At 64.3% G+C, this 56706-nt stretch carries 49 protein-coding genes and 1 pseudogene; 25 read left to right on the plus strand and 25 right to left on the minus strand.

Annotated elements, in window-relative coordinates:
* A pseudogene (locus BM222_RS31340) lies at positions 1-230 on the minus strand (IS110 family transposase); the annotation flags it as partial.
* Positions 231-384: 154 nt separating this feature from the next.
* Here BM222_RS31340 and panE point away from each other — a divergent pair.
* Positions 385-1314, plus strand: a complete 930-nt coding sequence (gene panE / locus BM222_RS31345) for a 2-dehydropantoate 2-reductase (protein WP_092237080.1) — start codon at positions 385-387, stop codon at positions 1312-1314.
* Here the strand turns inward: panE and BM222_RS31350 are convergent.
* Together BM222_RS31350 and recG are read right to left on the minus strand one after the other, a co-directional pair.
* Complete coding sequence (locus BM222_RS31350; RefSeq protein ID WP_092237082.1) at positions 1311-2981, minus strand: sensor histidine kinase; 1671 nt, start codon at positions 2979-2981, stop codon at positions 1311-1313. The two genes, panE and BM222_RS31350, sit on opposite strands and share 4 nt — an antisense overlap.
* Positions 2982-3140: 159 nt before the next feature.
* Entirely contained in the window at positions 3141-5249 is a 2109-nt protein-coding gene (gene recG / locus BM222_RS31355; RefSeq protein ID WP_092237083.1) for an ATP-dependent DNA helicase RecG, read from the minus strand.
* A gap of 185 nt (positions 5250-5434) precedes the next feature.
* Here recG and BM222_RS31360 point away from each other — a divergent pair, with 185 nt between their 5' ends.
* From BM222_RS31360 to BM222_RS31370, 3 genes are all read left to right on the plus strand, one after another.
* On the plus strand, positions 5435-5725 hold the full coding sequence (locus tag BM222_RS31360) for an FAD assembly factor SdhE (protein WP_092237086.1): 291 nt from the start codon (positions 5435-5437) through the stop codon (positions 5723-5725).
* Positions 5722-9240: a transcription-repair coupling factor gene (gene mfd, locus BM222_RS31365; protein ID WP_092237087.1), complete on the plus strand. Its 3519-nt coding sequence runs from the start codon at positions 5722-5724 to the stop codon at positions 9238-9240. Before BM222_RS31360 ends, mfd begins: the two co-directional genes overlap by 4 nt.
* A 287-nt stretch (positions 9241-9527) precedes the next feature.
* The gene (locus BM222_RS31370) at positions 9528-9956 is read left to right on the plus strand and encodes a helix-turn-helix domain-containing protein (RefSeq protein ID WP_244547334.1); all 429 of its coding nucleotides are present in this window, start codon (positions 9528-9530) and stop codon (positions 9954-9956) included.
* 33 nt (positions 9957-9989) lie between these two features.
* Here BM222_RS31370 and BM222_RS31375 read toward each other — a convergent pair whose 3' ends face one another.
* The 3 genes from BM222_RS31375 to BM222_RS31385 all read right to left on the minus strand — a co-directional run bounded on the left by BM222_RS31375 (position 9990) and on the right by BM222_RS31385 (position 14665).
* Positions 9990-11213, minus strand: a complete 1224-nt coding sequence (locus BM222_RS31375) for a hypothetical protein (protein ID WP_092237093.1) — start codon at positions 11211-11213, stop codon at positions 9990-9992.
* Positions 11214-11298: 85 nt separating this feature from the next.
* Positions 11299-12801, minus strand: coding sequence for a class I adenylate-forming enzyme family protein (locus tag BM222_RS31380; RefSeq protein WP_092237257.1), 1503 nt, complete (start codon positions 12799-12801; stop codon positions 11299-11301).
* 4 nt (positions 12802-12805) lie between these two features.
* Positions 12806-14665: an extracellular solute-binding protein gene (locus BM222_RS31385; RefSeq protein WP_092237096.1), complete on the minus strand. Its 1860-nt coding sequence runs from the start codon at positions 14663-14665 to the stop codon at positions 12806-12808.
* A 259-nt stretch (positions 14666-14924) separates the two neighbouring features.
* Between BM222_RS31385 and BM222_RS31390 the strand changes: the two genes are divergently transcribed.
* Positions 14925-15740, plus strand: a complete 816-nt coding sequence (locus tag BM222_RS31390) for an invasion associated locus B family protein (protein WP_092237098.1) — start codon at positions 14925-14927, stop codon at positions 15738-15740.
* An 86-nt stretch (positions 15741-15826) separates the two neighbouring features.
* On the opposite strand, the gene hspQ is transcribed toward BM222_RS31390, so the two are convergent.
* Positions 15827-16159, minus strand: coding sequence for a heat shock protein HspQ (hspQ, locus tag BM222_RS31395; protein ID WP_018317973.1), 333 nt, complete (start codon positions 16157-16159; stop codon positions 15827-15829).
* Between the two features lie 106 nt (positions 16160-16265).
* On the opposite strand from hspQ, the gene BM222_RS31400 reads away from it, so the two are divergent.
* Entirely contained in the window at positions 16266-17219 is a 954-nt protein-coding gene (locus tag BM222_RS31400) for an AEC family transporter (protein WP_092237101.1), read from the plus strand.
* Between the two features lie 3 nt (positions 17220-17222).
* On the opposite strand, the gene BM222_RS31405 is transcribed toward BM222_RS31400, so the two are convergent.
* The gene (locus BM222_RS31405) at positions 17223-18407 is read right to left on the minus strand and encodes a UbiH/UbiF family hydroxylase (protein WP_092237104.1); all 1185 of its coding nucleotides are present in this window, start codon (positions 18405-18407) and stop codon (positions 17223-17225) included.
* A gap of 139 nt (positions 18408-18546) precedes the next feature.
* Between BM222_RS31405 and pcsA the strand changes: the two genes are divergently transcribed.
* From pcsA to BM222_RS31420, 3 genes are all read left to right on the plus strand, one after another.
* A complete protein-coding gene (gene pcsA / locus BM222_RS31410; RefSeq protein WP_502690962.1) occupies positions 18547-19272 on the plus strand; it encodes a phosphatidylcholine synthase in 726 nt (241 codons plus the stop codon).
* Positions 19269-19994, plus strand: coding sequence for a TerC family protein (locus BM222_RS31415; protein ID WP_092237110.1), 726 nt, complete (start codon positions 19269-19271; stop codon positions 19992-19994). The genes pcsA and BM222_RS31415 overlap by 4 nt, the downstream gene beginning before the upstream one ends.
* Before the next feature lie 76 nt (positions 19995-20070).
* Positions 20071-21045, plus strand: coding sequence for a quinone oxidoreductase family protein (locus tag BM222_RS31420; protein WP_092237113.1), 975 nt, complete (start codon positions 20071-20073; stop codon positions 21043-21045).
* Between the two features lie 85 nt (positions 21046-21130).
* On the opposite strand, the gene BM222_RS31425 is transcribed toward BM222_RS31420, so the two are convergent.
* Positions 21131-22327, minus strand: a complete 1197-nt coding sequence (locus BM222_RS31425) for an acetylornithine transaminase (RefSeq protein WP_092237116.1) — start codon at positions 22325-22327, stop codon at positions 21131-21133.
* Positions 22328-22700: 373 nt separating this feature from the next.
* On the opposite strand from BM222_RS31425, the gene BM222_RS31430 reads away from it, so the two are divergent.
* Positions 22701-23636: a hypothetical protein gene (locus BM222_RS31430; protein WP_177243579.1), complete on the plus strand. Its 936-nt coding sequence runs from the start codon at positions 22701-22703 to the stop codon at positions 23634-23636.
* Positions 23637-23763: 127 nt separating this feature from the next.
* On the opposite strand, the gene rimO is transcribed toward BM222_RS31430, so the two are convergent.
* Positions 23764-25089 (minus strand): 30S ribosomal protein S12 methylthiotransferase RimO, encoded by a 1326-nt coding sequence (gene rimO / locus BM222_RS31435; RefSeq protein WP_092237122.1) that lies wholly within the window; start codon positions 25087-25089, stop codon positions 23764-23766.
* Between the two features lie 111 nt (positions 25090-25200).
* Here rimO and BM222_RS31440 point away from each other — a divergent pair, with 111 nt between their 5' ends.
* The 5 genes from BM222_RS31440 (at position 25201) to BM222_RS31460 (ending at position 31551) form a co-directional block, all read left to right on the plus strand.
* Positions 25201-25791 (plus strand): ANTAR domain-containing response regulator, encoded by a 591-nt coding sequence (locus BM222_RS31440; RefSeq protein ID WP_092237125.1) that lies wholly within the window; start codon positions 25201-25203, stop codon positions 25789-25791.
* A complete protein-coding gene (locus tag BM222_RS31445; protein WP_092237128.1) occupies positions 25788-26951 on the plus strand; it encodes a CmpA/NrtA family ABC transporter substrate-binding protein in 1164 nt (387 codons plus the stop codon). Before BM222_RS31440 ends, BM222_RS31445 begins: the two co-directional genes overlap by 4 nt.
* Before the next feature lie 349 nt (positions 26952-27300).
* On the plus strand, positions 27301-28131 hold the full coding sequence (locus BM222_RS31450) for a formate/nitrite transporter family protein (protein ID WP_092237131.1): 831 nt from the start codon (positions 27301-27303) through the stop codon (positions 28129-28131).
* A gap of 13 nt (positions 28132-28144) precedes the next feature.
* Entirely contained in the window at positions 28145-29941 is a 1797-nt protein-coding gene (locus tag BM222_RS31455) for a NirA family protein (RefSeq protein ID WP_177243580.1), read from the plus strand.
* On the plus strand, positions 29938-31551 hold the full coding sequence (locus BM222_RS31460; protein WP_092237137.1) for a sulfite reductase subunit alpha: 1614 nt from the start codon (positions 29938-29940) through the stop codon (positions 31549-31551). Before BM222_RS31455 ends, BM222_RS31460 begins: the two co-directional genes overlap by 4 nt.
* A gap of 358 nt (positions 31552-31909) precedes the next feature.
* On the opposite strand, the gene BM222_RS31470 is transcribed toward BM222_RS31460, so the two are convergent.
* Genes BM222_RS31470 through pxpB form a run of 3 tightly spaced genes read right to left on the minus strand, consistent with a single transcriptional unit; the run spans position 31910 to position 34474 of the window.
* Positions 31910-32680 carry a LamB/YcsF family protein gene (locus BM222_RS31470; RefSeq protein ID WP_092237142.1) on the minus strand — a complete coding sequence of 257 codons (771 nt, stop codon included), beginning with the start codon at positions 32678-32680 and terminating at the stop codon, positions 31910-31912.
* A gap of 28 nt (positions 32681-32708) precedes the next feature.
* Positions 32709-33746, minus strand: coding sequence for a 5-oxoprolinase subunit C family protein (locus tag BM222_RS31475; protein WP_092237147.1), 1038 nt, complete (start codon positions 33744-33746; stop codon positions 32709-32711).
* Positions 33743-34474, minus strand: a complete 732-nt coding sequence (pxpB, locus tag BM222_RS31480; RefSeq protein WP_092237150.1) for a 5-oxoprolinase subunit PxpB — start codon at positions 34472-34474, stop codon at positions 33743-33745. Before pxpB ends, BM222_RS31475 begins: the two co-directional genes overlap by 4 nt.
* Before the next feature lie 232 nt (positions 34475-34706).
* Here pxpB and BM222_RS31485 point away from each other — a divergent pair, with 232 nt between their 5' ends.
* Positions 34707-35405 carry a ribonuclease activity regulator RraA gene (locus BM222_RS31485; RefSeq protein WP_036012452.1) on the plus strand — a complete coding sequence of 233 codons (699 nt, stop codon included), beginning with the start codon at positions 34707-34709 and terminating at the stop codon, positions 35403-35405.
* A gap of 18 nt (positions 35406-35423) precedes the next feature.
* Positions 35424-35828, plus strand: coding sequence for a (R)-mandelonitrile lyase (locus tag BM222_RS31490; protein WP_092237153.1), 405 nt, complete (start codon positions 35424-35426; stop codon positions 35826-35828).
* A 13-nt stretch (positions 35829-35841) separates the two neighbouring features.
* Here the strand turns inward: BM222_RS31490 and BM222_RS31495 are convergent, their stop codons facing one another.
* The 3 genes from BM222_RS31495 to BM222_RS31505 form a co-directional block, all read right to left on the minus strand.
* Positions 35842-36198 (minus strand): hypothetical protein, encoded by a 357-nt coding sequence (locus tag BM222_RS31495; RefSeq protein WP_092237155.1) that lies wholly within the window; start codon positions 36196-36198, stop codon positions 35842-35844.
* 178 nt (positions 36199-36376) lie between these two features.
* On the minus strand, positions 36377-37258 hold the full coding sequence (locus tag BM222_RS31500) for a DUF2147 domain-containing protein (protein ID WP_177243581.1): 882 nt from the start codon (positions 37256-37258) through the stop codon (positions 36377-36379).
* Between the two features lie 156 nt (positions 37259-37414).
* The gene (locus tag BM222_RS31505; protein WP_177243582.1) at positions 37415-38209 is read right to left on the minus strand and encodes a transporter substrate-binding domain-containing protein; all 795 of its coding nucleotides are present in this window, start codon (positions 38207-38209) and stop codon (positions 37415-37417) included.
* 171 nt (positions 38210-38380) lie between these two features.
* On the opposite strand from BM222_RS31505, the gene BM222_RS31510 reads away from it, so the two are divergent.
* Entirely contained in the window at positions 38381-38878 is a 498-nt protein-coding gene (locus BM222_RS31510; RefSeq protein WP_092237161.1) for a DUF1993 domain-containing protein, read from the plus strand.
* On the opposite strand, the gene BM222_RS41485 is transcribed toward BM222_RS31510, so the two are convergent.
* The 6 genes from BM222_RS41485 to BM222_RS31540 all read right to left on the minus strand — a co-directional run bounded on the left by BM222_RS41485 (position 38879) and on the right by BM222_RS31540 (position 44996).
* On the minus strand, positions 38879-39358 hold the full coding sequence (locus tag BM222_RS41485; RefSeq protein WP_177243583.1) for a hypothetical protein: 480 nt from the start codon (positions 39356-39358) through the stop codon (positions 38879-38881).
* A gap of 169 nt (positions 39359-39527) precedes the next feature.
* A complete protein-coding gene (locus BM222_RS31520; RefSeq protein ID WP_092237163.1) occupies positions 39528-40517 on the minus strand; it encodes a hydroxyacid dehydrogenase in 990 nt (329 codons plus the stop codon).
* A 34-nt stretch (positions 40518-40551) separates the two neighbouring features.
* Positions 40552-41652: an ABC transporter ATP-binding protein gene (locus tag BM222_RS31525; RefSeq protein WP_092237166.1), complete on the minus strand. Its 1101-nt coding sequence runs from the start codon at positions 41650-41652 to the stop codon at positions 40552-40554.
* Between the two features lie 20 nt (positions 41653-41672).
* Complete coding sequence (locus tag BM222_RS31530; protein ID WP_092237169.1) at positions 41673-42578, minus strand: carbohydrate ABC transporter permease; 906 nt, start codon at positions 42576-42578, stop codon at positions 41673-41675.
* Positions 42578-43516 (minus strand): carbohydrate ABC transporter permease, encoded by a 939-nt coding sequence (locus BM222_RS31535; protein ID WP_092237172.1) that lies wholly within the window; start codon positions 43514-43516, stop codon positions 42578-42580. Before BM222_RS31535 ends, BM222_RS31530 begins: the two co-directional genes overlap by 1 nt.
* 139 nt (positions 43517-43655) lie before the next feature.
* Positions 43656-44996, minus strand: a complete 1341-nt coding sequence (locus BM222_RS31540; protein WP_092237175.1) for an ABC transporter substrate-binding protein — start codon at positions 44994-44996, stop codon at positions 43656-43658.
* A gap of 475 nt (positions 44997-45471) precedes the next feature.
* Between BM222_RS31540 and BM222_RS31545 the strand changes: the two genes are divergently transcribed.
* Both BM222_RS31545 and BM222_RS31550 read left to right on the plus strand, forming a co-directional pair.
* Entirely contained in the window at positions 45472-46287 is an 816-nt protein-coding gene (locus BM222_RS31545) for a Spy/CpxP family protein refolding chaperone (protein WP_092237267.1), read from the plus strand.
* A gap of 111 nt (positions 46288-46398) precedes the next feature.
* Positions 46399-46776: a response regulator gene (locus tag BM222_RS31550; RefSeq protein WP_092237180.1), complete on the plus strand. Its 378-nt coding sequence runs from the start codon at positions 46399-46401 to the stop codon at positions 46774-46776.
* A 99-nt stretch (positions 46777-46875) separates the two neighbouring features.
* Here BM222_RS31550 and BM222_RS41490 read toward each other — a convergent pair whose 3' ends face one another.
* From BM222_RS41490 to glk, 3 genes are all read right to left on the minus strand, one after another.
* A complete protein-coding gene (locus tag BM222_RS41490) occupies positions 46876-47028 on the minus strand; it encodes a hypothetical protein (protein WP_177243577.1) in 153 nt (50 codons plus the stop codon).
* 150 nt (positions 47029-47178) lie between these two features.
* Entirely contained in the window at positions 47179-47382 is a 204-nt protein-coding gene (locus BM222_RS31560; protein WP_092237186.1) for a hypothetical protein, read from the minus strand.
* 146 nt (positions 47383-47528) lie between these two features.
* A complete protein-coding gene (gene glk / locus BM222_RS31565) occupies positions 47529-48497 on the minus strand; it encodes a glucokinase (protein ID WP_092237270.1) in 969 nt (322 codons plus the stop codon).
* A gap of 256 nt (positions 48498-48753) precedes the next feature.
* On the opposite strand from glk, the gene pncA reads away from it, so the two are divergent.
* From pncA to BM222_RS31595, 5 genes are all read left to right on the plus strand, one after another.
* Positions 48754-49392: a bifunctional nicotinamidase/pyrazinamidase gene (pncA, locus tag BM222_RS31570; protein ID WP_092237189.1), complete on the plus strand. Its 639-nt coding sequence runs from the start codon at positions 48754-48756 to the stop codon at positions 49390-49392.
* Positions 49393-49408: 16 nt separating this feature from the next.
* The gene (locus BM222_RS31575; RefSeq protein ID WP_092237273.1) at positions 49409-50524 is read left to right on the plus strand and encodes an alpha/beta fold hydrolase; all 1116 of its coding nucleotides are present in this window, start codon (positions 49409-49411) and stop codon (positions 50522-50524) included.
* A 127-nt stretch (positions 50525-50651) separates the two neighbouring features.
* Entirely contained in the window at positions 50652-52685 is a 2034-nt protein-coding gene (locus tag BM222_RS31580) for an NAD(+) synthase (protein WP_092237192.1), read from the plus strand.
* A 585-nt stretch (positions 52686-53270) separates the two neighbouring features.
* On the plus strand, positions 53271-55121 hold the full coding sequence (gene ilvD, locus BM222_RS31590; RefSeq protein WP_092237198.1) for a dihydroxy-acid dehydratase: 1851 nt from the start codon (positions 53271-53273) through the stop codon (positions 55119-55121).
* A gap of 242 nt (positions 55122-55363) precedes the next feature.
* Positions 55364-55690 carry a hypothetical protein gene (locus BM222_RS31595; protein WP_092237276.1) on the plus strand — a complete coding sequence of 109 codons (327 nt, stop codon included), beginning with the start codon at positions 55364-55366 and terminating at the stop codon, positions 55688-55690.
* Positions 55691-56706: the final 1016 nt, after the last annotated feature.

The raw sequence follows: 56706 nt of genomic DNA on the forward strand, positions 1-56706 counted from the left end.
GCATAACTCTCGCCCGTTCGCGCCTGTGCCTTGCGCTTCAGCTCTGCCAACAGCTTCAAAAGGTCCGCAATGTCGCCGGCTTTCACGCTGTGTCTCGACATCTTCTCGCCCTTGCCCGGCGACAGCGATGTAACCAGCCATGTCGAACGGCTCAGTTCCAATGACACAAAAATTGCGCCAAACTGTGTGCGGATAGCGGCCAGTCCGGCGGAAGGATGATCGAGCAACATCGTCGTCTCCAGGTTGGTGTGTTAGCAACCTCAGTCTGGCCTCAGACCAGGTCGCTATCCACTCCCCATGGAATCTTCGCTTGCAATGACGGGAGGAAGACGTCGCGCTTTCCATCTGTTACTATTCTGCGAAAGCAGGCGAATGGGAGTTCGCATGAGGGTGCTCGTGATCGGCGCAGACGCGCTTGGCGGCTACTATGGAGCCTGCCTCGTCCGCGCGGGCGGCGACGTGACCTTTCTGGTGCGACCCGGGCGGGCTGAGCAATTGCGGCGGAACGGGCTGCGGATCGTGAGCCCGCATGGCGAGTTTGCCGTGCAGCCGAAAATCGTGATGGCGAATGAGCTCAAGGAGCCTTTCGACGTCGTGCTCGTCGGCGTGAAGGCCTATTCGCTCGACGATGCGATGGCCCAGTTTGCCCCGGCCGTCGGCGCGAGCACCATGGTTCTGCCTGTTCTCAACGGGTTGAAACATATCGAGGCTCTGACCGCACGATTTGGCGCAGGCTGCGTGCTCGGCGGGCTTGCCAATGTCAGCGCTGGGCTGGATGCGGACGGCCGCGTCGTTCAGTTCATGACGAACCAGACCATCGTCTTCGGCGAGACCACGGGCTCGCTCAGTGAGCGCACGCTTGCTTTGGAAAAACTGCTCAACGTCCCCGGGATCGACGTGCGCGCCAGCGAAGCGATCATGCAGGACATGTGGGAGAAGTTCGTCCAGCTCTCGACGCTCGCCGGCATCACGTGCCTCATGCGCGCCAGCATTGGCGACATCCTGGCTGTGCCGAACGGCGAGCAATCGATCTTCCGCCTGTTCGCGGAGTGCTGCACCGTTGCGACCGCCTCGGGTTTTGAGCCGCGCGCGCCTTTCATCGAGTTCGACCGAAAACTGTTCACGACCCTGGACTCGCCGCTCAAGGCCTCGATGCTGCGCGACATCGAGCGTGGCTCGATGACCGAGTCTGAGCATATTCTGGGCGATATGGCCAATCGGGCCCGCGCGCTCGGCATCGAAACCTCCTTGCTGGATCTCGCCCGTGCGCATGTCGCGGCCTACGAGGTGGGACGCCGCAGAGCTTCAGCCTAGCTCGCTTCCATCAACGTCAGATCCGGATCGGCCCGCTCGGTCGACCAGAATTGCATCACACAGCGAAGTCCACCGGGATTGAAATCCAGGTTCACCGACCAGCCGGCTTCGCCGGCGAACATCCCGGTGATCATCTTCGTTCCGAAGCCGCGACGCGTGGGCTTGCGGACCAGCGGACCTTCTCGCTCAGCCCAGCACAAGCGAACGAGGCTTGTCTCGTCGACCGTCCAGGATATTTGCAGCTTCCCCGACGGGACCGAGAACGCGCCATATTTCGCGGCGTTCGTGCTGAGCTCCTGGAGCGCGGCTGAGATTGCCAGAGCGAGCTTGGGCGGCAACAGGATATCTGGACCATCGATCTCGAGACGCTCGGGACCTGCGTAGGGGGCCAGCGTCTGCTTGATGATGGACACCAGGCTCACGCCAACCCAGTTGTTTTCAGTGAGGAGATTGTAGGCGTGCGAAAGCGCCAGAAGACGGCCTTCGAATGCGGCGGCGTATTCGTCGAGGTCGTTTGAACTTGCACGGGACAGGCGCGCGATCGACTGGACGGTCCCGAGCGTGTTCTTGACCCGGTGATTGATCTCGTCCAGCAGCGCCTTCTGCTGCTTCAGGGCGCCGGCGAGTTCGCTTCCGACGTGATGCAGGACCTTCTTCATCCGGTTGACTTCGCTGATCGTGCCCAGCTTTGGCGCCAGGACACCCGAGCGCAAACCGGCAACATATCGTTCGAGATCGGCGAACTCGGCCAGGAAGCGGCGCGACAGCAATCGCGCCAGCGCCAATCCCAGGGCGAACGTTAAAAGAGTCAGCGCAACGATCCACTCGGCTGTCCGATGCAGCGGGCCATCGATGACCTCGCGAGGAACGGCAAGATTGATCGACCAACCGCTTTGACTGGATCGCAACATGGATGTGTAGGTCGGAACGCCCGTCCGCGACACGGCTTTGACCCACCAGGCGGAAGGTTGGCCGAGATGTGCCCTCACCTCCGGGATGGTTTGCCGGCCTACCAGGTCGTCACCATCGACCAAGGGACGCCGTGCCAGCAGGATTCCGTTCGCATCGGCTATGCTGCCGACCATTCCGGCGGAGACGTATTCGTCCATCAACGAGGACAGATATTTCGTCGATAGGCCGATGTTGAGCGCGTAACGGATGTCGCCGCCGATGCGGACCGGAACGGCGATGGTGACGATCGGCTGACCATCGACCACGGCGCGCTGAAGTCCGGACACCTGTGGTTGACCCGTTTCGATTGCCCGGCGCTCGACGTCGAATGCGACGCGCTTCGGCAGGTGTGAATCGAGTTCGAGGCGGGTGTTGACGACCTGCTGGCCATCTGGCGCGTAGAGGACAATGGCCACCCCGCCGATCAGCTTCACCGCCTCGATGGCGTGCTCTCTGAATTCCGCGAAATTCTGCCGCGAGAGCGAGGGGGAGAGAGCAAGGACCTGCAGATCCTCGATGATGTTCGCCACCCGAAGCTCCGCCGCATTGCGCATGAGGCGGAGCCTGTCTTCATAATCGGCCTTGGTGAGTTGGGAGGATTCCGCCACGAAATGATAGGCGAGAAAGGCCGCGCAGGCCGCGACGGGAATTGCGGTGATGAGCGCGAGCAGCAACAGATACGTTGAAACTGGCCAGGTCCGAAGGGATCGCCTCATCCATCTTCCGGTTCGACGCCGCAAGGCACGCACGCTCATCCCCCAAGCCACGCCTGCCGCGACAAGCTGATTCCCCTCAAGGTACCGGCTCGCTGGCAGCCAGCAACACACGGTTTGCTGGAACCAGCGGACGGAACTTTTGTTCCAAACTTTTGTTCCTCAACCCGCCCCAATCAGCGGAATCGCCTCGTCCCGCTCATAAAGATACAGCAGGCAACGCAGGGCTTCGCCGCGCTCGCCTTTCAGCTTCGGATCATCCTTCAGGATGCGCAGCGCCTCGTCACGCGCCTGGGTGATGAGCTGCCCGTGGACTTCCGAGCGCGCGATGCGGTAGCCGGGCAGGCCGCTCTGGCGGATGCCGAGCACGTCGCCTACGCCGCGCAGCTTCAGATCTTCCTCCGCGATGCGAAAACCGTCTGTGGTCTCCCGGATCACCTTCAGCCGCGCCTTCGACATTTCGCCGAGCGGCTCGCTGTAGAGCAAAATGCAGGTCGAAGCCTCCGAGCCGCGTCCGATGCGGCCGCGGAGCTGGTGCAGCTGGGCAAGCCCAAAACGCTCGGCGTTCTCGATCACCATGATGGTGGCGGCCGGCACGTCAACGCCGACCTCGACCACTGTCGTCGCGACCAGAAGGCCGATCTCATGGGCCGCGAACCGGCCCATGACGCGATCTTTCTCCGAGCCCTTCATCTGGCCGTGGACGAGGCCGACGCGGTCGCCGAAGCGCTTTTGCAGGCTCTCGAAACGTTTGGTCGCGTTGGTGAGATGCTCCGTGCCTTCGGCCTCCGATTCCTCGACCAGAGGACAGATCCAGTACACCAGCTTGCCTGATGCGAGTGCACGGCCGACCCCGTCCATGACCTCACCGAGCCGGCTCATCGCGACGGCACGGGTGTCGATCGGCTGGCGGCCTGCCGGCTTTTCGCGGAGCTCGGAGATGTCCATGTCGCCGAAATAGGTCAGCACCAGCGTGCGCGGGATTGGTGTGGCGCTCAGCACCAGCACGTCGACCGCTTCGCCCTTCGAGGTCAGCGCCAACCGCTCGCGGACACCAAAGCGGTGTTGCTCGTCGACGATGGCAAGCGCGAGATCGTGGAAGATCACATCGTCCTGGATCAGCGCATGGGTGCCGACGAGCAGATCGATCTCGCCGGCTTCGAGTTGCGCTAACAGCTCGCGCCGCTCCTTGCCCTTCTCCCGGCCTGTGAGGATCGCGACCCGAAGGCTGGCGCGCTCGGCGAGCGGAGCAATGGTCTTGATGTGCTGGCGCGCCAGGATTTCGGTGGGGGCCATCAGCGCGGCTTGCTTGCCGACCTCGGCCACCGCCGCAGCCGCGAGCAGCGCCACCACGGTCTTGCCGGAGCCGACGTCGCCCTGAAGCAGACGGAGCATGCGCACGGGCTGCTTCAGGTCGTCGGCGATGGCCGCCGCGGCGTTACGCTGGGAGGGCGTCAACGCATAAGGCAGCGCATCGATGATCTTGTTGCGCAGATGACCGTCACCGGCGTTGCGCACGCCGGCGGGACGGCGCAGCTGGGCGCGGATCAAAGCGAGCGCGAGCTGCCCGGCGAGCAGTTCGTCGAAGGCGAGGCGGGACCAGTAACGTCGGTCAGGCAGGATATCCGTGAGCTCGACCGGCTGATGCACGCGCTGGAACGCTTCCGTGACAGGCGGGAAATCGCAGCGTCGCAGCACCTCCGGGCTGATCCATTCCGGCAACGCCGGCAGCTTCTGCAATGCCTGCGCGACCGCGCGGCGGAGCGAGCCGAGTGCAAGGCCCTCGGTGAGGGGATAGACGGGATCAATCCCTGAGAGCTTTGAGATCGCCTCCTCGTCGAGGACGCGGTCGGGATGCACGATCTGCGGGATGCCGTCATACATTTGCAGCGTGCCGGAGACGAAGCGCTTCTCGCCCAATGGCAGCAGCTTCTCGACATAGCCGGGCTTGGCGCGGAAGAACGTCAGCACGACGTCGCCGGTGTCGTCGCTGGCATAGACCAGATAGGGTGCGCGTGAATTGCGCGGTGGAGGCGGGCGGTGGCGGTCGACGGTGACCTCCAGCGTCACCATGGTTCCCTGGACCGCGTCGCGGATTTTCGGGCGCGCGCGGCGGTCGATGACCTGGCTCGGCAGATGCAGCAAGAGATCCACCAGCCGCGGCGTCTCGCTCCGGCTGAGCAGGTATCGCAGCAGCTTGTCCTGCTTCGGACCGACGCCGGGCAGGCTGGTCACGGGAGCAAACAGCGGATTGAGCAGGCTGGGGCGCATGGGAGCGAATCTAGGATCGTTTCGGCCCGTCATGCCCGGCTTTATCCCGGGCATCCACGTCTTTTTTCGAAGCGCCCCGCACGGGTGCGGCCATGCCAAATCGAGGGCTGACACGCAGGGCCCGAGTGGCTATATCACCCCGGCCCGGCACGTCCGGGCTTTCGGCGTTTGACTGGATTTGAGACATGACGGGAACGACACGATCGAGCAACGGGCTGGACGACCGCCGCAAGCGGCTTCTGTTCCGCTGCTGGCACCGCGGCACGCGCGAGATGGATTTGATCCTCGGCCGCTTTGCCGATGCCGAGATCGGTAACCTGTCTGATGCGGAACTGACCGAGCTCGAGACCCTGCTCGAGGTCAATGATCCCGATCTCTATGCCGCCATCACCGGTGACAAGCTGCTGCCAGCCGACGTCACCGGTGCGCTGTTTACCCGGATCAAGGCCTATCCGATCGCGGACGGCAGCGTATGAAGCAGGGCATGAAATCTCCGGCCGAGCTGCTGACGCCCGGCCGGGCGCTGACGCTTGCCAATGTCGCCGAGGGCGCCGAAGGCCTCATCGTCTCGGATCTGGCGCGCGCCATCGCGGCGCGGCCGAAGAAGCCAGCCGTCAGCCTCGCGGTGGTCTGTCGCGACGGCGGACGGATGCAACAGCTCGAACGCGCGCTGCAATTCTTTGCGCCTGATCTGCCGGTGCTGACCTTTCCGGCTTGGGACTGCCAGCCCTACGACCGCGTCTCGCCGCATGGCGGCATCCTGGCGCAGCGCCTGACGACGCTGGCGCGCCTTGCCGCGCTCACCGGCAGCGACAAGCCGCTGATCGTGCTGACCACCGTGAACGCCGTCGTGCAGCGCGTGCCCGCGCGCGAGCTGGTCGCAGCGCAGGCGCTGTCGGTCGCGCCCGGCAATGTCGTGCCGATGGACACCATCGTCGCCTGGCTGGAGCACAACGGCTACAACCGCTCCTCCACCGTACGCGAGCCCGGCGAATACGCCGTGCGCGGCGGCATCCTCGATCTGTTTCCGGCCGGCCTCGAACAGCCCGTTCGTTTCGACTTCTTCGGCGACAGCCTGGAATCGATCCGCTCCTTCGATGCCGAGACCCAGCGCACGCTGCTCGACATGCGCTCGCTCGATCTGGTGCCGATCTCCGAGTTCCAGCTCGTCACCGACACGATCAGACGCTTCCGTATGGGCTATGTCGCCGAGTTCGGCGCGCCCGAGCGCGATGATGCGCTCTACGAGGCGGTCAGCGAGGGCCGTCGCCACCCCGGCATGGAGCACTGGCTGCCGCTGTTCCAGGACCGGATGGACACGCTGTTCGACTATCTGCAGGGCGCGGCCGTTGCGATCGAGCCGCAGGCCGAGGACGCCGTCCGCGAACGCTTCAAGCAGATCCAGGACTATTACGAGGCCCGCCGCGACGCGATGGAGCATCCGGGCGGCGGTGCCATCTACAAGCCGCTGCCGCCCGATCGGCTCTATCTGACCGACGAAGAGTGGACCAGACGGGAACGCGACGTGCCGCTGATCCGGCTGACGGCGTTCTCGGTGCCGAGCGACGGCACCAGCGTGTTCGATGCCGGTGCCCGCAAGGGCCGCGATTTTGCGCCTGAACGTAACGACAGCACGGTCAACGTGTTTGAGTCCGTCGTCAGCCACGTCATGGCGCTGCAGGCGCAGCGCAAGAAGGTCGTGATCGCGCTCTGGAGCGAAGGCTCGCGCGACCGCATGACCTCGATGCTGCGCGACCACAAGCTGGCTCACACCACCAGCGTCAACAGCTGGCGCACGGTGCAGGCGACCCCGCGCAACGAGACCATGCTCGCGGTGCTTGGGCTCGAGAGCGGCTTCGAGACCGACGAGATCGCCGTCATCAGCGAGCAGGACATTCTCGGCGACCGCCTCGTGCGGCCGCGCAAGGCCAGCCGCAAGCTCGACAATTTCATCTCGGAGGTGACGAGCCTCACTGCCGGCGACATCGTCGTTCACGTCGATCACGGCATCGGCCGCTTCATTGGCTTGCAAACGCTCGACGTCGCCGGCGCGCCGCATGATTGTCTCGAGCTGCATTATGCCGCCGAAACAAAACTGTTTCTGCCGGTCGAGAACATCGAGCTGCTGTCGCGCTACGGCTCCGACCAGACCACGGTCGAGCTCGATCGTCTGGGCGGTTCCGGCTGGCAGACGCGAAAAGCAAAACTCAAGAACCGCATCCGCGAGATCGCGGGCGAGCTGATCAAGATCGCCGCCGCGCGCCATTTGCACGAGGCGCCCAAGCTACCGGTGCAGCAGGGCCTCTATGACGAGTTCTGCGCGCGGTTCCCCTATGACGAGACCGAGGACCAGCTCTCCGCCATCGAGTCCACCCTGAAGGATCTCGAGCTCGGCCGTCCCATGGATCGGCTGATCTGCGGCGACGTCGGCTTCGGCAAGACCGAGGTTGCGCTCCGGGCAGCGTTCGCCGTTGCGCTCGAAGGCAAGCAGGTTGCTGTCGTGGTGCCGACCACGCTTCTGGCGCGCCAGCACGCCAAAACCTTCACCGAGCGATTCAAGGGCTTTCCGGTGAACGTGGCGCAGGCCTCGCGCCTGATCGCGACCAAGGAGCTGAACCTGGTCAAGAAGGGCATTGCCGACGGCTCCGTCGATATCGTCGTCGGCACCCATGCGCTGCTCGGCAAGGCAATCAAGTTCCGCGACCTCGGCCTCGTCATCGTCGACGAGGAGCAGCATTTCGGCGTCACGCACAAGGAGCGGTTGAAGGCGTTGCGTTCCGAGGTCCACGTCCTGACGCTGTCGGCAACGCCGATCCCGCGCACGCTGCAATTGGCGCTCACGGGCGTCCGCGAACTCTCGATCATCGCCTCGCCCCCGGTCGACCGTCTCGCCGTCCGCACCTTCGTCGCCCCGCATGATCCGCTGATGATCCGCGAGGCGCTGCTGCGCGAGCGCTATCGCGGCGGCCAGGCCTTCTACGTGGTGCCGCGCATCGACGATCTCGCCGAGGTCAAGGACTTCCTCGACAAGAACGTGCCGGAGATGAAGGTCGCGGTCGCGCACGGGCAGATGCCGCCCGCCGTGATCGAGGACATCATGACCGCGTTCTACGACGGCAAGTTCGACATCCTGCTGTCGACCACGATCGTGGAATCCGGCCTGGATATCCCCAACGCCAACACGCTGATCGTGCATCGTGCCGACATGTTCGGCCTTGCACAGCTTTACCAGCTCCGCGGCCGTGTCGGCCGTTCCAAGCTCAGAGCCTATGCGTTGTTCACGCTCCCGGCGCAGCAGAACATCACGGCGCAGGCCGAGCGCCGGCTCACCGTGCTGCAATCGCTGGAGACGCTGGGTGCGGGCTTCCAGCTCGCCTCGCACGACCTCGATATCCGCGGCGCCGGCAATTTGCTCGGCGAAGAGCAGTCCGGCCACATCAAGGAAGTCGGCTTCGAGCTCTACCAGTCGATGCTGGAAGAAGCGATCGTCAACCTCAAGGCCGGCGTGTCCGAGCCCGCCGCCGATCGCTGGTCGCCGACCATCACCATCGGCATGCCTGTGCTCATTCCGGAGGATTATGTCGGCGATCTCTCGGTGCGGCTGTCGCTGTATCGGCGTCTCGCCGATCTCGACAGCGAGGAGGAAATCGAGAATTTTGGCGCCGAGATGCGCGATCGTTTCGGAGTGCTGCCGGATGAAGTCCGCTATCTCTTCAAGGTCGCCGCGATCAAGGCGTTCTGCCGCCAGGCAAATGTCGAGAAGATCGATGCGGGCCCGAAGGGCGCCGTGATCACCTTCCGCGACAATTCCTTCGCCTATCCCGATCGCCTGGTGTCGTTCATCAAGAGCCACGGCCAGGCCGCCAAGGTGCGGCCCGACATGAAGGTGGTGTTCCTGCAGGACTGGGAGACGCCGGAGGAGCGCCTCGCCGGCACCACCGAAATCATGCGGCAATTGGCGCAGCTCGCGAAGAGCAAGAAGGCGGCGTAGCTTCCGTGGTATTCCGCAGCCGGCGCAGCACGATACCGCTGTGCCGCGCCAAGCACCGCGCGCGATGCGATCCGTTGATCACCTCTCCAAAAGCACGATGACCAATATTGCGACCGGCACCAGGCCGAGCCCCACCACGCCAATTGTAAAAAGTCGCTCGTTTTCGAAGGCTCGTCTCAGATTTCGATGCATCATCATGTGTCTCGCACGCCAACATGGCTATGCTTTGCAACCACAGCATGCTCCGCGTAAACACGCCTTCGCAAGCAAAAATTGAGATGGCGAAAATGGCCAGTGAAACGACAACAAATTCAGATGCGGCATTGGCCAAGCGGCACAAGCAATCAGCGATCATCGGCCGCCTCACCGTTGCGGGATTCGTCGCGATGCGCAGCGGCTATCCTCGCAAGCACATCGGTGCGGTGTTTGAAGAGCTTCTGGTCTGCCTGGCGATTCGTGTCGCCGACGATCTCGGCGCGCCACCGCTGAACGCGTCGGAGCTGTCCAAGCGACTAGGCCTGCCGCGGTCGAACGTGCGTCGCTGCCTCGACGCCCTGGTCGGCGAAGGGGTCATCCGGAAAGAGGGGGAGCATGGCTACAGGGGCGAGATGGATTGGCTGACATCTCGTATTGACGCGGACTATTTTCTGAAGATCCGTGACGCGATCATTTGCGCAGCCGACGAACTGAAGGCGCTTGAGGCGACTATCACCTGAGACTGGGGGCGCGGGCCTTCGTCGCGGGAAGGATTACGACGCTGCCCGTGACGCATCCGCCGACAGCCGGGCCAACAACGACCGTGCCGTATCTGACGGTGACAGCGAATCCACGGAGACCACGGGATCGCTGCGCATCTCGTGCTTGCCGTTCGAGGTGTGCTTCATGACCGCCGAGAGGCGGCGGGCGATCATGTGTGCCGTGCGGAAGTCGGTCTCGGCGAACACCACGATCACTGAGCCGTCCTTCTGCGCCACGCCAAAGTCCATCTGCCGCATCAGGCGGCTGAGGATGCGCGCGGCATCGAGTTGCGCGCGGGGATTACCGGGATCGAAGGCGAAACGCGCCACCGACAGGCCGCCGCCGCGCGCGAGAGTCTGCTCCACGGCCTTTGAAAAATCGCGGGCGAAGGCTTCCACCGTCAAGAGACCGCTGCGCGGATCGAGCCAGCCGCCGGCGTCGATCGAGCGCAGCGTGCGGCTGAGTTGCGCCTCCATCGCGTGCTGGCGAATGAGCGGCAGCGCATTCGCGGCGACCTTGCCGGGCTCGCCCGCGATCAGCTCGAGATTGGGCAGATCGTAGCTCCGGGTCAGCTGGTGCGCCGTGACCACCACGGGCAGATTGCGGAAGCGGGTGTCCTCCGCGAGCACCGTGAGGAAGGCATCAGTGACGCGCGGGGTGAAACCGTCTGACAGCAAGACGCCGTCGATGTCGCGGGTGTTGAGGTGCTTTGCGGCGGCCTCGATCGAGAGCGCGCCGACGACGCCGGTGCGTTCGCCAAGCGCGACTGAGAGCGCAGGGTAGGCGGCGCCACGGCCGATCAGGAGCACGATGCCATCGCGCACCGGGTCGGTCTCCGGCAGCGCGACTTTCGTCTCCGGCAGGCGGCGCAGCACCGTGGCGTGCAGCGTGCGGACCCGGATCGCCGCGCGCAGGCGTGCGATCAGGCGTTCGGCGGTATTGCCGCGCGTGGAGAACGGCAGCGCGTTGTGAGGCAGCGACCCCTGTGCATCCAGCGCGACCAGCGGAAGATAAAGCGGCTGACCGGCGATTGTCTTCGCCAGCAGCGGCATATGGGGTTCGTGGCCGCCGGACATCGCGGCGAGGACGGCGGCCGGCTGCACCTGCTCGACGGCACGCGCGGCGCTGGCCCAATCGCTGTCGACGACCGGAAAGAGACGGGCCTCGTCCAGCGCTGCAATGAAGGCGGGGCGCTCCGCATCGGACACAAACAGAATGGGGCCCGTCTGGGACATCAAAAAACTCGGATCACGCAATCGATGCCGCGCAATCTAGTCCGGCCGCCTTAATGTAGCGTCAATGTATGAGGCGAAACTGCGCCTAGACCGACCCGGAACGGTCGCGAAAGGCCTCGACCATCAGGGGGTTAAGCCCGAGTTCGCTGAGCGCCTCACGGGCGCGGGCATTGTCTTGGGCCCGGCCAGCCAGGCGATGACCGGAGAGGCGGTCGGGCAGGGCCGTGAGCAGTGCGCCCTGGCCGAGGCGGCGGGCCCATTCCTGGAGGTCGTTGGAGAGAAAGCGATAGCCGCCGACGGCCATAATGCCTGATGGCGGCGCGGTAATGCAGATCGCGCCGCTGGCGCGGTCGATCCGCGCGGCATAGCCGGTGTCGACATAATCGCGCGGTGGTTGTGCGGTCAGCGTCTCGCCGAGCGGCTGTGGCGGCGCATAGGCCGCGATCGGTACCATGGGGCCGCGAAGGCCGAGCGTGCCCTTCGGGGTCAGCAGGATCTCGCCTGCGATCGAGGACCCCGACTGCTCCCGCGGAGCGCCGTGCGGGCCGGGCATGACCGTGACAGGCATGCCGTCTTCGCCGCGCCTTGCGCCGAACAGGCCGGCCTCGCCGAACAGATAGACGTCCGTGAGCGGCGCATGTGGTGCGGTCCAGGCTTCGCTTGCCGCCACCTGCTCCGGCGCGCGCCAGAGCCCGAGGACGTTCCGCAAGGTCGGCATCCGCGCGGCGAGGCCGGAATCGCCAAGCCGCAGCGCGAACTGTGCCGGCGCGATCAGCACGTCGCATTCGTGCTCGTTGATCTGCTGCTCCAGCACCTCGCTCTCGAACGGATGATGCAGCGCCAGTGCGCCGCCGCAGAGCAGCCAAACCGCGAGCGAGGAGGCGAGGCCGGCGAACGACATCGGCGTGAAGGCCGACATCACGGTTGCGCCCTGCTGGATGTCGGCTTCCAGCGACATCGCGAGCCCTCCCGCGATCAGGCTGAAATGCGGCCGGGGCACCGGGCGAAAGCCCTCCGCCGTGACATCGAAGGAGATCATCGCCGCCTTGCGGCCGTCCTGGATCACGGCGCGCGTGGTGCCGGGCGGCCGCGCCAGCACGTCGTCGAGCGAGGCCATGCCTTCGGGCAGTTCAGCCCCGAAGCCGAAGACGTGGCGGATCGAGAAGGCTTCGGCCGCTGCATGCATCGCAAGGTCGGCATAGCTGACGCCGTCGACCTTGCTCATGGTGACGATGGCGCGCGCCGCGGTGCGGTTGAGCGCGGCCGCAAGTTCCGCCTGCCGCCACAGCAGCGGCAACACGGCGACCACGAGGCCGGCGCGATGGGCGGCGAGCACCGTCAGCACGAATTCGACCGTCGCGGGCAGCTGGATTGCGATCACCGAATTGGCGGGCAGGCCCGATTCGACGAAATGCGCCGACAGCGCCTCGATGAAGGTGTCGGCTTCGGCATAGGTCAGCCGCCGTGGCTGGTGGCCGGTGATGCGGAATTTGTTGAGGGGATCGAGCAGAGCGGGCGCGTGCGGCTGCCGCATCAGCGTCCGCTGGAACAGCGTGTCGAGCGTCGGCGATACGGCTGGCTGGTTCACGGCGTCACTTCGCTGGACTGGCTTGAGGCTCACCCTTCGCCCACCAGGTCTCCGGCAGATAGCCCGAAAGCGCGGTGGTCGATGGTCGTTCTATCCGATTCCAGCGTGCGATCCATTGCTCGGATACGTTAAACAGGGGGATTGTGTAGAAGCCCGCGATCAAGGCACGGTCGAGCGCCCGTACCGCGGAGACAAAATCCGTATGATCACGGGCCTCCAGCAGCGCCTTGATCATGGCATCGACCGCGCGGTCCTTGGCGCCCATGTAGTTGCGGGTGCCCGGACTGTCCGCGGCCGCGCTGCCCCAGTAGAAATATTGCTCGTTGCCGGGCGACAGCGACTGATCCCAGCGGTTCTCGATCATATCGAACTCGTAGGCCAGCCGGCGCTGATCGAACTGCACGGGATCGACGGCGCGCACGCTTGCCTCGATGCCGGCGCGCTTGAGGTCACGCTGGAACGCGAGCGCGATGCGCTCCTGGTCGCGGGTCATCACCAGCATCTCGAAGGTGAACGGCGCCTGGGTCGCGCGGTTGCGCAACACCGTGCCGTCGAGATCGTAACCGGCGTCGGACAGCAGTTTCAGCGCTGCGCGCAACGTGGTGCGGTCGCGCCCGGAGCCGTCGGTGACGGGAAGGCGGTAGCTGCCATCCATGATGTCCGCAGGGATCTGCGCGGTAAAGGGTTTGAGCAGCTCACGCTCGCGCGCATCCGCAGGGCGTGCATAGGCCGACAGGTCGGAGCCCGCGAAATAGCCGGCGACGCGTGAATAGAGCGAGAAGAAATAGTTGCGGTTGACCAGCTCGAAATCGAACAACAACGTCAGCGCCTGGCGCACGCGGATGTCGGCGAATACGGGACGCCTCGTGTTGAACACCAGGAATTCCGAGGGCTGCGGCACGCCTGGCTTGATGGTGTCGCGGATCACGTCGCCGTTTTTGGCGGCCGGGAAATCGTAACCGTCGTGCCAGCGCAGCGGCTCGTTCTCGACGCGGAAATCATAGAGGCCGCGCTTGAACGCTTCGAACTGGCCGTTGGCCTCGCGATAATAGTCGAGCCGGACCTCGTCGAAATTGAAGAGGCCGCGATTGACCGGTAGATCGCGGCCCCAATAATCGGGATTGCGCGTCAGCGTCACGCTGACGCCGGGCTTCACCGCTGTGACGCGGTACGGGCCCGAGGCGATCGGCCCTGACAACGTCGTCTCCTCGAAGGTCGCGACATCGACCGCGTGCTTCGGCAGGATCGGCATCAGGCCGAGGATCAGAGGCAATTCGCGGTCATCGGCGCCGGTGAGGTCGAAACGGACGGTGAGGGGATCGGTCGCCTCGACTTTGGCGACCTTGGCGTAATACTGCCTGAGATTGGGACGGCCATGGTCGCGCAGGAGCTGCCAGGAGAACAGCACGTCCTCTGCCATGACCTGCTTGCCGTCCGAGAAGCGGGCGCGGGGATCGATGTGGAAGGTGACGTAGCTCCGCTCGTCATTGGTCTCGACGGATTTGGCGAGCAGGCCGTAGAGCGTGAACGGCTCGTCCTGGCCGCGCGTCAGAAGACTCTCGACCACGTAGCTTCGGATCGGCTGGACCGCCAATCCCTTCACGATGAACGGATTGAGGCTGTCGAAGGTGCCCAGGATACCCCATGTCAGGCGGCCGCCCTTGGGGGCATCGGGATTGGCGTAGGGCATGTGGGTGAAATCATCCGGCAATGCCGGCTTGCCGTGCATGGCGATCGCATCCGCTTCCTCGGCCCTCGCTGCGTTCGCTGACAGGCTCGCGGTGAGGACCTGTATCGCAAGGACCAAAACAAGGCTGCAGAGACGGGCGCCGCAGCCCTTGCGCAGGCGCTGGAACATGAACATTCGTACACGCTGATTCGAGGACCGCCGGACCTGAATCCTATCACAGGGATTTCACTGGGCGCCGGCCTGGATGTGGCCAAAGACGCTTGTCGGCATTGATCTTTTCGTCGACCACGTTATGAAGGCACGCAATCGCGCAAGAGCGCCGAGCCCGTCACTTATCTGCCTCAATTGACGGGGAGAGAGCCGCGCCCAAGGCGGCTTGGTTCGGTGCATCGGAGCGGTTCGGGCAATTCCCGTTCAGAAAGGGTTTTCTGCAATGAATTTCCGTTATTTGGCCGCGTCCGTCCGACCGCGCGGGCGAGTTCTCGCTCTGTTGACGGCGACGGCATTGGTCATTCCGTTTGCCGCCGAAGCCCAGACCCCTCCACCGGCCGCGCCGAAAGCCAAGGCCGCACCAAAGGCGGCCCCCAAGGCTCCGGCCCCGGCGCCCGCGCCGGCTCCCCAGGCCCAGCAGGCTCCGGCCCAGCAGGGCGCGCCAGCGGCGCAGGGCGCTCCGCCCGCGGATCAGCAGATCCAGCTGATCTACGCTCCCTGGACCAAGTTCTGCCTGAAGGGCCAGGACGCCAATGCCAAGCAGGTTTGCTTCACCGGCAAGGACGGCCGCATCGAATCGGGTCAGCCGGTCATCGCCGCCGTCATCATCGAGCCCGAAGGCGAGCCGAAGAAGATCCTGCGCGTGACGCTGCCGCTCGGCATGCAGCTCGTGCACGGCACCCGCATCATCGTCGACAACAACCCGCCGCTGCAGAGCCCGTATGTGATCTGCTTCCAGAACGGCTGCATGTCCGACTACGAGGCGACGCCCGAACTCATCAACAACATGAAGAAGGGCCAGAACCTCGTGGTGCAGGCGATCAACGCCAACGGTGCGCCGCTGACCCTGCCGCTGCCGCTCGCCGGCGAATTCCAGAAAGCCTATGACGGTCCGCCGACCGATCCGAAGGTGTTCGAGGAAACCCAGAAGAAGCTCCAGGAAGAGCTTCAGAAGAAGGCTGAAGAGCAGCGCAAGAAGCTCGAGCAGCAGGGCGGAGCGCCGGGTACACCCGGTGCAGCGCCGGCGGCCCAGAAGTAATCGGGCTCAAATCCCTGACATGAAAAAGGCGCTTGGTTCGAGCGCCTTTTTTGTTGCCCAGGTGTTTTATTGGCCAGGTGTTCTAGCTAGTTCAGCGAGGGATTGCGCGGGCGGTAGCCGCCATCCTTGTTCTTGATGAAGATCTCGGCGACCTGGGAATGGCGGATCGGTTCGCCTGATTCGTCGGGCAGCAGGTTCTGCTCGGAGACGTAGGCGACGTACTCAGATTCCGCGTTCTCCGCGAGCAGATGATAGAACGGCTGGTCCTTGTGGGGCCGTACTTCCTCGGGGATCGACAGCCACCACTCTTCGGTGTTGTTGAATTCCGGATCGATGTCGAAAATCACCCCCCGGAACGAGAAGATCCGGTGGCGAACGACCTGGCCGATCTGGAATTTGGCGGTCCGCGCTTTAATCATCCCCCGTCGATAGACCAGGATTGTGGCCGATGCTAGTGGCCTGATCTGGAATTCACCCGCGGGTGCGGGGCAGATAGCTTCAAAATCTTCAGAAAAACCTTTATCTATGGTTGCTATCCTCAATCTAGCGCTACCTTATTTCGGCTTGATCTTCGTCGGTTTCGCCTGCGGGAAGGCCAAGTCGCTGCCGGAATCGGGGCTGGCCTGGATGAACTTCTTCCTGCTCTACGTATCGCTGCCGGCGCTGCTGTTCGCGATCATGTCGAAGACGCCGTTTTCGGAATTGAATAACCCGCCGTTCCTGGTCGCAACCACGCTGTCCACCGTCACCGCGTTCGCCCTGGCGCTGGCGGTCGGCAAGCTGCTCGGCGGCCTGACGCTCCGGGAGGCGACGCTCGCAGGACTCTCCGGCGGCTACGGCAATATCGGCTATATGGGGCCGGGTCTGGCGCTGGCCGTGCTCGGGCCGAAGGCCTCGGCGCCGACAGCGCTGATCTTCTGCTGCGACAGCATCTTCCTGTTCACGATCGTGCCGCTCTTGATCGAGCTGTCAGACCGCGAACATCCCTCGATCCTGCATGCCTTCGGCGTCGTGCTGAAGCAGATCGTGCTCAACCCGCTGATCATGTCGGCTTGTTTTGGCGCGGCCGTGGCGGCGCCCCATATCGAGCTGCCGGTCGCGCTCGATCGCACCATCGCCTTCCTCCAGAACGCGGCCGCCCCGACGGCGCTGTTCGTGCTCGGCGTGACCGTGGCGCTGCGCCCGTTCGACCGCGTGCCTTGGGAAGTGCCCGGCGTGATCGCGGTCAAACTCCTGATCCACCCGCTGGCGGCGTTCGGCTTGATGCTGGCGTTCGGCCCCTTCGCGCAGCCCTGGGCTGCCACGGCCATCCTGATGGCCTCGCTGCCGCCGGCGCTGAATGTGTTCGTGATTGCGCGCCAGAACGATGCCTGGATCGAATCGGCCTCCGTCGCAGTGCTGCTCGGGACGTTCGCGTCGGTGATCACGCTGACCAGCGTGATGTGGCTGCTCCAGACCGGCCGGCTGGTGTTTCCGTAAACGCTACTTTCGCCAGGTCGGCGTGAGCCCCTCGCGCATGGCAAAGCGCCGGAGCGGGCCGATGGCACCTAACAGGTGCATGCCGACGGCGCGGACCGGCTGCAGCGGCAGGAAATCGTTGAGCAGCGAGCGGTTGGCGATGTCGATCGCAAAAGTCCGGCTCAGAATGTCCGGGCGCCGCGCGCGGTCGTAACGCTTGAGCACGTCGTCCGCGCCGGGGTCATGGCCTGATGCGATGGCCTCGCCGGCGAGTCTGGCGATGTCAGCCGCATCCCGCAGACCGAGATTGAGGCCCTGGGCGCCGATCGGGGGGACCACGTGGGCGGCTTCGCCGACCAGGGCGATGCGGTCGCGAGCAAAGGAATGGGGACGTTCGATCGCCAGCGGGAACAGGCTGCGGCCGGGCTCGACGGTCATCCGGCCGAGAATGGAATGCGACTGCTTCTCGATCGCGGTGGAGAGCTCCTCGTCGCTCAAGCCGCGCAGTCGCTCGGCTTCCGCGGGCGCCGAGACCCAGACGACGCTGGAGCGGTTGCCGGGCAGGGGAACGAACACGCAGGGGCCATGCGGCGTGTGGAACTCGGTCGAGACGTTGCGATGCGGCCTGCTATGGCCGACGTTGAAGGTCAGCGCCGTCTGCGTCAGGTCGCGTCGCGTCACGGCAATTCCGGCAGCCTCCCGGCACAGCGAGTGCCGGCCGTCGGCGCCGACCACGAGCCGGGCCGAGAGGAATTGTCCCGACGCTGTGCGGATGGCGACATCATCAGCTTCGATCACGACGCTCTCGGCCTCGTCGTCAAAACGAACGAGATTCGGCAACTCGGCCGCGCGCGCTTCGAGCGCCAGCATCAGCGAGCGGTTGTCGATGTTGTAGCCGAAGGCGTCTCGCCCGATCTCATGGCACGAGAACCGGACCTCCGGCGCACGGATCAGCCTGTTGGTGTCGTCGACGAGACGCATCACCTCGAGTGCGGCGGCCTTGTCCTTGCAGCGCGGCCAGACGTCGAGGCTCTCCAGCAGATCGACGGAGGCACCCAGCAGCGCGGTGGTCCTGTTGTCGGCATAGGGCAGGTGCCGCGCCACCAGCGCGGTCCGCGCCCCGGCCTGCGCCAGCGCAATTGCGGCCGCGAGGCCCGCCGGTCCACCGCCGATGATGGTCGCGTCAAAGAGTGTCGATGCGTCTGTCATGGAACGACATGTGACACGCCCTGCGGCAAATTCAAGCCCACCTATTTTGCCTGATTTTATGACGAATTGCGCGGCCGATGCCACATCGGCGGATGTGCAAACCGGTCGCGTTCTGGTAGCAGAAGCCATGGACACCAAGATGGACAGCCAAGAGGATTCCCTCAAGCCGACGCCCGCGATCCGTGCCGCGGCATTCTCGGTGCACATCTTCACCGCCTTCGGCGCAGCGATCGCGCTGCTGGCGATGCTCGAGGCCGTGCGCGAGCACTGGGCGGCGATGTTCGGATGGCTGGGCGTCGCGCTGATCATCGATGCCGTCGACGGACCGATCGCACGCAGGCTCAACGTCAAGGTCGTGCATCCGAACTGGTCGGGCGACGTGCTCGACCTGGTGGTCGATTTCGTCACCTATGTGTTCGTGCCGGCCTATGCGATTGTTGCGAGCGGCATGCTGCTGCCGGTCGCGGCACCGTTGCTCGGCATCGCCATCATCGTGACCGGCGCGCTCTATTTCGCCGATCTGCGCATGAAGGCCGAGGACAATCACTTTCGCGGCTTTCCGGCGCTGTGGAATGCGGCGGCGTTCTATTTGTTCCTGCTGCACTGGCCGCCGCTGTCCTCGACGCTGCTGGTCGCAGCGCTGGTGGTGCTGACCTTCGTGCCGTTCCACGTGCTGCATCCGGTCCGCGTCGTACGGCTGCGCTGGCTCACGATGTCGCTGATCGCGCTGTGGGCGGTGCTCGGGGTCTATGCGCTGGAGATGGATTTTCGCGCGGGCACCGGCGTAACCGTCGCACTCTGCGCGATCGCACTCTGGATCGTCTTCAGCGACGCTTTGATCCGGCTGGTGAGGTCGTTCGCGTGATGCATTTGCTGACCAGCCCCGAGGCCTGGGCCGCGCTGCTCACCTTGACCGCGCTCGAGATCGTGCTCGGCATCGACAACGTCATCTTCCTGTCTGTGATCGTCTCGCGCATTCCGGAGCCTCAGGCCCATCGCACGCGCCAGATCGGGCTGGCGCTGGCGCTGATCTTCCGCATCATCCTGCTCAGCCTGCTGGTCCGGCTGATTGGCCTGACCGCCCCGGTGTTCTCGTTTTCGGGGTACGATTTTTCGTGGCGTGACCTGATCCTGATCGGCGGCGGCCTGTTCCTGATCGCGAAGGCGACGCACGAGATCCATGCCGAGGTCGAGGCCGATGATTCCGGCGGCGATCAGAAGTCCGGCGGCAGTGCCTTCTTCTGGGTGATCGTCCAGATCATCATCATCGACATCGTGTTCTCGCTGGACTCGATCATCACCGCGATCGGGATGGCGCAGGACCTCGAGATCATGATCGCGGCCGTCGTGATCGCCTGCCTGATCATGTACATTTCATCGGGACCGGTGGCGCGATTCGTCGCGGAGCATCCGACCACCAAGATGCTGGCGCTGGCATTTCTGGTGTTGATCGGCGTTGCGCTGGTTGCGGACGGATTCAAATTCCACATCCCGCGCGGTTACATCTATTTCGCAATTGCGTTCTCGGCCGCCGTGGAATTCTTCAACGTGCTGGCCAAGCGCAATCGCAAGAAGAAGCCCGTCTAGCCGCTCCAGATGGGGTCGAGTTGACAAGACGGGTGCTATGTCTTTCGCTTGAGCGGCGAGAAGAGGAGGTCAGGTGATGACCAAAGCGGTCCGTGTGCACAAGGTCGGAGGTCCCGAGGCCCTCGTCTATGAGAGCGTCGACGTCCCGGCGCCTGGCTCCGGCGAGGTGCGCATCCGCCAGCATGCGGTCGGCCTGAACTTCATCGACGTCTATTACCGCACCGGCCTGTACAAGGCTCCGGGATTGCCGTTCATCGCCGGCAACGAGGCCTCGGGCGAGGTCGTCGCGGTCGGGCCGGGCGTGACGCATTTCCATCCCGGCGACCGCGTCGCCTACTACCACAATCTCGGCGCGTATGCGAGCGAGCGCAACATCCCATGGGAGAGGCTGGTCAAGCTGCCCGACCACATCACCCACGAGCAGGGCGCCGTGCTGATGCTCAAGGGCCTCACCGTCTGGTATCTCCTGCACAAGACCTTCAAGGTCGAGCCGCATCATCGGGTGCTGATCCATGCCGCGGCGGGCGGCATTGGTCTGCTGGCTTGCCAATGGGCCAGGGCGCTCGGGGCACACGTCATCGGCACGGTCGGCTCGCGCGAGAAGGCCGAGCTCGCGGAAGCCAATGGCTGCGACCACGTCATCCTCTACAACGAGGAAGACTTCGTCGCGCGCGTCAAGCAAATCAGCCGCAACGAGGGCTGCGACGTCGTCTATGACGGCGTCGGCAAGTCGACCTTCCCGGGTTCGCTGTCGTGTTTGAAGCCGCGCGGCATGTTCGTCTCGTTCGGCAATGCCTCGGGCCCCGTGCCGCCGTTCTCGATCGCGGAGCTGAACAATCACGGCTCGCTGTTTGCGACGCGGCCGAAGCTCAACGACTATATCGGCACGCGCAGGGAGCTGCTGGAAGGCGCCGACACGCTGTTCTCCGCCGTCATCAACGGCAAGCTGCACGTGCCGATCAACCACGCCTATGCGCTGAAGGACGCGGCGAAGGCCCACATCGATCTCGAAAGCCGCAAGACGACGGGAGCTTCGATTTTGAAGCCGTAAGTCGTCCGTCGCTATCCGCTCTCGTGTCCCGGACAAGCTGCAACCCGCTGGCGTTGCGGCGCAGAGCCGGGGCACAGGACGGCAATCACGCCACACGTCTCGCCGCGCCGACCTTGGTCAAGATCTCGTCGAGACAGCCGATCATCTCGGCGATCTCTGCCCTCGTGACGTTCAACGCCGGCATGAAGCGCAGCGTGTCGAGTTGCGGCGCGTTGAGGAGGACGCCGGCCTCGAACGCCTGCGCGACGATGCCGGGCGCGATCGGCAGCTTGAGATCGAGCGCCAGCAACAGGCCGCGGCCGCGCACGCCGCCGAGGCCGTGCCGCGCCGAGACTTTTTGCAACTCGCTCTCGAGCAGCAGGCCGGTGTCGGTGACGGACTTCAGGAAGTCCGGCTTGCCGACCTCATCAAGCACCGCAAGTCCCGCCGCGCACATCAGGGGGTTGCCGTTGAACGTTCCGCCCTGATCGCCGTGCTCGAAACAGGACGCGCGTTCGGTCGCAAGCAGCGCTGCGAGCGGCACGCCGCCGCCGATGCCCTTGCCGAGCGTCATGATATCGGGCGCAATTCCGGCGTGCTCATAGTGGAAGAGCTTTCCGGTCCGGCCCATGCCGGTCTGGATCTCGTCGAAGATGAGCAGCAGGCCGTGCGCCTCTGTGAGTGCGCGCAGCTCCTGCAGGAACTGATCGGTTGCGGGCCACACGCCTGACTCGCCCTGGATCGGCTCGAGCATGACAGCGACCGTGTTGTCGCTGATCAGCTTCTCGACCGAGGCAATGTCGTTGAGCTCGGCCTTCTTGAAGCCGGATACTTTCGGCTCGAACAGCGGCTCGAACGCCTTCTTGCCGGAAGCTGACATCGTCGCGAGCGTCCGTCCATGGAAACCGCCTGCGAAGGTAATGATCTCGAATGCGCCGCCCTTGTGCAGGCTGCCATATTTGCGCGCGAGCTTGATCGCGCCCTCATTGGCCTCCGCGCCGCAATTGGCAAAGAACACGTGATCGAACGCGCTGGTCCGGACCAGCGCCTGCGCCAGCTCGAGGCTCGGCTCGTTGTAGAAGGCCGGGCTCGGCGTCAGCAGCCGCTTGGCCTGCGAGGCGAGCGCATTCGCAACCGCCGGCGGGGAGTGGCCGAGGCAGTTCACGGCCCAGCCCTGCACGAAATCGAGATAGCGCTTGCGGCTGTCGTCCCAGAGGTATGAGCCGGCACCGCGGACGAACACGGCGGTGGGCCGTGCAGTGATGTCCATCAGCGCGTCATACGGATTGGTGGCGGTGGTCATGTCAGGCTCCTCTGGGGCGGGGTGAAAAAGGAACGCAAAAAGCAAGAAGGCCGCACTTTGCGGGTGCGGCCTTCTCGAAAACTGAAGCTGAATTTACTGGTTCAGCGGCGTCGTCGGACATGGCGCAACCCATCATCGTCGCGGGAGCGACGACGCATGGCCTGGCGCAGATGGGTCCGGGAGATAGTCATGGGGCGGGTCCGTACAGTCGAAGGGCAGGGTCTGTCAAGCGGATTGCGATGACGTATCATTTGACTGTAGCAGAAACAAAAAAGCCCGTAGCGCGTTTGTGATCGCAGGAAGCGAATTGGTTCGAACCGGACGCAAGCCGGTCGGGACTAAAAGGGCGGGACCAACCAGACAGTTTTCAGCCTTGTCCGACACCTCATACCCGATCGACCTCGACAGCATACGCGGCGCGTTTCCGCCGGGCATCGAGGCGCCGCCCTTGCTGCTCGATTTCGCCGGTTGGCTGAACGGGCGGCCCTGGGGCAGCGTCGGCTGCTTCTCGCTGCAGGGCCAGTTCTCCGACCAGGCGCCGATCTTCGACGGCAGCCCCTTGCGCGACCGCTTCGCGCTGTTCATGCGTTTGCCTGATGGTTCGGCCGTCGGTGGCTGGTACGGCGCCGGACTCGACCGCGACGATCCCCCGATCGTCGGGCTGGGCTCGGAAGGCGACTACGAACTGCTCGCACCGTCGCTCGACGCGCTGCTGACGAAACTGACGTCGCTGCAATTCGACAAGGCCTGGCACGATTTGCGGCCGCACGACGAGGTCGAGCCTCAGACGGTGGAGCTCGCACAATGGCTCGCCCGAAGGCCGGCCGGCGACCCCGTTGCATGCGAGGACGGCGAGCTTCCCGACTTTCGCGGCTTCGTCGAGAAGTGGAGCAGGGATCGCGAGGAATACTGGGCCAACCACCGCCTGATGGCCGAGCTCGGCTGGCGGCTGGCCGCGCACCTGCCCAAGGGCAAGAAGCCCTGGGATAAAACGCAGTTCGAGGTCGCGATATCGGGCAAGCAATACGAGGCGCGCGTGCTGTCGCACCGACCGCAACCGTTCGAGGAAGCCGCCTCGATCGAATCCCTGCTGCGTGATTTGCGCGAGGAGATGCGGAAGGCGCAGCCCGAGCTCGGGTTGTGGTACGCGATGAAATTCGGCCTCTATGCCGATGGCCGCGTCATGCCGAACTTCGAATACGACGTTCGCCCAACGATCAACGGCGAGCCGGCGCTATTGGCCGAGGCCCAGGCCGATCTCGCCCGCGCACCGCGCCCGGAGCGCTGGGTGCCGAAATGGCTGGCCTGACGGCCTCCCAGCCGCCATCACGACGTAACCCTGCGCAAAGTGGTCCTGAGGTGCGAGGCTTGCGGTGCGGACGCATCGCAGGCGGAGCCTCGGTCTTGATGGCTGCGCTCGCAACAACGGAACGCCGTCAGAACCCCGCGACGCTGCCGTGCAGATCGTACTGGTCCGCACGCTCGATCTTCGCGGTGACGATCTCGCCGACGCGCAAGGGGCGGCGGCTGGAGAGATACACCGCGCCGTCGATTTCCGGCGCATCGGCCTTGGAGCGGCCCTTGGCCACCGTTGGACCGACCTCGTCGATGATGATCTGCTGCCGCGTGCCGACCTTGCGCTTCAGCCTGCGCGCAGAAATCTTCTGCTGGCGCGCCATCAGCGCGTTGTAGCGCTCCTGCTTGACCTCGGCGGGCACGGCACCTTCGAGCGCGTTCGACGTGGCACCTGCGACGGGCTCGTATTTGAAGCAGCCGAGGCGATCGATCTCGGCCTCATCGAGCCAGTCCAGCAGATAGGCGAAATCGGAATCAGTCTCGCCGGGGAAGCCGACGATGAAGGTCGAGCGCAACGCGAGGTCTGGACATTCCTCACGCCAGCGCTTGATGCGTGCCAGCGTCTTGTCCTGCGCCGCCGGGCGCTTCATCGCCTTCAGCACCTCGGGGCTCGCATGCTGGAACGGGATGTCGAGATAGGGCAGCACCTTGCCCTCGTTCATCAGCGCGATGACCTCGTCGACATGCGGGTAGGGGTAGACGTACTGCAGCCGCACCCAGGCGCCGAGTTCGCCGAGCTCGCGGGCGAGGTCCAAAAATTTGGCGCGAACCTGGCGGTCCTTCCACGGGCTCTCGGCATATTTGAGATCGATACCGTAGGCCGAGGTGTCCTGCGAAATAACAAGCAGCTCCTTGACGCCGGCGCCGACCAGGCGCTCCGCTTCACGCAAAACGTCATTGGCCGGGCGCGAGACCAGGTCGCCGCGCAGCTTCGGGATGATGCAGAAGGTGCAACGGTTGTTGCAGCCCTCGGAGATCTTGAGATACGCGTAGTGGCGCGGTGTCAGCTTGATGCCCTGCGGCGGTACCAGGTCGAGATGCGGATTGTGCGCCGGCGGCAGCGCGCGATGCACGGCATCGAGCACGCTCTCGTACTGCTGTGGACCTGATATGGAGAGCACGCCGGGATAGGCCTGCTCGATCGCTTCCGGCTCCGCGCCCATGCAGCCTGTCACGATCACCTTGCCGTTCTCGGCCATGGCCTCGCCGATCGCCGACAGCGATTCCTGCTTGGCGCTGTCGAGGAAGCCGCAGGTGTTGACGATGACGATATCGGCCCCGTCATGCTTGCGCGCGAGCTCATAGCCCTCGGCGCGCAGGCGCGTGATGATGCGCTCGGAATCCACCAATGCCTTGGGACACCCGAGTGACACGAAGCTGACCTTGGGCGCAGCCGTCTGATCCATATCCAAATCTGCCTGATTGACAGGCTTGAGCTAGTCCCAATTGCTCATAATTACAACCCTTTGCAGGGCGTTCCGGCGTGCTATGGATGAATCGCCTGCCGTGAGTGAGCCATGAGCGCCGAACAGTCGCCCAAAATCGTGATCGTCGACGAAAGCCCGGTCCGGGCCGCGATCCTCGAGGACGGATTGCGGGAGGCCGGTTTCACTGAGATCGTCCATATCCGCGAGATGCAGAGCCTGCTGGCCCGTATTTATGCGGTGGACCCCGACATCATCCTGATCGATCTCGAGAACCCCAGCCGCGATGTGCTGGAGGCCATGTTCCAGGTCAGCCGCGCCGTGAAGCGGCCTATTGCGATGTTCGTCGACCAGAGCGATACGTCCTCGATTCAGGCTTCCGTGGAGGCAGGGGTGTCCGCCTACATCGTCGACGGGCTGAAGAAGGAGCGCATCAAGCCGATCCTCGACCTCTGCGTGTCGCGCTTCAACGCCTTCGCAAAACTTCAGGAGGAGCTGGAGCGCACCAAGTCGCAGCTCGAGGACCGTAAGATCATCGAGAAGGCAAAGGGCATCCTGATGAAGGTCAAGGGCCTCACCGAGGACGAGGCCTATGTGCTGCTGCGTTCAACGGCCATGCGCGAGAAGAAGAAAATCGGCGAGATCGCGCAGTCGATCATCACCGCATCGGAGATGCTGAAATGACTGCGCCCCTCCGCATCGGGTTCATTCCACTGGTCGACGCCGCCGCCCTGATCGTCGCCGTCGACAGGGGATTTACCGCGGCCGAGGGGCTCGACGTCGAGCTGGTGCGCGAGGTGTCCTGGTCCAACGTCCGCGACAAGCTGAACATCGGCCTGTTCGACGCCGCGCATCTGCTGGCTCCCGTGGCGATTGCGTCCTCGCTCGGGCTCGGTCACGTCAAGGTGCCGATCGCGGCGCCCTTCAACCTGGGAATCAACGGCAACGCGATCACGGTGTCGCCTTCGTTGCACGCCGCCCTGATCGAGGAGATCGATGGCGATCGCTTCGATCCACTCACGACCGCGAAGGCGCTGGCGAGGGTTGTGGCCATCAGGCGCAAGGCGGGCGCCGAACCGCTGACATTCGGCATGACCTTTCCGTTCTCGACCCACAATTACCAGCTGCGGTTCTGGATGGCGGCGGCCGGCGTCGATCCCGACGAGGATGTGCGCCTTGTCGTATTGCCGCCACCCTATATGGTCGACAGTCTCGCCAACGGTCACGTCGATGCCTTTTGCGTCGGCGCGCCCTGGAATTCGGTCGCGGTCGATCTCGGCATCGGCCATATCCTGCATTTCGTGTCCGACATCCTGGAACGCGCGGCCGAGAAGGTGCTGGCGGTTCGCCAAGTCTGGTCCGACAAGCATCCTGATGTGGTTGCAAGCCTGGTGCGTGCGGCGGTCAAGGGCGCCGAGTTCATCGAGCAGCCCGCGAACCTCGCCGAGGTAGCGCAGATCCTGGCGCAACCTGAGCGGATCGGTGTCGATGCCGACGTCATCCAGCGCTCGCTCACCGGGCGGCTGAAGACCTCGCCCGATGGCGCGGTGCGCGAGAGCGGCCGTTATCTCCTGGTCGGGCGTGAAGGGGCAGGGCGTCCGGATCCGGTTCAGGCCGCCTGGCTCTACGCGCAGATGGTCCGCTGGGGGCAGACAGCCCTCAGCCCGGAAGCGCTCAAAACCGCGATGGCCGTGTTCCGGCCGGATCTCTACGACGCCGCGGTCGGGCGGGTGGGAGAGGGGCAGGCCAGCGCCCCCTTCAGCGCTTTTGCCGGACCGGCGTTTGATCCCAGCGATCTTGCCGGATATCTCGCCTCGTTCGAGGTCGGCCGGTCGGCTTTCTAAGGCCTGCTTAGAAATTAATCAGATTGATTCGAAGCCTAATATTTGGGCTATTGCCGCCCGAAGCAGCATGAACCTTGATCCACTTCATGCGCCGCACAAAAGCATAACCTCTGATTTCATAGGGCTTTACTGCCTATGCTGCGTTGGCACACTCCTTGAATAGAGGAAGCCCAGCCTCCCGGCATGGACGCCGGCGGCTCAGGTCCATCGTGGATTTCCGCAGCAACGAGGCTGATCGGATCGCTCCGGGCTCCGGCGAGGCGCGTGTGCGCTTCCAACCGGCTCCCCTGCGATCAACGTCCGTTTCACCCGTTGACGCCGCCCGCGCGCGGCAAGCTGGAGCTTCGATATGGATTACGCGAAACCCTCTGATGTCGTGGCCTCGATGGTCGATGCCAGCCTGAAGAAGCTGGCACTTGCCCCGCGCGACATCATGATCCGCGGCGCGATCTCCGGCGCATTGCTGGGCGCTGCCACGACCCTGGCCCTGACCGGCGCGGTCACGACGGGACAGCCTATCGTCGGCGCGCTGATCTTTCCCGTCAGCCTGGTGATGATCGTGCTGCTCGGCCTCGAGCTCGTCACCGGCAGCTTCGCGATCGTGCCGCTCGCGCGTCTCGAAGGCAAGGCGAGCTGGAATGCGGTCATCGCCAACTGGTCCTGGGTGTTCGTCGCCAACCTCCTCGGGAGCATCGCCGTCGGTGGACTGATCGCGATCTCGCTCACGAACATGGGCAAGGTCGAGGTTGCCGGCGTCGCCGCGAAGATCGTTGCTGTCGCCGAAGCCAAGACCATCGGCAACGCGGCGATCGGCACCGCCGGCATGGTCTCCGTCTTCGTCAAGGCGATGCTCTGCAACTGGCTGGTCTGTCTCGGTGTCGTCATGGCGATGACCTCGACCGCCACGGTCGGCAAGATCGCGGCGACCTGGCTGCCGATCTTCCTGTTCTTCGCGCTCGGCTACGAGCACGCCGTCGTCAACATGTTCATCATCCCGACCGGCATGCTGCTGGGCGCCAAGGTCAGCCTCTCGGATTGGTGGCTGTGGAATCAGATCCCGGTGACCCTGGGCAATCTCGTCGGCGGCTTCGTCTTCACCGGTCTCGCGCTCTACACGACGTACAAGCCCGCAAAGCCCGCGGCCGAAGTGGCGCAGGTCGCGGTCCAGGCAGCAGAGTAGGTCCATTCAGCTCATGAAACTCGATACAGCACCCACGGCCGATTTCTCCGACGAGCAGAAGCGCTATCTCGAAGGCTTCATGTCCGGCATGCAGGTCGGACGTGTCGGCCGCGCCTTTGCCGCCCGCGGTGCGCCCGCGGCAGCCACACCGTCCGAACCATCAGGCCCGGACGCTGCGGCGATCAAGGCGCAGGACAAGCTCACGGCGGCGGGCAAGAAGCTCGCCGACCAGGAGAAGTTCAAGCGCGAGATGCATCCCTTCGATGCCTATGAGCGGCTGAAGGACCAGGCGCGCAACAATGCCAATCCGACGCCGGCGGACAATTTCCGCTGGCGCTATTACGGCATCTTCTGGGTCGCGCCGGCGCAGACCTCGTACATGGCGCGTCTGCGCATTCCCAACGGCATTCTGAAGCACTGGCAGATGTCGGGCCTTGCCGACATCGCCGAAAGCTGCGGCGGCGGCTATACCCACGTCACCACCCGGGCGAACTTCCAGATCCGCGAGATCGAGCCGAAGAACGCGGTCAAGCTGATCGAGGCCGTGCAGGACGTCGGCCTCTGCTCGCGTGGTGCCGGCGCGGACAACATTCGCAACGTCACGGGCACGCCGACGGCGGGCATCGATCCTCAGGAGCTGCTCGACACCCGCCCCTATGCGCGCGAATGGCACTATCACATCCTCAACGACCGCTCGCTGTTCGGCCTGCCGCGCAAATTCAACGTTGCCTTCGACGGTGCCGGCAAGATCGCCGCGCTGGAGGAAACCAACGACATCGCTTTCACGGCGGTCGAGGTGAAGGACGGCCACGGCGTCGAGCCGGGTGTGTGGTTCAAGCTCGGCCTCGGCGGCATCACCGGCCACAAGGATTTTGCGAAGTATTCGGGCATCGTCGTTCGCCCCGAGGACGCGACCGCTGTGGCCGATGCCATCGTGCGCGTCTTCATCGAGCACGGCGACCGCACCAACCGCAACAAGGCGCGGCTGAAATACGTGCTCGACACCATGGGCCACGACGGTTTCCTCAAGCTGGTCGAGGAGCGCCTCAAGAAGCCGTTCGCGCGCGTGCCGGCGGAAGCGCTGGCACCGCGGCCGCTGTCCGACCGCATGGCCCATATCGGCGTACACAAGCAGAAGCAGGCCGGCCTCAACTGGGTCGGCGTGGCGCTGCCGGTCGGCAAGCTCACCAGCGAGCAGATGCGCGGGCTCGCCAAGATTTCGCAGGAGCTCGGTGACGGCGATATCCGCCTGACGGTCTGGCAGAACCTCCTGATCTCAGGCGTGCGTGACGAGAGCGTTGCGCTCGTCACCGCCGCGGTCGAGAAGCTTGGCCTCGCGACGCAAGTCTCGAACGTCCGCGCCGGCCTGATCGCCTGCACCGGCAACGCCGGCTGCAAGTTCGCGGCTTCCGACACCAAGCGCCATGCCGCCGCGATCGGCGACTGGTGCGACGAACACGTCAATCTGGACACGCCGCTCAACATCCATCTGACCGGCTGCCATCACTCGTGTGCCCAGCACTACATCTCTGACATCGGTCTGATCGCGGCCAAGGTCCCGGGTGCGAGCGAGGATGACCAGGTCGAGGGCTATCACCTGTTCACGGGCGGCGGCTTCGGTCCCGATGCCGATATCGGGCAGGAGGTGTTTCATGACGTGAAGGCCGAGGATGTGCCGAAGAGGGTCGAGGGGCTTTTAAAGGCCTATCTCGCCAAGCGGACCTCACCCGAAGAGACGTTCCTGACCTTTTCCCGTCGCCATGACGGCGAAGCCTTGCGCAAACTGGCCGAAGCGGAAGTAGCAGCATGACCCAGATGACCGTGCCTCCCAAGATCGAGATCATTCCGGCGAATGCACCGTTCACCGATGGCCAGCGCCTTTGGCTGAACGGATTTCTCGTCGGCATGTTCGGTCTCGACGGCTCGACGCCGCTGTCGCCGGCCGAGAACGGCGCCGTGCTGGCGCCGCAGGGCGATGGCGACGACGGGGAGGCGCCCTGGCATGATCCGGCGATGCCGATCGCCGACCGCATGAAGCTGGCCGAGGGACGTCCGCTCCGCCGCCGCATGATGGCGGCGATGGCGCAGCAGGATTGCGGCCAGTGCGGTTACAATTGCGCCGATTATTCCGACTCGATCGCCAACAAGAGCGAAGCCCGCCTCAACCTCTGCGCCCCCGGCGGCAAGGAGACGGCGCGGATGCTCAAGCAGCTGTTCGAGGAGATCGACAAGGCACCGGCTGCGAAGCCTGCGGCAGGGATGGCTGCGGCCGCGAGTGCACCAGCTGCGCCGGAGGCGAAGGCCGAGCTCGGTCGCACCCGTGAAAATCCGGCTGAAGCCACCTTCGTGTCGCGGCGCCTGCTCAACAAGGCCGGCTCCGAGAAGGAGACCTATCACGTCGAGTTCGATCTCTCCGAGAGCAAGCTCGATTATGTCGTCGGCGACAGCTTTGGCGTGTTCGCGCGCAACGATCTCGGCCTCGTCGACCAGATCATCGCCCTGCTCGGTGCCTCCCACACCACCAAGGTCAACAACAAGACGCTGCGCGAGGCGCTGGTGGAAGATGTCTCGCTGTCACCCGCGCCCGACAAGCTGTTCGAGCTGCTGTCCTTCATCACCGGCGGCGCGCAGCGCGAGAAAGCGAGGGCGCTGGCGCAGGGCGAGGATCCCGACGGCGATGCCGCAACGCTCGACGTGATGGCGGCGCTGCAGAAGTTTTCCGGCACGCGGCCGCATCCCGAGGCCTTCGTCGAGGCGTTGGAGCCGCTGCAGCCGCGGCTCTACTCGATCTCGTCGTCGCACAATGCCACACCCGGCAAGCTGTCGCTGACGGTCGATTCCGTGCGTTACGTCATCGGCAAGCGCAAACGGCTCGGGGTCGCCTCGACCTTCCTCGGCGAGCGCATCAAGGAGGGCGACAAGCTGAAGGTCTATGTGCAGAAGGCGCATGGTTTCGGTCTGCCGCAGGATCCGAAGATTCCTGTGATCATGATCGGCCCGGGCACCGGTATCGCGCCGTTCCGTGCCTTCCTGCTCGACCGCAAGGCCACCGGCGCGCAGGGCAAGAACTGGCTGTTCTTCGGCCATCAGCGCAGCGACTGCGACTTCTTCTACCGCGACGAGCTGAACGCGATGAAGACCTCGGGGCTTCTGACGCGGCTGTCGCTGGCCTGGTCGCGCGATGGCGAGAAGAAGTTTTACGTGCAGGACCGCATGCGTGAGCTCGGCCGCGAGCTCTGGACGTGGCTCGCCGAAGGCGCGCATCTCTATATCTGCGGCGATGCCAAGCGCATGGCCAAGGACGTCGAGCGTGCGCTGGTCGACATCGTCGCCCAGTTCGGCGCGCGTTCGACCGACGAGGCGGTCAGCTTCGTCGCCGATCTCAAGAAGAAGGGCCGCTTCCAGGCCGACGTGTATTGAGCGGCGCCGTCTCGGGACGATGGAACTGGAACCGGTTCCATCACCCTTGAACTTTAACGAATAATATTCCTGGAACTTGCGTATACAGAAAATTTTCTACTGCGAAACAGCGCTGAAAGGCGCTTCCATCGCTATTTGCACAATGATCTTACAGTCGTCGTGCTCGATCGTTCATACTCACCGCATGCTGCGTTGGAAATCGACCCTCCGGGAATTGTCGGCGGAAGCCAGGCTTCACCTCTATGCGCGTTCGCTCTCGCGCAGACCCGCGGCAAGCGTGCATCACATCGGGATCTATGGCGCGTGCGCGATCATCGCGGTTTTGGTCTTCGGCACGCTGTCGGTGCACCCGTTCTGATCACGCCCCGCGCTTGAACGGCGCGACCTCGATCCCCGCATCCTTCAACGCCTGCCGCAAGCCGCGTGCGATGTCGACGGCCCCGTGCGTGTCGCCATGGATGCACACCGTATCCGTGCGCATCTTGATGACCTTGCCGGTGACTGAGACCACCGCGCCATCCTGCACCATGCGCACCACCCGCTCCGCGATCGCCTTGGCATCGTGCAGCACCGCGCCTGGCTTCTTGCGCGAGACGAGATTGCCGTCGTCCTCATAGGCGCGGTCGGCGAAGACCTCGTGCACCATCGGCAGGTTGGCGTCTTCGCCTGCCTTCACCAGTTTCGAATTGGCGAGCACGACGAAGATCAGGCTGGGATCGACCGCCCTGATGCCGGCGGCAATCGCCTTGGCCGTCATGTCGTCCTCGCAGGCGACGTTCGACAGCGCGCCATGCGCCTTCACATGCGTCACCTTGTGGCCGGCCGCGGTCGCGATCGCCTGCAGCGCGCCGATCTGGTAGGCGACGAGGTTCTCGATTTCGGATGGTCTGAGTCCCGCGATCGGATGCCGGCCAAAACCGTGCAGGTCGCGATAGCCAGGATGTGCGCCGACCGAGACGCCGCGCGCTTTCGCCAGCTCAACCGTCCGCCGCATGATGTCGGGGTCGCCGGCATGGAAGCCGCAGGCGATGTTGACCGAGCTTGCAAGCTCGATCATGGCGGCGTCGTTGCCCATCTCCCACGCGCCAAAACCTTCGCCGAGGTCGCAATTGAGATCGATCGTCTTCATGGTTGCTCTCCGCCTTTGGTTTTGTTGTCTAAGGCTCCGCCGCGACCTGCCAGGTCCCGGCATCCATGGCGCTCACCGCATAGCCCGCGACGTTGGCATCGCTGAGCGCCTCGATGTTGAGCTCGACCGTGTCGGAAGAGCGCAAGCGATCGGGTAGGCTGCGGATCAGCTGTTGAAACTTGCGCGCCTCGTCCTGCGCCTCAGCGATGGTGACCGCCCTGAAGCGGAACGCCGTGCCCGCCGAAGTCTGAGCGAGGCGGCCGACATCGGCCGTGATCACGGTTGCGATCTTGGGATAGCCGCCTGATGTGCCGCGATCCATCATCAGCACGATCGGCGCGCCGTTGCCGGGCACCTGGATGCTGCCGTTGACGGTGCCGTCGGAGACGATGTTGTGGCCGTGCAGATGCTTGATGGCGGGGCCTTCGAGCCGGTACCCCATGCGATCCGACGTCGCAGAGACCTTCCACTCGCTGTCGAGGAACAACGCCTTGTTGGCATCATCGAATTCGTCGTCCTGCGGACCCAGCACGACGCGGATCGGGCCGCTCACCGGCTTTGGCAATTCGATCCGCAACTCCGGCGTGGCGCTCGCAGCATCGACCGAGAACTCGTCGCCGGCCTGGAGCGGGCGCGGGTAGGGGCTGCCGAGGCCAGCGCGGGCATTCACCGCGAGGCTGCCGAATACCGGCTCGCCTTTGATGGCGCCTTCGATCGCGAGATACGTGAAGGCGCCGCCGCGGGCAAAGCCCAGCGTGAGCGTCTCGCCGTCCTTCAGCGTGACTGAGCTGTCCATGGCCACGGGCCGCCCGGCAATGTCCGCAGGGCGTGGCGCACCTGATATCGCGACGCGCACGGCGCCATCCCTGGCCGCGAACGTCGCGCCGAACGGGCCGATCTCGACCGCGGCCGCAAACGGCTCATTGCCGACAAGCGTGTTCGCGGCGGCCAGGGCTAACTGGTCCATCGCACCGCTGACCGTCAGGCCATAGCGCTGCGCGCCGTGTCGTCCGCCGTCCTGGACGGAGCTTGCAGGCCCGATGCTGGCGACGACGAGCCGGCTCATGGGTCCACCCGCTCCGCGATGATCTCGCCGGCTTCCGCGGCACGATCCTGCTCCTCGAACGTCTTGTGATCGATGGCGAAAAAAGTCACGCGATCGCCGGGTTCGGTGAGGAAGGTCGGGTTACGGTGGAGTTGATAGGTTCGCACAGGCGTGCGGCCGAGCAGGTGCCAGCCGCTGGGCGCCGCCAGACACTGGATGCCGGCCTGGATGCCGCCGATCGAGATCGTGCCTGCGGGTGTGAGGAGCCGGGGGCTTTGGCGTCGCGACATGTGCAGGGATTTGTCCAGGCCACTGAGATAGGACCAACCCGGCGTGAAGCCGATCATGGCGACGCGATAGTCGCCGCCGACGTGACGGGCGACGATATCGTCGGGCGTGGTGTTCAGCGCCTTCGCGACATCCTCGAGGTCGATACCGTGCTCGCCGCCATAGGCGACGGGTATGCGCCAGCGCCGCGTCTTGCTTGCCGGCGGCAGCGGTCGGCAGGCGATCGCAAGGATCTTTTCGCCGAGCGCCTCAAAGCCGATCTTGCCGGGATCGTAATGCACCAGCAGCGAGCGATAGGTCGGGATCGTCTCGGAGATGCCCGCGATGGGGCTTGCCGCGAGCGCCTTGTCGAGCGCGAGCACGCGCTCATTGGCGGCATCGTCGATGGTGCGCCTGAACTCGACGGTGACGGCACTGTCGCCACTGGGCAGGAGGCGGGGCGGGGGGAGCTTCGCGGCCATGACCTCTCGAAATCGGTCTTGAGAAAAGCGGGCTCAGCCTTGAGTTCCGCAATGCCTTTGCTTCGCGTAAATGCGTCCGCAAGTCCAATAAATTAATGTCGGGGTTGGCGATAAAGCCTTGTTATTGCGGCGCATAATGGCCAGCAGGGCCGCATTCTTGGCCCTTGACGGCGAGGCCCCGGCTCGCAAGATGCGCGCGTTCTTTCCCGAACCTCGGAGCTCGTTCTAATCCATGTCGCTGTCCCCCGAAGCCCGCAAGACCCTCGCCGGCATCACCACCGCCACCATCACCACGGTCCTGCTGAAGAAGGGCCTGCGGAATGTCTGGATGCGCGGTGCGCGTCCGCTGCGCCCGGGGCTGCCGCGGCTGGTCGGACCGGCTTTCACGCTGCGCTTCGTGCCGGCGCGCGAGGATCTGGCGACGCCGGAATCCTGGTCGTCGCCGATCTCGACCCGCACCGCGATCGAGGCGATGCCGGAAGGCTGCATCGCCGTGGTCGACGCCATGGGCATCACCGACGCCGGCATCTTCGGCGACATCCTCTGCGCCCGCATGGTCAAGCGCGGCGTCACCGCGCTCGTCACCGATGGCGTGGTGCGGGACGTCGAGGGCGTGCTCGGCACCAATTTGCCGGTCTGGTGCGACGGCTATGCCGCGCCGCCGTCGGTTGCGGGTCTCACTTTCGTCGGCTGGGGTGAGCCGATTGGCTGCGGCGGTGTCGCCGTGTTCCCGAACGACATCGTCGTCGCCGACCAGGACGGCTGCGTTCTGATCCCGCAGGCGATGCTCGATCACGTGCTCAATGAGGGCGTCGAGCAGGAGCGCATGGAAGCCTGGATCGTCAACGAGGTGAACAACGGCGCAGTGCTGCCGGGCCTCTATCCCATGAATGCCGAGACCAAGGCGCGCTACGCCGCCAGCAAGAAGTAACAGGAAACGAGGGACATCATGGACATTACACTCGCAGGTGCGCGGCCGACCCGCCGCGCGCCCAAGGAAAACTTCACAGGCACCGTGTTGCAGGACCCCATCAACATGGCGCCCGCGCCGGCGCGGCTGAACGTCTCGCGCGTCTCGTTCGAGCCTGGCGCCCGCACCAACTGGCATCACCATCCGCTCGGGCAGACGCTCTACGTGATTTCCGGCGTCGGCCGCGTCCAGACCAAGGGCGGCCCGGTCAAGGAGATCCGCCCCGGCGATACCGTCTGGATTCCGCCGAATGAAGTGCACTGGCACGGTGCCTCGCCAGGCAACAGCATGTGCCACATCGCCATGCAGGAAGCGCTCGACGGGGTCTATTCGACCTGGCTCGAGCCGGTCACTGACGCCGAGTACGGCGCAGCGCTCGGTTAATGCGGCCGCCCGCCTAGATCCGCTCCGCGGTCCACGTGCCCGAGCACATGGCACCATGCCAGGTGCCGGAGCCTGTGGTGCCGCTGAGCCGGCCTGAGCCGACGGCGTGCTTGATGCCGGTGCTTAAGGTGACGTTGATGCTCCCGGCGTCCGCGACGCGGCCTGACGCCGTCACCGCGGCGCTGCTCGAGGCGATCTGGCCGTTGCTGATTCCGATCGCGACGGTCGCGCCGTTACCGCAGGTGTCGCTCGATGACGAGATGCGCACATTCCATGCGCCGTCGAAGGTCGTGCCCGCAGCAGCCGCCTGCGCGAGCGGGGCAAGGATGGCGATAGCACTCGCGAAGAACCGTCTGCAAAGTCCGTTCATGACACGCCCCCGTTGTTGACCACGGGGATCGTGTCACGGGCGCGGAACCGGCGATGTGAGGGTCGTCACGCGCGAGATGCTCGGTGAAGTCTCGCACATCGCGACACCATGGCACGCAAAAGCAAAAAGGGACCCGGATCACGGGCCCCTTGTCTGCCTTGCCACGTCGCGCTTGAATCTAGTTCACGCGCGTCCAAGTCTGGCCGCCGCAGAACATGCCACCGAAGGCGCAGCCCTGCACGCGCAGGCGGTCGCCGCCCTTCAGCGAGATCGTGGAATCGTAGGTCGAACCGTTGTTGGGATCGAGGATGCGGCCCGACCATTTCTGGTCCTTGCCGGGCTTCATGTTGATCAGCACCTGTTCGCCATTCTGGTTCGACTTGCTGTCGACCGAATAGCCGCAGAGATTGTTGCCGCACTGCTCGATGCGGACCTTGCCTTCCTTCTCCTCGGTGAGCCAGACGCCGAGCGGTGAATTGACATCACGCGCGGGCGCGGCGGCTGGCGCCGGCGGCGCGACAGCCCCGGCCTGAGCCGGCGCAGGCGGCGGAGGCGGCGGAGGCGGCGCGGGCGGTGCAGTGGCCACCGCCGGCGCCGCGCTCGGCGCCGGTTGAGGCGGCGGTACCATCGCATCTTCGGCCGGAGCGGTGCTGGCGGTTGCTGCCGGAGGCGGAGGCGCTGGCGGCGGAGGCGGCGCTGCGGCTGCGGGAGCAGGTGGTGCGGGCGCTTGCTCTGGTGTGGGCGGGGCGGCGGCAGGAGCGGGGGCCGGCGCCGGTGCAACTGGCGTCTGTGGATCGACCGTGGCCTGCTGCGGAGCCTGCGGTTCGGCTTTCGGGCTTCCCTTCGCGTCGTTCTTTGTTTCGTTCTTTGTTTCGTTCTTGGCGTCGTTCTTGGCCTTCCTGGCCTTGCCTTGGCCAGTGTTGTCGTACACCCCGGGAATTTGCACCGTGCCGCGCTCGGGATCGATGCGGATGGTGCGCCCGCCATATTCGAAGGTGTACTGCGCCTGCGCAGCGGTGCTCGCCAAAAGGAATGCAGCCGTCGCCAACAGCTTCCTCATTTCCATCTCCCGAACAGGTGGTTCCCGCAGCAAGCAATACGCGCCGGTGCAACCGCCAAAAGTGATCTAGATCACTGTCACCGTATGAGTCGTCTCCATCGGGTTCGGGGTTCAATATCCCGAGAGTGGCCGGGGCAAGCCGGATGAGGACGCGGCTCAGTCGAACCAGGCGGCATAGATCTTCTTGTAGCTGCCGTCCTCCATGGAGATGTGCAGCCACTGGTCGACGAAGGCCTTCAGTGCCATGTCGCGCTGGAGCCAGTAGGCTTTCTCGGAGAAGTCGAACGGCTTGTCGGGATGCACGGCGCAGAGCACCCCTTGATGCTGCTTCTGCTGGTAACGGGTCTCGGAGGCATCCGTCATCATCAGGTCGGCATTGCCCTTGGCGATCTCGTCAAAGATCGCTGTATTGTCGGGGAACACGGTAATATCGGCGTCTTTGACGTTGGCGCGCGCGAAACGCTCATTGGTGCCGCCGGGATTGACGATGATTCGGGTGCCCTTCTTGTCGATGTCGGCGAGCGTCTGGTACTTGGCGGTGTCGGCGCAGCGCGCGATCGGCGTCTTTCCCTCGCGCATGATCGGCACTGTGAAGTAGCCCTTCTTCTGGCGGTCGAGCGTCACCGAGATGCCGCCCATGGCGATGTCGAACTGGTCGGCCTCGAAATCCTTCATCAGCTTCGGCCAGGCCGTGGGCACGAATTCGACCTTGACGCCGAGCGCCTTGCCCAGCGCCTCCGCCATGTCGACGTCGAAGCCGGAGAACTGCTGGGTGGCCTTGTCCAGATAGGTGAAAGGCTTGTAGTCGCCGGTCATGCCGACGCGCAACGTGCCGCGCTTGATGATCTCGTCGAGGCGCGAGGAGGCCGGCTGCTGCGCGTAGGCCGAAAGGTCGGCCAGCACCATCACGGCCAATGCCGCCAGGATTCGAACGGACAGTCGAACAGTCATTCGAACGATCATCTCTTTTCCACCCAAGCCTTTTCCACCCAAGCCTTTTCGAGCCAAGCCTTTTCGAGCCAAGCCCGAGGTGCCATTGTGCAGTTCTCGACTCGTGGATTTAGACCAGATGCCAGTTTCTGGCGAGACGGAATTGAAGGGAATCCGAGCGTGACGATTTCGATGTACGAGGCCTCGGTCGGCCTCTTCGTGCCTTACCTGCGCAACCTCTCCGTCCTGCTGGACAAGGGTGTTGCCTATGCCGAAACCCGCAAGTTCAATCCGGCGGTCCTGCTCGGGATGCGGATGGCGCCGAACATGTACGATCTGGCGCAGCAGGTCGGCGAAGCCTGCCGTCATGCCACCGTGGCTCCGGCCTTGCTGGCACAGTGCGAGCCGATCGCGCTGCCGCCGCTCGAGCACGACATGGCCGGGCTTCAGGCGCGGATTGCAACCTCAATCGAATTCATTGAAAGCCTGCCGCGCGCCGAGATCGATGCGGCCGCGGAGTTGAAGGTTTTCTTCAAGCTGAAGAACGGAACCGAGCTGCCCTTCACCGGGCGGACGCTGCTGCTCACCAACAGCGTCCCGCAGTTCTTCTTTCACGTCACGACCGCGTACGACCTGCTGCGGCACGCGGGCGTCGAACTCGCGAAGAAGGATTTTCTGGGCAGGAAGTAATTACGCCTCGCCCTTGCGCTCGTAATCAGCGAGCGAGCTGCGGCCGGCGATCTCGCTGCGCAAAAGTTCGAACCGCCGATGCGCTTCGTCCTCGTGCTCGTCGACGAAACGCACAGCGGCTTCGCTCGACATCGGGCCGCTGACAACGGGAGTGGACTGTTCGCCGATGGTCTCGTGAACGTAATACTGGCCATCGTCCTCGCGATGGACCGTCCATTTCAGCCGGATCGCCACCATCGGGCCCGGACCGACCTTGCTGTAGCCGTCCGCGTCGGAGTGGTCGGGGACCAGCGGCTGCTCCTCGACCATGGGATGCTCGTCGACCACATGATCGTCTTCAACGGCCGGGTGCTCACCGACGACGACGATCTCCGTCTCGCGGATCGTCTCGGTTTCGCGGACGACCAGGGTCGACTCGGGGTGCTCCAAAATGCTGGCGATGGTCGCCAGCGCGTGGTCAGTCGGGTCGATCTCTGCCAAGGGTCCATCCTCCAGCTCGACGCGGCCGGCAAAGTCTGTCCCACTGCCGCCGCGGCCGGATACATTACGCGGGTTTGATTAAGGCTGAGTTGGGGCCTCATCTGCACCAAAATGGGACGCATTCTGGCCATCCGAAGGCGGCCCAGATCGGCCGCCTTGCGGATTTACATCAACCGAGCACGTCCTGATTGATGATGTTCTGCCTGATGGGATCGCCGTCCAGCACACTCAGGATGTTGCGCGCGGTCTGCTCGCTCATGCGGCTCACGGCCTCGACGGTGACCCCGGCAACATGCGGGGCGATGATGACGTTGGGCAGGGCGAACAGCGGATTGCTGACGGGCGGCGGTTCGACCTCGAACACGTCTATGCCGGCACCGGCTAGCTTGCCGGAGACGAGTGCGTCGTGCAGCGCGGCTTCCTTCACGATGCCGCCGCGCGCGGTGTTGATGAGATAGGATCTCGGCTTCATCCGGCCGATCCTGTTAGCGTCGAACAGGCCGACGGTCTCAGGCGTCTTGGGGCAGTGGATGGTGACGAAGTCGGCCTTGGAGAGCGCCGCGTCGAGATCGGTGACAGGCTCGCAACCGGCAGCCTTGATGTCGGCGGCAGGCTTGTAGGGGTCGTAGACCTGCACGTTCATTTCCATCGCCTGGCAGCGCTTGGCGGTGCGGGTGCCGATGCGGCCGAAGCCGATGATGAGGACCGTCTTGCCGTAGAGGTCGAACGGCAGCATGCCGAGGCGGCCGGCCCATTTGCCGTCCTTGACGCATGCGTGCAGCTCGTTGGCGCGCTTGGCCAAGGTCAGCATCATGAACAGTGCCGCTTCCGCGACCGACGGCGAGTTCGCGCTGCCGGCCACCATCAACGGCACCTTGCGGCGCGACAGGGCCGATACGTCGACGGCGTCGTAGCCGACGCCGATGCGGGTCACCACCTTCATGTCCTTGGCCGCGTCGAGCTCGGTCTCGCCGAAGGCGGTGGCGCCGAGCGCGACGCCATGAACCGGCGCATGGCTCTTCAGCAGAGCCTCGAAATCCCCGGCGGAGATCAGGTTCGGAAATTCGACGAGCTCGATATCGTCCCGCTGGGTGAGGAGGGCACGTGCCCCTTGCGACAAAGTTTGTGTAACGAAAATCTTCTTCTTGTTGGTCGCCATCGCTCCCCGCCTGCTCGCGTTTCTTGAGCCGGCATCACAGCACGACGCCGGTCTCCTCGTTTAGCAGGTGCATGTTGTTGAGGTCCATCGCCAAACGCATGGGTGCCCCGTCCTTGGCGCCGGCACCGGGATTGACGCGGCCGCAGACCGGCGTGCCGTCGAGCCCGAAATACACCAGCGTCTCCATTCCCATCGGCTCGGTGACGTCGAGCACGGTCTCGAAGGTCTCGACGCCGGGGTCGAGATGTGCGCGCGCCTCGGTGAGATGCTCGGGGCGGATGCCGAGCAGCAGCTTGTCGGTGCGTGGCAGCGCGTTGTAACGCGCGGCGCGGGCCGGCGGCAGCGCAAAGGCAATGCGGTCGGTCAGGCGGATCCGGAGCGTGCCGGCGGCATCTTCCAGCCGGCACGGGATGAAGTTCATGGCGGGCGACCCGATGAAGCCTGCGACAAAGCGCGTGGCCGGCTTGTGGTAGAGTTCGTTGGGCGTGCCGATCTGCTCGATCCGCCCCTTGTTCATCACCACCACGCGGTCGGCCAGGGTCATGGCCTCGACCTGATCGTGGGTGACGTAGACGGTCGTGGTGCGCACCTTCTGGTGCACTTTCTTGATCTCGATCCGCATCTGCACGCGCAGCTTGGCGTCGAGATTGGACAGCGGCTCGTCGAACAGGAAGACCTTTGGATTACGCACGATGGCGCGCCCCATTGCGACGCGCTGTCGCTGGCCGCCGGAGAGCTGCTTCGGCTTGCGGTCGATCAGGTCGGTGATGTCGAGCAGGCGGGCAGCTTCCGTCACCCGCGCCTTGATCTCGGCCTTGGGATAGTGCTTCAGCCGCAGCCCGAACGACATGTTCTCGGCGACCGTCATGTGGGGGTAGAGCGCGTAATTCTGGAACACCATGGCGATGTCGCGATCCTTCGGCGGCACGTCGTTGACGACGTCGCCGCCGATCATGATGTCGCCGTCGCTGATGTCCTCGAGCCCTGCGATCATGCGCAGCGTGGTGGACTTGCCGCAGCCGGAGGGGCCGACCAGCACGATGAACTCATGGTCGGCGATATCGAGATCGATGCCGCGCACCGCTTCGACGTCGTCATAACGCTTGATCACCTTACGCAGGGAAACGTCGGCCATTGCACTTCAACCCCTCGATTTCAACCCTTCGTCGCACCGGCGGTCAGGCCGGCTATGTAGTAGTCCATCAGGAAGGCGTAGATGATCAGTGGCGGTGCCGCGCCGAGCAGCGCGCCGGTCATGATCTGCCCCCAGTTGAAGACGTCGCCCTTGATCAGCGTCGTGGTGATGCCGACCGGCAGCACCAGCTGGTCGACCGATGTCGTGAACACGAGCGGATAGAGGAACTGGGCCCAGGACACGGTGAAGGCGAAGATCGTCGCCGCGATCAGGCCGGGCAGCGCCACCGGAATGAAGATCCGCAACAGGGTCTGCAGCCAGGAAGCACCGTCGATGATCGCGGCCTCGTCCAGCTCTTTCGGGATCGAGGCGAAATAGCCGATCATGATCCAGGTGCAGAACGGCACGGTCAGGGTCGGATAGATGAAAACCAGCACGTACCACCGGTTCAGCAGCGTAATGCCCGTGAAGTCCTGGATCACCGCCAGCATCTTGAACAGCGGAATGAACAGCAGGCTGTCCGGGATCAAATAGGTGAGGAAGACGCCGGTCGCGAGTGTCGCCGAGCCCCAGAACTTCATCCGGGCCAATGCAAAGGCCGCGGGGATGCTGATCAGCATCGTCACGAAGACGACCACGATCGAGATGATGGACGAGTTCCAGAAGAAGCGCAGAAACTGGTTCGAGCTCAATAGCTCGACATAGTTCGACAGGGTGGGATGAAACACCCACCACGGATTGGTCGCCGCCGAAATCTCCGCGCTGCTCTTCAGCGAGGTGATCACCATGTAGACCGGCGGCGTCAGGAAGAAGATCGCAAACAGCACCAGGAAGAAATAGGACCAGCGCAGCGCCCAGGCGCGGTCGCGGCTCATGCTGCCGAGCTTGCGGGTTGGTCCGGCCTTGTCGATCGCCATCGTGCTCATCAGGCTTCGTTCCCACGTTTGCTGACATCGCGCAGGATGAAGATCGCCGCGACGGCGAGGATCGGCACCATGAACAGCGAGACGCAGGCGCCGAGCGGAATGTCGCTGCTCTGGATGCCGACCTGGAACGCCCAGGTGGCGAACAGATGCGTCGTATCCAGCGGGCCGCCCGAGGTCAGGATGCGCACGATGTCGAAATTGGCGAAGGTCACGATCAGGGAGAACAACGTCGTGATGGCGATGATGTTACGCATCATCGGCAGCGTGACGTACCAGATCTTCTGCCACCAGTTGGCGCCGTCGATCGCGGCGGCCTCGTAAAGCTGGTCGGGGACCGATTTGAGCGCGGCCAGGTACATGATCAGGAAGAATGGCGCGCCGTACCAGACGTTGACGAGGATGACGGAGAAACGCGCCCAGAAGGTCTCCCCGAGCCAGGGGATCGGGCCGACACCGAAGAACGAGAGCGTGTAGTTGAAGGCGCTGTAGGAGGGGTCGAACAGCCACAGCCAGGCCAGCGTACTCATCGCCGGCGGAATGACCCAGGGCACCAGCAGCATGCCGCGCCATTTGCGCTGCTTCTTGCCGGGAATGTTGTGGACGAAATGCGCGACGATGAAGCCGATCAGCGCCTTGAAGACCACGGCGGTGATCGCGAAGATGCAGGATTGTTTCACCACCATCCAGAACGTTTCGCGCTTGAACAGGAAGGTGAAATTGCCGAGGCCGACGAATTTGGTCATGGCCTTGTTCAGCGTCGCCAGATAGAGCGAATAGAACGCGGGATAGAGCACGAGCAGCGCGATCAGGAGGATCAGCGGCAGCGTCAGCACGAACGCCATGGTCGATTTCCGGCCCAGCAGATTGCGCAGACTTCTACCTTTTCGGGAGCGAGCGGAACCGGCGAGGCGACCTTGCTCAACGACGACATCGGCCATGGATCAGACTCTCTAGCGCAAACGGACGGTTCAACGGCGAAGCCGGCAACCGGTCGGCTTCATTGGCATGCGGAGGGAGTGAGCGCTCCCCCGGGCGGCTCACGCCCGAAAGCGTGAGCCGCCATGGCACTCGACAGGCTCAGGTTCGCATAAAGCCCTCGCACTCGTCCTCGGCCCAGGCGAGCGCCGTTTCCAGCTTCTCGCCCTGCGCAAAGCGCAGCGCCATCTTGGTCAGCGTGGCCTGGAAGTAGATCTGCTGGGCGATCTTCGGCGGCGCCGGTGAGGCGGCGATCGACAGGGTCTGACGATGATAGGGATCCGGATAGCTGAACAGCGTGCCTTTCGGCGGCCCTTCCTCGGCCCAGGTCTTGAACTTCGTCATGTTGGCGTAAGCAGGGAGATCATACCCGCCGCTGGCCACCACGAATTTTTCGATCGCCGCAGGCGAGGACAGATGGACGAGCAGGCTCTTGGCCGCCTCCTTGTTCTTGCCGAAGCTCCAGACTCCCCAGAAATAGGGCAGGAACGGCGCGAAACGGCCCTTCGGGCCCGCGGGCATGCCGTGCGTCCAGCACTGTTCGGCGACTTGCGGGGCATCGCGCTTGGCCACCGCCCAGGCGCTCGGCGGGTTCAGGATCATCGCGCCGCGGCCCGAGATCAGCCATTTATTGTTGGAGGCGTCGTCCCATGACGGGGCGTCCGCAGGCAGCACGGCGATCAGTTTCTTGTAGTATTCGAGCGCCTGCCGCACCTCGTCGGTCTTGACGGTGACGTCGCCCTTGGCGTTGACGAGCTCGGCGCCGAACGACTGGAAGATCGCACCCGCCGTGTCGACGCTGTCGGTGGTCTCACCCAGTCCGATGCCGAACGGGAAGCCGGCCTTCTGACAGGCTTCCGCCGCTTTCAGGAACGTCTCCATGTTCCAGTTGTCGTCTTTTGGCGGGCTGCCGACCGGATACATCTCCTGCACGTCGATCCCGGCATGCTTCTTCATGAGATCGATGCGGGAGCAGGGGCCCTTGATCTGGCTTCCCGGCGTGGCGGGCACGGCGAGCCATTTGCCGCCCGACTGCGCCAGATATTTGACGGTGCCGTTGACCTCGCCATTCTGCTTGATGAGCGGCTCCATCACGTCGTTGAGGGGCTCGAGGTTCTCGGAATAGGCGTGCGGCCACCAGCTCGGCATCTGCAGGATGTCGTGACCGGATTTCGCCTGCGCTTCGGCGGCGGCGGTCAGCTCAATCTTCTTGTTGTTGCTCGTGATGTAGTCAATCGAGACCTCGACCTTCTCCTTGTCGGCCCATTCCTTGACGAGCGCGGTGGAGGCGTCATTGGCGCCTGGCACCCAGTGGTCCCAGAAGCCGATCGAGAGCTTGCCGGCGGCGTAAGCGCCTCGGACATAGGGCGCTGCGATCAGCGCCGTGGAGGACATTGCAGTGGCCGCTACAAATTGACGTCGCGTCAGTGTCTTTCGTGACATCTCGTTTCCTCGTCCTGGTTTGTCTTATTGTTCTGTCGCTTCCTCTGGATTTCCCGAGTTTGTTTTTGATTGGTTGTTGTACGTTTCTTGTTGGCCGTCGTTCCACCGGCAAATAACGAGGGAGACGCGGCAAATTGGTAGCGCGATCAGATCATGATTGATTGCCTCTGTCGAGAAAGCCTGATGCCGCGCTCTCTAGAACTAACGTTGTGTATGCAGAGGCGGCAGCGCGCGTGGCGATGAGATTTTGTTGCTCTTATTGCGGCGCACACGTCGCGCGCCGCGACGCGCGACCATTCATGCGGAATTACGCCGCAGTTCCGAATGAGCCTGCATCACCGCATCGCGCGAGAACAGCTTTCAAACGGGGACAGCGTTGTCCGCGCCTAGACCTCGAGGTGGCGAAAACGGTAGAGTTGCAACCGGCAGGAGGCCTGCGTTTCGCAAAGGCACACAGATCGACATGGAGACCGATATGATCAACCCGGCGCCGCCCACCCGGCTTGGCCTGCGACACTGGCTCGCGCTCGGGTCCGTCCTGACGGCGCTGATTGGCGCGGTCGCGGTTGCGGATGCACAAGGCTTGGTCAAGGGCGTCCAGGATGGGGCCGCGGCGGGCAACAAGGCTGCCGGCCCTGTCGGAGGCGTGCTCGGCGGCGCCATTGGCGGCGTGGTCGGTGTCTTCACCGGTGTGCTCGGCGTCGGCAATAACAACGGCCAGCAGTCGGCTGCCAGGGACTCGAACAAGGACGTCAACAAGGACGCGTCCAAGGACGCGAAAGACGCCAAGCAGGCCGGCGCGGCCAAGGACAGGGATGCCAAGACGGCAAAGGCCGCCAGGGGAGCCAAAGCCAGTAAGGAGGCCAAGAACGCGCCTGCTGATACCGCCAAGGACAAGGATGTCACGGTCCTGACGCAGACCGCTGCGCCGCAACTGACCGCCGAGCAGATTGTCGCCAACAGCGACTCCTACATCGAGCGGATCAAGTCCGAACTGAACCTCACACCGGATCAGGAGAAGCACTGGTTCGGCTTCTCCAGCGCCATGCATTATCTCGGGCACAATGGCGCGGAGCGGCTCAACCTGCGCGTTGAGCGGGCCAAGCGGGATCCGCCCGATGACATCATCGAGCAGATGCGCAATGAGGCGCAATTCCTGATCGACCGTGCCGCCGACCAGCGCAACGTCGCCGACGCCGCCGAACCACTGTATTCGAGCCTCGATGACAAGCAAAAGGAGGTCTTCATCCAGGAGATGGTTCGCCTCAGCCATGAGCGCGGGCTGGATTGATCGAGTTGGATCCGATTCCCCGCGCCGAAATTAACGGCGCGCGCCACGAATTCGTGAATCCTTTCTGGATTTGGGATATGGTTAGCTTCGCAACGGGGCTGCGAGGTTGATATGGCGGACGGACTCTCCGTTTTCCTGGTCGAAGACGAGGCGTTGATCCGGATGATGATCGCCGACATGGTGGTGGAACTCGGCCATCACGTCGTCGCGGAAGCGGACAATGTACGAGATGCGAGCGCCTTCGCGATGACCGCGCAGTACGACTTCGCCATTCTCGATATCAATCTGATGGGGGTTTACGTCGATCCCGTTGCCGATTTGATCGAGCGGCGCGGCAAGCCGTTCCTGTTCGCCACCGGCTATGGGCCGGAATTGCTGCCGTCGCTGCTGCGGCGCAGGCCGATCTTGCGCAAGCCGATCGCGATGGACCAGCTCAAGATCATGATCGACTCGCTGTTTCCCGATGCGGCGGCGAAACTTCCGCACTGATCGACGGCGCCACCGACATATTCGATGATAAGGGCGGCGTGAACGAGCATGGCCGGCCGGAAGGGACGGCCATCTTGCGACGCAGGTTCCGTCAGTGTCTCACATCAGGCCGGCGCTGAGATCGACGCCGTGCGCGATCAGGCTGAACGAGGCAATGAGGCCCAGGCAGCAGAAGATGGCAATCGATTTAAGAGAATAATCGGTCGACCGGGTCTGGACGGCAGCCGCCGGCATTTCGGCGAGCGAAATCATGCTCATGTTCATTCCCCCTTTGTTGATCCTGAATTGCATCAGGTGAGGGAACCCTTAGAGCAAAAAGTTTGACGTAGGATTGCCAGGGATCCTTAACGGAATCGCCATCGATTGCGGACTTCTCGCCACCGACGGCAGGTCATGCAAGCCTTAGTTGCGGCCAGCCTTGAGCACCCTTGCAATGGTTTGGGCCGTCATGGCGGCGCGGTCCGATGCGCGCTGGGCGGCCAGCCGGTCCCGGGCCTTCTCCTCGATCAACAGCTCGATCAGCGCCATCCGCTTGTCGTCGTCGTCCGCCTCGGTCAGCAGCCGGTGATATCTGTGATAGTCGAAGCCCGCATCCTGCTTACGCATGTCACGCCCCCGCATACCTACGCCACATCAGCGAGAATTGTTTCCCATCGGAAACTGAGGGGCAAGCGCAATCTCGCGCCGAACTGCAGATTGGATGCAACCAGCTGTGAATTGCCGGAGCGGCGGGAAGCTGACGCGGGCGCAGCTCAATCCAGATTGTGATCGGCGAACATCTTCAGGCCGATAAAGCTAGCATCGGTCTTCATGACGAGGCGCGTCGGGATGTTGCGCAGATAGTCCTGAAAGCGTCCCTTGGCCTCGAACCGCGCGCGGAAGGCGGAGGCGGCGAGGAACTCCGGAAAGCGAGGCGCGATCCCGCCGGCGATGTAGACGCCGCCCCTGGAGCCAAAGGTCACCGCGAGATTGCCGGCGACGGAGCCGAGGATGGCGCAAAACATCTCGAGCGTCGCGCGGCTGAGCGCGCAACTGCCGTCCAGGGCCGCCCTGGTGATGCCGGCCGCATCGCGTTGCGGCACCTGGGCTTCATCGAGCTCGGCCATGGCCTCATAGAGGGATTGCAGCCCGGAGCCGGAGAGGGCGCCGCGCTCGATCGAGACATGGCCGAAGCGCCGGCGCATGGCGGCGATGACCCGCTCCTCGCGCTCGTTCTCGGCCGGCAGGGTCGCGTGACCGGCTTCCGTGACCACGGCGAGCCGGGAGCCGTGGCGCTCGACCAGGCAGGAGACGCCGAAACCGGTCCCGGGCCCGACCACCAGCAGCGGCTCCCCGGACATGCCATCCTGTCCGCCGAGCGGGATCAGGTCGGCCGGCTGAAGAGCGGGCAGCGACCAGGCCACCACCTCGAAATCGTTGAGCACATGGACGCTGTCGAAGCCGAGCGCCGGCTTGAGCTCGTTGCCGTCGATGACCCAGGGGCTGTTGGTCATGACGCAACGGTTATTGGTGACGGGACCGGCGACGGCGAGCACCGCCCGAACCGGCCTCTCGCTGTCGGCCCGCCGGAGCACGTCGCTGATGGCCTCGCGAACCGTCGGATGATCGGCGACTTTCACATAGTCGATCGGTCCGATCTGCTCGCCATTGCTCAGCGCGAAGCGCGCATTGGTGCCGCCGATATCGGCGAGAAGAATGTTTCCTGCCTTGCCGAAGCTCATGACCACCAGGCTGCCGTGGCCGTGCAAGCCGCGGAACCTTTCTCCTCCCGTCCTTCGATCCAATCCTGATGTCGCGGATACCAGAGAATCCGCGCTGGAGTACAGTTAGTAACACGGACCGCGCCAAAGCGTTGCACCCGGGGGAGGAGCGCCCGGCCGCCCGGACATCGTTGCAGGGATGGCAGCGGTTGCGAAGCAACACGGGAAGATCGACATTAACGAGCACGGCCGGCGCCGATTGCGCCGGGCGGATCAAATGAGGCCAGCGATGAAGATATCCGATCGCGACGTGCTGCTGGTGATCGACGTGCAGAACGATTTCTGCACGGGCGGGGCGCTCGCCGTCCCCGGCGGCGAGAAGGTGGTGCCCGCGATCAACCGCATTGCCCAAAAATTCGCCAACGTCGTGCTGACGCAGGACTGGCATCCCGCCGACCATGTCTCGTTCGCGCCGAACCACCAGGGCAAGCAGCCGTTTCAGACGATCGAGCTCGACTACGGCACCCAGGTGCTGTGGCCGGCGCATTGCGTGCAGGGCACGGCCGGCGCCCAATTCCATCGGGACCTCGATGCCACCAGCGCCAACCTGGTGGTGCGCAAGGGCTTTCGCCGTGGGATCGATTCCTATTCCGCGCTGTTTGAGAACGACAGGAGGACGCCGACCGGCCTGCTCGGCTATTTGCGCGAGCGCGAGCTGAAGACCGTCTTCGTCGCCGGTCTTGCGCTGGATTTCTGCGTCCGCTTTTCCGCCGAGGATGCGCGCAAGGCGGGCTTCGAGGTTGCCGTCATCGAGGACGCCTGCCGCGGCATCGATCTCGATGGCTCGGTTGCGGCGACCCATCGCAGTTTCAAGGAACTCGGCATTTCCGTCGTCAGCCTGGAGGCATTCCTGTGAGGATCACGCGGTAATGGTGGTGGAGAAAACGGGCCGGCAACCCGGCGGATCGGGCAAAGTCCACGACGACCCCGTGCTGTGGCCGTTTGCGGCGGCACGGCTTGCCATGGACGCCTGCTTCTGGTGGCTCGAGCGCGGCTCAGTGGAGCAGGGCGAGAGCGAGCTGCCCTGGACCACGCCAGGCACGGTGGCGCTGGAGCTTGCCACCATGCGGCTGCGCGATTGCGCGCGGGCGCGATCCGGCCAACCAGTCCTGGTTTGCGCGCCTTACGCGCTGCATCGGGCCCTGATCGCGGATTTTGCGCCCGGCCACAGCGTGGTGCAATCGCTGCAACAAGGCGGCCTCGATCGCATCTATCTCACCGACTGGCGCTCGGCCACGCCTGACATGCGCTATCTCTCGATCGACAGCTATCTGTCGGATCTCAACATCGCCATCGACGAGATCGGCGCGCCCGTTGATCTCATCGGCCTGTGCCAGGGCGGCTGGCTGTCGCTGCTCTATGCGGCGCGCTTCCCGGCCAAGGTGCGGCGGCTGGTGCTGGCAGGCGCGCCGGTCGATCTCTCCGTCGAGTCCAGGCTCTCGCAACTCGCCCGCAACGCGCCGGAGATGGTCTATGATCAGCTCGTCGCGCGCGGCGGCGGCAATGTCAGCGGCGACGAGATGCTGCACGTCTGGTCGAAGACGCCTGAGCGCGACGACATCGCCGCGGCCTTGCAGCAAGACCTCTCGGACGAGGAAGGCGTGGCCCTTCTGGCGCGCTTCGATCGCTGGAACACCGAGACGCTCAATTTGCCGGGGACCTATTACCTCCAGATCGTCAACTGGATCTTTCGCGAGAACCGCATCGCATCAGGCGAGTTCACGGCGCTTGGCCGTGCGATCGACCTGAAGGACGTCAAGGCGCCCATTTTCCTGCTGGCCGGGCTCGACGACGATGTCGTCCCGCCCGCGCAGGCGCTTGCGACGGTCAAACTCGTGGGCACGCCACCGCCTCTCATTGCCGCGGCTTCGGAGCCGAGCAACCATCTCGGCCTGTTCATGGGCGCGCGGACGCACGCCTATGCCTGGCCCCGGATCGCCGAATGGCTGCGCAACGACCTCTCCAGCGCGCTGGCGCGCAGCGCCTGACATCAGGCATGGCTTGCAAGTCCGTTATGCATGATGGCCGATGGCCTGCACGGGACCCCGTCGATGGGCTACATAGAGGATGGAGCCGGCGGCGGCCGGTCCGACAAGATCAAGGGTCCTTTGCGCGATGAGCTTCCACTCGATCTACGCCCACGGATTTGCGCGCGTGGCAGCCTGCGTCACCACCTCCCATGTGGCCGATCCCTCGGCCAATGCGAAGGCGGTCATCGCGGCGGCAAAAACCTGCGACGCACGATCGGTCGCTGTATCGGTGTTTCCCGAACTGTGCCTCTCGGGCTATGCGATCGAGGACCTCGTCAAGCAGGATCCGCTGCTCGATGCGGTCGAGCGCGGGTTGGCATCGATCGTCGAGGCCTCCGCCCCGCTGATGACGGTGCTGATCGTCGGTGCGCCGCTGCGCTTCGGCCATCGCATCTACAATTGCGCCGTGGTCATCCATCGCGGCAGCATTTTGGGCGTCGTGCCCAAGAGCTATCTGCCGACCTATCGCGAATTCTACGAGGGACGTCATTTCGCCTCCGGCGCCGGCATTGCGGGAGAGATGATCGCGTTCGGCCGACTGCAGGCTCCGTTCGGAACCGACTTGCTGTTCGCGGCCGAGGACCTTCCCGGTCTCACCATCGGCGTCGAAATCTGCGAGGACATGTGGATCCCGGTGACGCCGGCCTCCGAGCTTGCGCTGGCCGGCGCGAGCGTGCTGATCAATCTCTCGGGCAGCCCGATCACGATCGGCCGGGCGCGCTCGAGAGCGCTGTTGTGCCAGTCCACCTCCGCGCGCTGCCTCGCGGCTTATGTCTATTCTGCCGCGGGGGCAGGGGAATCCACCACTGACCTCGCTTGGGACGGCCAGACCGCGATCTATGAGAACGGCGTGCTGCTGGCCGAAGGCGAGCGCTTCAGGCAGGACGGCCAGATCACGTTGGCCGACGTCGATCTCGACCTGCTCAGGCAGGAGCGCGCCCTGATGGGCACGTTCGACGACAACCGCCGCCAGCGCGAGGGGTTCTACCGCAAAATCACCTTCTCCCTGAATCCGCCGGCGTCCGACATCGGCTTCCTGCGCAAGGTCGAGCGCTTCCCGTTCGTGCCGAGCGACGAGAGCCTGCTCGAGCAGGATTGCTACGAGGCTTATAACATCCAGGTTGCGGGCCTCGTGCAGCGCATGCGCGCCACCGGCACCAAGCGCGTGGTGATCGGGGTCTCAGGCGGTCTCGACTCCACGCACGCGTTGATCGTCGCCGCCAAGGCCGTCGACCTGCTCGGCCTGCCGCGCGAGAACATTCTGGCCTACACCATGCCGGGCTTTGCCACCGGCAGCGAGAGCAAGACCAATGCGCTGGCGCTGATGCAGGCGCTCAAGACGACTTGGCAGGAGCTCGACATCCGCACCACGGCCACGCAGATGCTCAAGGACATCGGCCATCCCTTCGGCTCGGGCGACAAGGTCTACGATGTCACCTTCGAGAACGTGCAGGCGGGCCTGCGCACCGACTATCTCTTCCGGCTCGCCAACCATCACGGCGGCATCGTCATCGGCACCGGCGATCTCTCCGAGCTCGCGCTCGGTTGGTGCACCTACGGCGTCGGCGACCAGATGGCGCACTATAATGTCAACGCCGGCGTGCCGAAGACGCTGATCCAGCATCTGATCCGCTGGGTGATCAGCTCGAAACAGTTCAGCGGCGATGTGAACGGAACGCTGGCCTCGATCCTGTCGGCCGAAATCTCGCCGGAGCTGGTACCGGTCAAGCCGGGCGAGAAGCCGCAGAGCACGGAAGCGTCCGTCGGGCCTTACGAACTGCAGGATTTCAACCTGTTCTACACGCTGCGCTTCGGCTTGCGGCCGTCCAAGATCGCCTTCATGGCGTTGCAGGCCTGGAAGGACGTCGCAAAGGGCGAATGGCCGCCGGCATTCCCGGCCGACAAGCGAAAGTCGTACGATCTCCCGGAAATCCGCCGCTGGCTTGAGGTGTTCTTGCGGCGCTTCTTCGCCTTCAGCCAGTTCAAGCGCTCGGCGATGCCGAACGGGCCAAAGGTTTCGGCCGGCGGCTCCTTGTCGCCGCGTGGCGACTGGCGTGCGCCCTCGGATTCGAGCGCGGCGGCATGGCTTGAGGATCTCGAGCGGAACGTGCCGAAGTGATCCTGACATCGGATAGGGCGGCCCAAAACGACTTCGCGCCGCCCGGCTGATCAAGCCGGCGGCGCGACGTTGCGATTTAGAAAGTACCGAGGTCCGGAGTGCCTAGGAGTCCGGACCTCGTCACCTTGCCCCAGCCTTCAACCCCCGCCCCATGCGGTCCCCCAACCCCATGTAGCGCGATCAGAGGGTGATGCCCTTGGAAGTGGCCGCCGATCGATGAGCGTGATGTACGCGAGGTCTCGATAGGATTCCATTCCGGAGCACTACGGACCAAAATGCGCTTGATCGGCCCGCGAATGCGTGAGGCTGCGCGCGCTCCGCTCGGCGAGAAGATCGCGCCTTGCAGCTTCACGCCCTCACGGTGTGCTATCGCGATCCTGCGCTGGCGAAAAGCGGCGCAGCGCTCCATCCGGCCAACCAACGGGGCCGCGTCGGGGGCAGGGGAGGCCTGCGATCGGCCGATCCCGGCCGGTTGACCACAAGTTCCCGTTGCGCGCGACCGGCCTGTGCGCTATCCGGCCGAAAGGCCTGAGGCGGCTCCATATTTTCCCGCTCAGGCAGCCAAACCCGAGGACGGAAACCGCCATGCCAGCCTATCGCTCCCGCACCACCACCCACGGCCGCAACATGGCGGGCGCGCGCGGCCTCTGGCGCGCGACGGGCATGAAGGACGGCGATTTCGGCAAGCCGATCATTGCGGTCGTGAACTCCTTCACCCAGTTCGTGCCCGGTCACGTCCATCTCAAGGACCTCGGCCAGCTCGTCGCCCGCGAGATCGAGCAGGCCGGCGGCGTGGCAAAAGAGTTCAACACCATCGCGGTCGATGACGGCATCGCCATGGGCCATGACGGCATGCTCTATAGCCTGCCGTCGCGCGAGCTGATTGCCGATAGCGTCGAGTACATGGCCAACGCGCATTGCGCCGACGGCCTCGTCTGCATCTCCAATTGCGACAAGATCACGCCCGGCATGCTGATGGCGACGCTGCGGCTCAACATCCCCGCCGTGTTCGTCTCGGGCGGCCCGATGGAAGCCGGCAAGGTCAAGCTCGCTGGCAAGACCAAGGCCGTCGATCTGATCGACGCCATGGTCGCTGCGGCGGACTCCAAGGTCAGCGACGACGACGTCAAGGTGATCGAGCGCTCGGCATGCCCGACTTGCGGCTCGTGCTCGGGCATGTTCACCGCCAACTCGATGAACTGCCTGACCGAGGCACTCGGCCTGGCGCTCCCAGGCAATGGCACAGTCGTCGCCACCCACGCCGACCGCAAGCGCCTGTTCGTCGAGGCCGGCCACACCATCGTCGATCTCGTCCGCCGCTACTACGAACAGGACGATGCATCCGTGCTGCCGCGCAACGTCGCGAATTTCAAGGCGTTCGAAAATGCGATGACGCTCGACATCGCGATGGGTGGCTCGACCAACACTGTGCTGCATCTCCTGGCGGCGGCGCATGAAGGCGAGGTCAAGTTCACCATGCAGGACATCGACCGGCTATCGCGCCGCGTGCCCGTGCTCTGCAAGGTCGCGCCGTCGGTCGCCGACGTCCATGTCGAGGACGTGCATCGTGCCGGTGGCATCATGGGCATTCTCGGCGAGCTCGATCGCGCCGGGCTGATCGACACTTCGGTCTCGACCGTGCACGCGCCGACCATGAACGAGGCGTTGGAGCGCTGGGACATCAAGCGCTCCAAGAGCGAGGCTATCAGAACCTTCTATCGCGCCTCGCCGGGCGGCATCCCGACGCAGGTCGCGTTCAGCCAGGAGCGCCGTTACGACGAGCTCGATACCGATCGCGAGAAGGGTGTGGTGCGCAATCTCGAGCACGCCTTCAGCAAGGACGGCGGCCTCGCCGTGCTCTACGGCAACCTCGCGCAGGACGGCTGTATCGTGAAGACCGCGGGCGTCGACTCCTCGATCCTGAAATTCTCCGGCCCCGCGCGCGTGTTCGAGAGCCAGGACGCCGCGGTGGACGGCATCCTCGGCGGCAAGGTCGTCGCGGGCGAGGTCGTGGTCATCATCTACGAGGGCCCGCGCGGCGGTCCCGGCATGCAGGAAATGCTGTATCCGACCAGCTATCTGAAATCGATGGGCCTCGGCAAAGCCTGTGCGCTCGTTACCGACGGACGCTTCTCGGGCGGCTCCTCGGGTCTGTCGATCGGCCATCTCTCGCCCGAAGCCGCCGAAGGCGGCAACATCGGCCTCGTCCGCACCGGTGATCGCATCGCGATCGACATCCCGAACCGCAGCATCACGCTCGAGGTTTCCGACGAAGAGCTTGCCAATCGCCGCGCGGCTGAGGAGGCGAAGGGCGATGCAGCCTGGCAGCCGGCTGCGCGCAAGCGCAACGTCTCCACCGCGCTGCAGGCCTACGCCGCGCTCACCACGAGTGCCGCGCGGGGTGCCGTGCGCGAAGTGAAGCGTCGCAACAAGTAGAGCCGAGGCGCGCACGCGATCGCGAGTATCGCGGTCACGTCGGGTCGCATGGTCAACGAGACCTGAACGGCCGGCGCAAGCCGGCCGTTCGCATTAAGGATGCCCCGACGAACTTCGGCAGATCTGGATTTTACGGCGTATACTGTGCCGAGCTTCGCAAATCCATTTCGGGCAATTGGGGCACCACCATAATGTCGCGTACTCTTGCTGTCGTTTTCTCTGCCGCCGTCGCCGCGATTGCGATGACCAGCGTTGCCTGCGCCGGCTGCTACAATTGCTACGCACCGCCGCCGCCGTGCCAGACCTGCTATCAGCAGCAATACGTCGCTCCGCAATACCGCACCGTCGACGAGACGGTGATGGTGTCGCCAGGTGCGACCGTCGCGCACCGCACGCCGGCGCAGTACCGCACCGTGATGGTTCCGCAGACCGTGATGGTGGCGCCCCCTGGTGTCCAGTACGAGCACATCCCCCCACAATACGCCACGCGCCAGCGCACCGAGATGGTCTCGCCGGGTTATTCCTATTACGCGCCGGTTCAGCCTGCTTGCGGCCATTGCGGCTACTGAGCCAACGCAACAAACTGCAACAAACAGACTTGGTGCGGTGTCCCTCGGGGCGCCGCGTTTCTTTTGCGGAGAAGCCAAACGAGGCCCGGTCATGGAGGCAAATCCACCCGGGCCTCGCCACCGGCGACACCCTGGGCGGTGTCGCTGGTATCAGGGAAGGCTGACGGGGCAACTGCGATGACTGGCCCCAAGTGCCGTTTGAAACTAGAGCACCAGCCTGACGCTTGCCTGACAGGGTGAGGTGGGGCGGGGCCCGATACGGACATCCATCCCTCCGCGCTGCCCTGCATCACCGACGCTTCGTCTGCGAGGGCTGCGGCGGTCGAGCCGCCGACGTTCGGCCCGACGTCGGGCGGGGTGACGCACGGCTGGCCATCATCGCCTACCAAAATGACAGGCAGGACGGCCCCGGCCACGGTGGGGGGCTTTGAGGTATAGGCCGGGGCCGCTGGAGGTGCTTGGTCAACTTGCACCAAGCAAGGGCCAGCCTAATCGCAGATCGAAGGCCGGCTCCGTTCGCTTTCGCACAGTTCCATTGCCTAATTTTCCCAAGTCGGATTCACATACATTGATGCAGTCTGAAAATGCGCGCGATCTACTTGCCAGACTGTCAGGGAATTGGGTCAACAGGTTATGGTGAGTGAAAATGCACTGCCAGCGCGCAGATTTCTTATTCGGATGGGAGGTCTCGGTTGGATGGTCTACGATCGAGAGCGCAAGGGACCGGCGCTGATTGGAACGGACATAGCAGCCAATTTAACGAAAGAACAAGCAGAACGAGCCTACGAAATCCTCATTCGCTCAGCACACAACTCTCAACGCTAGAGCGCTGAGGCCCGCATTTCTCTGTCGACGAAATGGTGGTCGCACCTTCGGGATTATTCGATGGCAACACCGTGCGTCCACCCACGTCAAGCCGCACGCTCCGGTGCTCCTCGTCCTCTTCACGATCGAGATCGCAGGCACGGCCAGCGCGGCGCGATCTGGCGGGTGCCGTCTCTGATGCTTACGGCTTC

The organism is Bradyrhizobium sp. Gha, assembly GCF_900113735.1.
In the GTDB taxonomy this organism is placed as follows: domain Bacteria; phylum Pseudomonadota; class Alphaproteobacteria; order Rhizobiales; family Xanthobacteraceae; genus Bradyrhizobium.

Bases quoted from the DNA above. Each gene is read 5' to 3' on its own strand.
- panE (WP_092237080.1), top strand. From the start codon at position 385: ATGAGGGTGCTCGTGATCGGCGCAGACGCGCTTGGCGGCTACTATGGA.
- BM222_RS31350 (WP_092237082.1), bottom strand. From the start codon at position 2,981: ATGAGGCGATCCCTTCGGACCTGGCCAGTTTCAACGTATCTGTTGCTG.
- recG (WP_092237083.1), bottom strand. From the start codon at position 5,249: ATGCGCCCCAGCCTGCTCAATCCGCTGTTTGCTCCCGTGACCAGCCTG.
- BM222_RS31360 (WP_092237086.1), top strand. From the start codon at position 5,435: ATGACGGGAACGACACGATCGAGCAACGGGCTGGACGACCGCCGCAAG.
- mfd (WP_092237087.1), top strand. From the start codon at position 5,722: ATGAAGCAGGGCATGAAATCTCCGGCCGAGCTGCTGACGCCCGGCCGG.
- BM222_RS31370 (WP_244547334.1), top strand. From the start codon at position 9,528: ATGGCCAGTGAAACGACAACAAATTCAGATGCGGCATTGGCCAAGCGG.
- BM222_RS31375 (WP_092237093.1), bottom strand. From the start codon at position 11,213: ATGTCCCAGACGGGCCCCATTCTGTTTGTGTCCGATGCGGAGCGCCCC.
- BM222_RS31385 (WP_092237096.1), bottom strand. From the start codon at position 14,665: ATGTTCATGTTCCAGCGCCTGCGCAAGGGCTGCGGCGCCCGTCTCTGC.
- BM222_RS31390 (WP_092237098.1), top strand. From the start codon at position 14,925: ATGAATTTCCGTTATTTGGCCGCGTCCGTCCGACCGCGCGGGCGAGTT.
- hspQ (WP_018317973.1), bottom strand. From the start codon at position 16,159: ATGATTAAAGCGCGGACCGCCAAATTCCAGATCGGCCAGGTCGTTCGC.
- BM222_RS31400 (WP_092237101.1), top strand. From the start codon at position 16,266: ATGGTTGCTATCCTCAATCTAGCGCTACCTTATTTCGGCTTGATCTTC.
- BM222_RS31405 (WP_092237104.1), bottom strand. From the start codon at position 18,407: ATGACAGACGCATCGACACTCTTTGACGCGACCATCATCGGCGGTGGA.
- pcsA (WP_502690962.1), top strand. From the start codon at position 18,547: ATGGACAGCCAAGAGGATTCCCTCAAGCCGACGCCCGCGATCCGTGCC.
- BM222_RS31420 (WP_092237113.1), top strand. From the start codon at position 20,071: ATGACCAAAGCGGTCCGTGTGCACAAGGTCGGAGGTCCCGAGGCCCTC.
- BM222_RS31425 (WP_092237116.1), bottom strand. From the start codon at position 22,327: ATGACCACCGCCACCAATCCGTATGACGCGCTGATGGACATCACTGCA.
- rimO (WP_092237122.1), bottom strand. From the start codon at position 25,089: ATGGATCAGACGGCTGCGCCCAAGGTCAGCTTCGTGTCACTCGGGTGT.
- BM222_RS31440 (WP_092237125.1), top strand. From the start codon at position 25,201: ATGAGCGCCGAACAGTCGCCCAAAATCGTGATCGTCGACGAAAGCCCG.
- BM222_RS31445 (WP_092237128.1), top strand. From the start codon at position 25,788: ATGACTGCGCCCCTCCGCATCGGGTTCATTCCACTGGTCGACGCCGCC.
- BM222_RS31450 (WP_092237131.1), top strand. From the start codon at position 27,301: ATGGATTACGCGAAACCCTCTGATGTCGTGGCCTCGATGGTCGATGCC.
- BM222_RS31455 (WP_177243580.1), top strand. From the start codon at position 28,145: ATGAAACTCGATACAGCACCCACGGCCGATTTCTCCGACGAGCAGAAG.
- BM222_RS31460 (WP_092237137.1), top strand. From the start codon at position 29,938: ATGACCCAGATGACCGTGCCTCCCAAGATCGAGATCATTCCGGCGAAT.
- BM222_RS31470 (WP_092237142.1), bottom strand. From the start codon at position 32,680: ATGAAGACGATCGATCTCAATTGCGACCTCGGCGAAGGTTTTGGCGCG.
- BM222_RS31475 (WP_092237147.1), bottom strand. From the start codon at position 33,746: ATGAGCCGGCTCGTCGTCGCCAGCATCGGGCCTGCAAGCTCCGTCCAG.
- pxpB (WP_092237150.1), bottom strand. From the start codon at position 34,474: ATGGCCGCGAAGCTCCCCCCGCCCCGCCTCCTGCCCAGTGGCGACAGT.
- BM222_RS31485 (WP_036012452.1), top strand. From the start codon at position 34,707: ATGTCGCTGTCCCCCGAAGCCCGCAAGACCCTCGCCGGCATCACCACC.
- BM222_RS31490 (WP_092237153.1), top strand. From the start codon at position 35,424: ATGGACATTACACTCGCAGGTGCGCGGCCGACCCGCCGCGCGCCCAAG.
- BM222_RS31495 (WP_092237155.1), bottom strand. From the start codon at position 36,198: ATGAACGGACTTTGCAGACGGTTCTTCGCGAGTGCTATCGCCATCCTT.
- BM222_RS31500 (WP_177243581.1), bottom strand. From the start codon at position 37,258: ATGAGGAAGCTGTTGGCGACGGCTGCATTCCTTTTGGCGAGCACCGCT.
- BM222_RS31505 (WP_177243582.1), bottom strand. From the start codon at position 38,209: ATGACTGTTCGACTGTCCGTTCGAATCCTGGCGGCATTGGCCGTGATG.
- BM222_RS31510 (WP_092237161.1), top strand. From the start codon at position 38,381: ATGTACGAGGCCTCGGTCGGCCTCTTCGTGCCTTACCTGCGCAACCTC.
- BM222_RS31520 (WP_092237163.1), bottom strand. From the start codon at position 40,517: ATGGCGACCAACAAGAAGAAGATTTTCGTTACACAAACTTTGTCGCAA.
- BM222_RS31525 (WP_092237166.1), bottom strand. From the start codon at position 41,652: ATGGCCGACGTTTCCCTGCGTAAGGTGATCAAGCGTTATGACGACGTC.
- BM222_RS31530 (WP_092237169.1), bottom strand. From the start codon at position 42,578: ATGAGCACGATGGCGATCGACAAGGCCGGACCAACCCGCAAGCTCGGC.
- BM222_RS31535 (WP_092237172.1), bottom strand. From the start codon at position 43,516: ATGGCCGATGTCGTCGTTGAGCAAGGTCGCCTCGCCGGTTCCGCTCGC.
- BM222_RS31540 (WP_092237175.1), bottom strand. From the start codon at position 44,996: ATGTCACGAAAGACACTGACGCGACGTCAATTTGTAGCGGCCACTGCA.
- BM222_RS31545 (WP_092237267.1), top strand. From the start codon at position 45,472: ATGATCAACCCGGCGCCGCCCACCCGGCTTGGCCTGCGACACTGGCTC.
- BM222_RS31550 (WP_092237180.1), top strand. From the start codon at position 46,399: ATGGCGGACGGACTCTCCGTTTTCCTGGTCGAAGACGAGGCGTTGATC.
- BM222_RS41490 (WP_177243577.1), bottom strand. From the start codon at position 47,028: ATGATTTCGCTCGCCGAAATGCCGGCGGCTGCCGTCCAGACCCGGTCG.
- BM222_RS31560 (WP_092237186.1), bottom strand. From the start codon at position 47,382: ATGCGTAAGCAGGATGCGGGCTTCGACTATCACAGATATCACCGGCTG.
- glk (WP_092237270.1), bottom strand. From the start codon at position 48,497: ATGAGCTTCGGCAAGGCAGGAAACATTCTTCTCGCCGATATCGGCGGC.
- pncA (WP_092237189.1), top strand. From the start codon at position 48,754: ATGAGGCCAGCGATGAAGATATCCGATCGCGACGTGCTGCTGGTGATC.
- BM222_RS31580 (WP_092237192.1), top strand. From the start codon at position 50,652: ATGAGCTTCCACTCGATCTACGCCCACGGATTTGCGCGCGTGGCAGCC.
- ilvD (WP_092237198.1), top strand. From the start codon at position 53,271: ATGCCAGCCTATCGCTCCCGCACCACCACCCACGGCCGCAACATGGCG.
- BM222_RS31595 (WP_092237276.1), top strand. From the start codon at position 55,364: ATGACCAGCGTTGCCTGCGCCGGCTGCTACAATTGCTACGCACCGCCG.